Here is a 57,671-nt window from a genome sequence, read left to right as displayed (position 1 = left end):
AATAGCGAAAAACTTTTAATGATAGAGAGGATAGTTAAATATGGCAGTACAAACGGTTGATATTCTAGGTGTTCCTTTCTCTACAATGACAATGGATGAAACGGTCCAATATTTAAAGGAACAACTAGAATTGGAGCAAACTGATACTTTTCAGGTAGTAACAGCAAATCCTGAAATTGTTATGTGTGCAAAAAAGGATGAAGAGTTCCATAAAACATTACTAAATACCGATTTAATTACACCTGATGGTATTGGGGTTGTAAAAGCAAGTGGTATGCTTGGTACACCTGTAAAAGAACGTGTAGCAGGTTTTGACTTAATGTGTAATTTATTTGCGAAGTTATCAGAAGAGAATAAACCAGTATCTGTTTTCTTATTAGGTGCAAAACCACATGTTGTACAAGCCGCGGCTGATCATTTAACGAAGACATATTCAGCTGCATCTATCGTGGGGATACAAGATGGATATTTTAAACAAGAAGAAGAAGAGAATATTGTTTCACGTATTCAAGAGGCAAAACCAGATTTATTACTTGTTGCACTTGGCTTTCCAAGACAAGAAAACTTTATCCAAAACAATAAGCATCGTTTAGAAACGAAAATGGCTGTTGGAGTAGGCGGTAGTTTAGATGTGTGGGCTGGAGAGGTAAAGCGTGCGCCAAAATGGATACAAGCTATTCATTTAGAGTGGTTTTACAGATTATGTAGTAATCCAACACGCTGGCGTCGTCAGTTAGTATTAGCCGAGTTTTTAAAAGAAGTAATGCGTTCAAAAAAGTAGCGGAATATCGCTACTTTTTTTTATTTGTTTATTTTTGATAAAGTGAAACTTTAATCAGTGGGGGTTTTGCTCATCCCCCACTGATTATCAGCCCTCACCAATCGGGCATTTACGGGCAGCCCGACTCCCAACTAACTTCTTTGCTCCAGCTGGATTTTGAGGTGGGAGTTCTACTGCCCGCAAATAGCGGGATAAACATTTTACTTTTTGGGAGTGATGAAGGAGAATTTTTTATACGAAAGTATTTTACTTATGCAATACACACATGTAAAATGATGTGTAAAGACACCTGTGTAAGGAGGACTTCTTGTGAGCAAGGTAAAAGAAATTTCGAAGCGAAAGCTACTTGGTATAGCAGGGCTTGGCTGGCTATTTGACGCAATGGATGTTGGAATGCTTTCATTTGTAATAGTGGCGTTGCAAAAAGAGTGGGGATTAAGTACTCAAGAGATGGGTTGGATAGGTAGTATTAACTCAATTGGTATGGCTGTAGGGGCGCTCGTTTTTGGGATACTATCAGATAAAATAGGACGGAAATCGGTCTTTATTATTACATTATTACTATTTTCTATTGGTAGTGGCTTAACGGCTTTAACGACGACACTCGCGATGTTCCTCGTTTTACGCTTTTTAATTGGTATGGGGCTTGGCGGGGAACTTCCAGTTGCATCTACCCTTGTATCGGAGAGTGTTGAAGCACACGAACGTGGGAAAATAGTTGTACTATTAGAAAGCTTTTGGGCTGGTGGTTGGTTAATCGCAGCTCTTATCTCATATTTTGTTATTCCTAAATACGGTTGGGAAGTTGCTATGGTATTAAGTGCAGTTCCAGCGTTATATGCTTTATATTTAAGATGGAATTTACCCGATTCTCCGCGATTTGAAAAGGTTGCAAAAAGGCCATCTGTTATTGAAAATATAAAATCGGTTTGGTCTGGAGAGTATCGTAAAGCAACAATTATGTTATGGATTCTATGGTTTTGTGTTGTCTTTTCCTATTATGGAATGTTCCTTTGGTTACCTAGTGTAATGGTACTGAAAGGCTTTAGTTTAATAAAAAGTTTTCAGTACGTACTCATTATGACCTTAGCTCAACTTCCAGGATATTTCACAGCTGCATGGTTTATTGAACGTCTTGGTCGTAAATTTGTATTGGTTACGTATTTAATTGGTACAGCATGTAGTGCTTATGTGTTCGGAATTGCGGAGTCATTAACAGCATTAATAGTGGCAGGTATGTTACTATCCTTCTTTAATTTAGGTGCTTGGGGTGCATTATACGCTTATACACCGGAACAGTATCCAACAACTATTCGCGGTACAGGTGCAGGAATGGCAGCGGCATTTGGACGTATTGGTGGTATTCTTGGACCACTATTAGTAGGGTATTTAGTTGCTTCACAAGCTTCACTATCGCTAATATTTACGATTTTCTGTGGATCAATTTTAATTGGGGCACTTGCTGTAGTTATACTTGGTCAAGAAACGAAACAGAGGGAATTAGTATAAAGAGAAACTTTAATCAGTGGGTGTTTTGTCCATCAACCACTGATTATTAGCCCGCACCAATCGGGATCAAAGAAAAGGGGAATCAAAGTGGTTTCCTTTTTTCTGTTTTTTTAGATAAATAATGGTATAGTAAGAAAAAGGGATTGTTTCTTACTAAAGCGAATGTATACAACAAGACATATGGACAAAGGAATTAGGTGGCTAGATAAATGAAAATCTTACTTATCATGGAAGAAACAGAAGAGCGAAGAAAATTAGTTGAGAACTTTACTGAAAACATTCGAAATGTAGAATGTTTTGAAGCGGAAACTGGAACAGAATCTTTGCTAATAATGAAAAAACATACACCTGATTTTGTTTTTTTAAATTCGCAATTAATGGATGGTACTGGTTTTGAATATTCGAGTTTATTACGAGAAGTGCATTGTTATACGAAATTTATTTTTATTGGTGAGGATATAGAAGAGGCAATTACAGCTTTTCGTTTCCAAGCGTTTTATTATTTATTACGACCATTTCGTGAAGAAGATTTACAATTCATTTTATATAAAATGGGAAAAGAACAAGGTGAGAAAGCAAAGAGTCATTTGCGTAAACTGCCGATAGAAGGCCATGAGGGGATTAGATATATTTTCCCGGAGGATATTGTATATGTAAGTAAAAATAAGGAAAACAAAACCGTTTCAATTTATACAACGAATAATCAGTATATTTCAACATACACACTCCAGGAATTAGAAAATAAACTAAATGCATATGATTTTTTACGTGTACATAAAAGCTATTTAATTAATATGTCATATGTACAAGAACTTAAACCTTATTATAATGGCACGTATAATTTGCATTTAGACAGGTACGATGAGCAACCGATTCCAGTAAGCCGCAATTATGTAAAACGACTTCGAAATAAAATTGAACTGTGACAAGTAATGAGAGAATTTTAACATGATAATCTAAAAATCCTTCATGATAAGGAGGATTTAAGTAAAGTATTCAGAAAATTTAGTACAATCTCCACTAAGAAGTAGTAATGGGGGGATTGTATGTGAAAACATTGAAATCAATTTTGCTTTGGGGAGTTATTGCAGCGCTAGGAGCATCGGCTTTTGGTGTAATAGCGTTATCGCAAGGTGAGACAATTAATGCTGTATGGCTATTAGTTGCTGCTGTATCAGTGTATGCGATTGCTTATCGCTTTTATAGTAGATTTATAGCGAGGAAAGTTTTTGGCCTAGATAATAATAGACAAACACCTGCTCATACGTTAAATGATGGCAAGGATTATGTTCCGACAAATAAATGGGTTTTATTCGGACATCACTTTGCAGCGATTGCAGGGGCAGGTCCTTTAGTAGGACCGATTTTGGCGGCACAGATGGGGTATTTACCTGGGACAATTTGGATTATTGTTGGGGTAGTCATTGCTGGAGCTGTACAGGATTTTGTAATTTTATTTGCTTCAATGAGACGTAATGGTAAATCATTAGGAGAAATGATTAAAGATGAGATTGGTCCTGTTACAGGATTAATTGCAATGATTGGTATTTTAGGTATTATGATTATTTTATTAGCGGTATTAGCTTTAGTAGTTGTGAAGGCACTTGTTGGAAGCCCATGGGGAATGTTTACAATCGCAGCAACGATTCCAATTGCTATTTTAATGGGAGTTTACATGCGTTACATTAGGCCAGGGCGAGTAGGAGAAGGATCAGTAATCGGTATTGTTCTACTAGTCTTATCTCTTATTGGAGGACAATATGTGGCGGAAAATCCGACACTTGCAAGTATGTTTACTTTTAGTGGTGAGACAATTGCTATTATGCTTATCGTATATGGATTCATTGCATCAGCATTACCAGTTTGGATGCTTCTTGCGCCACGTGATTATTTAAGTACATTTTTAAAAATAGGGACGATACTTGGGTTAGCAATTGGTATTTTAATTGTAGCTCCAGATTTGCAGATGCCGGCAGTATCTCAATTTGTTGATGGAACAGGGCCTGTTTTCTCGGGGAATTTATTTCCGTTCTTATTTATTACAATAGCTTGTGGTGCTGTGTCGGGATTCCACGCTCTCGTTTCATCAGGCACGACGCCGAAAATGATTGAGCAAGAAGGCCACGCAAGGCCAATCGGTTATGGAGCGATGTTAATGGAGTCGTTTGTAGCGGCAATGGCTATGATTGCAGCTTGTGTATTAACACCGGGAACTTATTTTGCAATTAATAGCCCAGCAGCGCTAATTGGAACGGATGTATCACAAGCAGCTCAAGTTATTTCTTCATGGGGATTTGCTATTACACCGAATGAATTAAAAGAACTTGCTGTTAATGTCGGAGAACAGACCATTTTATCACGTACAGGTGGTGCACCAACATTGGCAATTGGTATGGCGTATATATTTTCGCAAGTAATAGGCGGAACGGCGATGATGGCATTTTGGTACCATTTTGCTATTCTTTTTGAAGCACTATTTATTTTAACAACGATTGATGCCGGAACACGCGTAGGGCGATTTATGATTCAAGACATTTTAGGTCATGTATATAAGCCGTTTGCGAAAACAGATTCAACATTAGCAAATGTGGTAGCTACAACACTATGCGTACTAGGGTGGGGGTACTTTTTATATCAAGGGGTGGTAGATCCTCTTGGTGGAATTAATACGCTATGGCCACTTTTCGGTATTGCAAATCAAATGTTAGCGGGGATTGCATTATTACTTGGAACGACAATCTTATTCAAAATGGGGAAAAAGGCATACGTATGGGTAACGCTTATTCCGACTGTAGGATTACTTATTGTAACGATGACAGCTGGTTATCAAAAGTTATTTCATGAAAATCCTAAAATAGGATTTCTATCACATGCGAAAGTATTTCAGGGAGCGTTAGATGATGGGAAGGTATTAGCTCCAGCTAAAAATGTTGCGCAAATGAAACAAATTATTTTTAATGACTATATTGATGCGGCACTTTGTGGAATTTTTATGATAGTTGTAATTGCTGTGTTAATTTCTGCACTTCGAATTTGGATTCAGGTATTAAGAAATAAGCCAATGCCGTTAAAAGAGGCACCATATATTCCAAGAGATGAAAGTGAGTCGAGGAACTATGCTTAAAAGTTTACGGAACGTATGGGGAAAGAGAAAGCAATTTATTAGTTTACTTGTCGGAGTTCCAAGTTATGAAACGTATGTAAATCACATGAAAGTACATCATCCAGAAGAGAAAATTCTATGTCAAAAGCAATTTTTTGCTGAGGCACAAGAAGCTAGATTTAATGCAAAAGGCGGAAAGATATCGCGATGTTGTTAATGGAGGGGACGAAATTTCGTCTCCTTTTTTAGTTTGCTTTTTGCTGTTCCACGTGGAACAATAAAACAAAAAAGTTTGGGAATTATAGGGATTTCGTAATACAATAACATATAGAAAGGGATAGATGGAAAAGAAAAAGTAGGGAGATTAGTTTATGTTCAGAGATCTATTTGTAAATATGACAATCATTCTTTCCTTTATCTTTGTGGGTGCTCAGTTTTTAAGAGATAAGCCATTAAAAGAAGGATTCTCTTTTTTGCAGAAATGTTTGGTCGGTATTTTAACTGGAATATTAAGTATATTATTGATGCATTTTGGTGTACATATTGAAGATATTATGTTGGACTTACGTTATTTAGCTGTTGTTTTGGCAATTATAATTGGTGGCCCAATAGCTAGTAGTATAACAGTTGTGATCATTTTAATAACGCGGGTATTTTTTACTGAGTATTCTTTAGCATCTGAATTGGCTTGCTATACTATCGTGGCAATAGGGATTGGTATTACCCCCATTTGGCGGATGAAGATTTCTATATTTACAAAATGGATATGGTTTAATGTGTACAGTTTGTCTATTTTAATACTACCACTTTATATTTTATTTAAGGATCTATATGTAGTGGCATTATATTTAATTTGTTGTATTGTAGCGGCATACATCACATTTGTAAGTACAAGTTACGTATTGCAATCGAATGAATTATTTCAAACGATGAGGCATTATGCAACGATAGATGCATTAACGAATCTAGGAAATGTAAGGCAGTTTGATTTAGAGATGAATCGCCATATTGGTAACGAGTATATGAAAAATGATTCACTTTGTTTATTACTTATCGATATTGATCACTTTAAGTATGTAAATGATACATACGGCCATCCTGCTGGGGATGAAGTATTAAAACAAGTAGGACGTATTTTGCTAAAGAATGCACCATTCCCAAATTTAGTCTTTCGAAAGGGTGGCGAAGAGTTTGCCCTGTTGTTACCAAAAAAGGGATTAGCATTTGGAATTCGTATAGGGGAACAAATTCGATTAGCTGTTGAAAAGCATTCATTCCAAATGAAAAATGGAAAGAAAATTAAAATCACAGTTTCTGTCGGGATTTCAGAGTATAAAAAATCACCTGATCAATTTATTCAATCAGCGGATGATGCGTTATATTATTCAAAAAGAAATGGTAGAAACAAAGTTAGTTCAGCATCATAGAAATTCGGGAAGTACTTTAAAACATTTCTGCAAAATAATTAAAACCCACAGAACAATAAATGTTCTGTGGGTTTTAATATATGTTCAAATTTATGAATAAAAAGCTTTATGTTAGACAAGTTCTTTCGGTGCAACGAATTTGCGGTATGCACCGTGATGTGTTGGTCCTACATATTCGTTAATCTTAAATGAATGACGAATTGCAGCTGTGATGAATTCTTTCGCAGTTTTTACTGCTTCTTTCACAGTTTTTCCTTTTGCAAGTTCTGCTGTAATTGCAGCAGAATATGTACAACCTGCACCGTGTGTATTTGTCGTATCAATCTTTTCTGATTCTAGAAGATCGAATGTTTCTCCGTCATATAATACATCAATAGCAGTTTCTGTTCCTAGTTTGCTACCACCTTTAATTAGTACGTATTTAGCACCTAAAACGTGGATTTTCTTTGCAGCTTCTTTCATGTCCTCAAGAGAATTAATTTTCACACCACTTAATTGGTATGCTTCAAATAAGTTTGGCGTTACAACTAATGCCTTTGGAACAAGAACGTCACGTAAGCAGTCATTTGTTTCAGGATGTAACGCTTCATCCGCTCCTTTACATACCATAACAGGATCAACTACTACATTTTCGAAATTGTGCTTTTCAATTGTTTCCGCAACCATTTCGATAATTTCTACTGATCCAAGCATACCCGTTTTTAAAGCATCTACGCCAACGCCTTCAATTGTTGTTTCTAATTGTGGTTTTAATGTAGAAGCTGCGATTGGGAATACGTTATGTGCCCAACCGTTATGTGGGTCCATTGTTACGATTGTCGTAAGTGATGTCATCCCATATACGCCAAGTTCTTGGAATGTTTTTAAATCTGCTTGTATACCAGCACCGCCACTTGTATCAGAACCAGCGATTGTAAGTGCTTTATTTAATGTCATTATGAAAGCCCCCTCAAGTGATATAATGAAAACTATGTTTTCACTATTATATCAATGTTACGAATAAGTACAAAGTGAAAAGTAGATGATTTATGTTAAGTACTATTTAAAATCTTGTATGTAGGAGACGAATTATGTTTCAAGAGAATCGTACAAATGAATTAGTTATATTGAAAGAGATTGCAGAAACGTTGAATACCTCAAATGATACATATCACGTACTTCAAGCTGTGTTAGAAAAACTATTGAATGTAACTGGTTTAACGACAGGATGGATTTTCCTTGCGGATGAAAATGGTAGATATACAAAATTAATTGATTACCAATTACCAGAGGGATTGAAATTCGAAAATAAACGACCAATGTGTGAAGGGAATTGCTGGTGCCTACACAGCTTTGTGGAAGGGAAATTAGAGCGAGCAGTTAATATTATTGAATGTAAGAGAATTAATAATGCAATTGAATACAACTGGGGAGATACAGAAGGGATTGTACATCATGCGACAGTACCGCTCAAAGCAGGTGGAGACGAATTTGGCGTATTAAATGTAGCTAGCCCAGGTAAAACACATTTTTCTGAAGAAGAATTAGTACTATTACAATCAGTTGCCTTTCAAATTGGAACGGCATTAAAGCGTACAAAACTGTATGAAAATGAAAAGAGAAGAGCTCATTATTATGTAAAGTTAGAACGCTTTATTCAAGCTTTAAGGACAATTCATAAATTTAATGCATTACCAGAAGAGATTGTAAAGCAAATAGGGAGTTTATTTCTATGGGAGCAAGTTGCATTCTTTATTAGAGAAGAAAATGAACTAGCTGTGAGAGCTTCTTATAAGAAGGGTGAACTACAAGATGATTTGAGGGCGGCAGCACAGGAAGCGTTGGAAAAAGAAGAGTCTGTCTTGTTGAAGCGTCAGGTTGGTAATATAGAGCATCCCAATAGGGCAGTTATCGCTATTCCGATACATATTCAAAATCATATATTTGGAGTATTAAGTGTAAGTTCTAATAATGGAGAATTTGATATAAATACGATAGATGTAGTACAAGCGTTAGCAAATCATATTTCGTTAATGATAGAGAACTTAAGATTAAATGAAAAACGTCGTGAACTTGTACGAATGGAAGAACGTAATCGTTTAGCTAGAGATTTACATGATTCTGTGTCACAAAAGTTGTTTTCATTAACCTTTATGACGAAAGGCGCTGAAGCTGTTTTAAAGGGTAAAAATGAAAAGGTAGACCAGTCTTTGCATGAGATGCGTGAATTAGCACAAGGCGCCTTGAAAGAAATGAGGACATTGATTTGGCAACTCCGTCCGGCTGGATTAGAGAAAGGGTTATTACCAGCTTTAAAGCAATATGGTGAAAGTTTAGGGTTGAAAATTCGGGAACAAGTTACAGGTGTGCGTGATTTGCCGCGCGTAGTAGAAGAAGCGCTATGGCGAATTGGACAAGAAGCTTTAAATAACGTAAGTAAGCATGCTGATGTAAGAGAAGCAACGATTTATTTCAAAGTGACAGAGAAGAATGTATCATTAGAAATAGTGGATCAAGGAAATGGGTTTGTAGAAAAGGATGTAAAAGAGAAGAAATCGCTCGGTATGACTACGATGCGCGAAAGAGTAGAGTTAGTTGGTGGAACGATTAAAATTGTAAGTAGTAAAAAACGAACGAGTGTAAAAGTAAATGTACCATTATGATGTGAAAATGAGGGAAGTTTGTGAAAATAAAAGTATTATTAGTTGATGATCATACAGTTGTGTTAAAAGGATTAGCATTTTTTCTAAGTACACAGGAAGACTTCGAATTAGTCGGGGAAGCAAACAATGGGAAAGAAGCGTTAGTAAAAGTAAGTGAAACGAGTCCAGATGTTGTATTAATGGATTTATATATGCCTGAGATGGATGGAATTGAGGCAACAGCTTGTATTAAAAAAGAATATCCAAACGTGAAAGTAATTGTATTAACTAGTTTTTCTGATCAAGCACATGTATTGCCAGCATTAAAAGCTGGGGCAAGTGGATATATTTTAAAGGATGTGGAACCAGATCAACTTGTTGAAGCGATTCGAAGCGCGTATAAAGGTAATATTCAATTACATCCAGATATAGCAAATGCTCTTCTTTCTCAAACTTTACCGGAGGAAGAAAAAGAAGAAGAACCTTCCGTTCAAGTGGATGTGTTAACAGCGAGAGAAAATGAAGTATTGCAGCTATTGGCGAAAGGGATGAGTAATAAAGAAATCGCTTCTGTTTTAGTTATTACAGAAAAAACGGTAAAAGCTCATATGAGTAGTATTTTGAGTAAGTTACATTTATCTGATCGCACACAAGCAGCATTATATGCAGTGAAAAATGGAATTGTATAAGACGAAAGTCGTAAGACCTAGTTCGCCTTTAGAAGGTGGACTTTTTTTATGGAAAAATACGTCTATGTGAGGACGAAATTGTCTTGATATAAAGATAAAATGTATTTGTAAGCAACAACAATTATAAGGGAGTACCCTTTTTCGTAAGTGATATATAACAACATAAGAGTGAGTAGTAGGAGGAAAAACAATGGCAACAGTTTTATTTGTAAAAGCAAACAACCGTCCGGCGGAACAAGCAGTTAGTGTGAAATTATACGAGGCATTTTTAGCAAACTATAAAGAAGCACATCCAAATGATACAGTAGTAGAACTTGATTTATATAAAGAAGAATTACCATATGTAGGCGTAGATATGATTAATGGTACATTCAAAGCAAGTAGAGGATTTGATTTAACAGAAGAAGAAGCAAAAGTGGTAGCAGTTGCTGATAAGTATTTAAATCAATTCTTAGAAGCTGATAAAGTAGTTTTCGGTTTCCCATTATGGAACTTAACGATTCCGGCCGTATTACACACGTATATTGATTATTTAAACCGTGCTGGTAAAACGTTTAAATATACACCAGAAGGTCCAGTTGGGCTTATTGGAGATAAGAAGATTGCTTTATTAAATGCACGCGGCGGCGTATATTCTGAAGGACCAGCAGCTGAAGTAGAAATGGCTGTTAAATATGTAGCAAGCATGATGGGCTTCTTCGGCGCAACAAATATGGAAACGGTAGTTATTGAAGGACATAACCAATTCCCAGATAAAGCAGAAGAAATCATTACAGCAGGTCTTGAAGAAGCGGCTAAAGTAGCAAGTAAATTTTAATTAAAAACATAATCGTCACTCGAAAAAAGTAGCATTAACATGTAAACGTTAATGCTGCTTTTTTTATATTTTAAGTTCGTCAGCCAGTTTCTCTAATTGAATTCGATTTTGTATGTAATAGGTTCTTCCTTCTTTTTTTAAGTAGTTTTGCTGGCAAAGCTGGTTTAATACATATAAAAGATGGCGGTAACTGACGTTCAAGTATTCTGAGGCCTCAGTATGTTTTTCCATATAGCAATTATTTTGTTCCGTTAATAGAATAAACGCAGCTAATCGATTTTCGAACGGATAACTATAGTTTTTGGCGTAATTTTCCGTTCGGGTAATTGTTTTTTCTCCAATAAATTTGCATAGTTTCTGTAGAAAGGTAGCATCTTGCAATAAAAGGTGCTGACAATCTTTAAGAGGAAGCGCTAAGCAAATACAATCTTCAATCACTTCAACTGCTTTTGTAACGGATTCTACGCCAATTAATCATAATTCCCCAATGAACGAAGGTGCTTGAATAAAATTAATTAATGAAACCTTCCCGTTTTTATGACTCATATATATTTTTGCTTTCCCGGAAATTAAGTAATAGAGATAAGAGAGGTCGATTCCCTCATTACATATCATCTCTTTCTTTTGAAAAGAATGCAGTTCTACATATGGTAAGACATTAAAGGAAAAAAGAGTATGAAATTGGTGAATTTGCATGTGTTGATAAATTTCTTTCTCATTTTTGCTGGTTTTCATATTTTCACCCCTGTTTGTAGTATGAGATATCTCCTATTATTTTTACAAGGAAGAATGATACGATTTATGTAAATTTGTTTTTGTAGAAAAGAGGGTGTGAGGGGTTTATGAAAAAATATAAAACATTGCTATTTGATGTGGATGATACGTTACTAGATTTTCAAAAGGCTGAGAAAATTGCTTTACGGATGCTTTTTGAAGAGAAGGAGCTTCTTTTAACTGATGAGATAGAGGATCGTTATAACAAAATAAATAAAAGTCTTTGGGGTTCTTTTGAAAAAGGTGAAATAACGCGAAATGAAGTTGTAAATACACGATTTTCCATTTTGTTTAAAGAGTACGGGGAAGAAGTAGATGGAATATTATTCGAAAATAATTATCGTAGCTACTTAGAAGAAGGAAACCAACTCATGCAGGGTGCGTTTGAATTTATAAATCAAATTCAAAGTAAGTATGATTTATATATAGTGACAAACGGTATTTTTAAGACGCAAGATAAACGTTTGCGTAATGCAGGATTACATGCATTGTTTAAAGATATTTTTGTTTCTGAAGATACGGGATTCCAAAAGCCGATGAAAGAGTATTTTGATTATGTTTTTGAACGTATTCCTAACTTCGCTTCTGAAGAAGGGCTCATTATTGGGGATTCGTTAAGCGCCGATATTAAAGGTGGATATGTAGCAGGAATTGATACTTGTTGGTTTAATCCAGAAAAGAAATCAAATGATAGCGAGATTGTGCCAACATATGAAGTGCATAAGTTTGAAGAATTATACGCACTATTAAAGCAGCATGTATAATACAAATAGGCAGTGGAACTTTTGTCCCCACTGCCTATTTGTATTAATTTTTAGTTTCGTTATGTTTAGGAAGCGGAAATGCATTACCAATTGCCGCCGCCCCGAGCATCGGTAATAATAAATTGAGCGGGAAAAACATGAGTAATAGTAATGTTATAGCTATTGGTTTTCTTAATGCATAGCTTGAAATAGCTGTCGTGACGATGGCTACAGAAGCTATTGGATCTATAGGGATAATAGAAGCTATAGCATATCCGATACTTGATCCAGCAAATATAATTGGGAAAATATGTCCGCCGCGCCAACCCGTATTTAAACAAACGGCAGTAATACATAATTTTAAAACCCCTGAAAGAAGTAGTACCCAGAAAGATAAATGGCTCCATTCAACGACTAAATCTTTTAATTGATGTTCCCCTGAAAATAACGTATACGGGAGAAAAGTTCCTGTAACTCCTAATAAAATACCGCCTATAATTCCAAGTGATACCTTGTATTCCCTGAAGGGGTGGATTAATTTCTCTAATGTGAATTCTAATTTGAAATAAAAGAAACCAACTATAGCACCAATGCTAGCAAGTGGTAGAAAGGCGATCCATTCATTAAGAGAAAGGGAACCTTCCCCGAAATCAACAATAAAGGATCCACGATTATCGAGTTTACTAAGCAATAAATAAACGGAAAAACCAGCAAAAGTGGTAGCTAAATATACAATTGCTTTTTTTCCTTTAGAAAATTCGTTAATTTGTTCACCCTCATTTTCATTCGGAGCTAAGAAACCGAATAATGGTGCATTAAAAATTACACTTAAAGTAGCACCAATTCCAACTTCTGTTAGTTCATTCATCCCTTTTAAAGCAAATTTAAAGCGATCTCCTACCCATGTACAAAGTCCACCGATAATTCCAACAAGTGCTGCTTCTGGGCCTAAACTAGCTCCAAATATTAAAACGATAATCGCAGTTAAAGTAGCTTTATGTACAAAACTGTATTCAATTCTACCTGTTTTTTTATATTCAGCCATCACTTCCGGCATAAGGCGTGGATATGTACCGAAGTATTTTTGTGTTAAACCAACGAGGATACCACCGATGATTGTTACACAAACGGTGTAATAAGGGGGAGAAGAGAAAATAGTAGGTAAGTATCCCCAAATAAAGTGAATTCCGATATTTATTGTAACTAAAAATAACCAGACTGTAGCTCCTACTATAGAGCCTAAAAGAATGCCATATAGGACGAGTATATAGTGCATGTCCTTTTTATTTGTCATGTTGTACCTCCGTTATGTAAGTTTTAATGTAGAAAGGATTGAATATGCTAGTGTGAAATGAATTGAATATATATAGTATCTTTTTGAGGGATTGGCTTATTCAATATATTGAGATCTCATGAAAATTTGAAACCAACGCGGTTAAACCACTTATTTAATTCTATATATTGATCGGAGTTTTTAAAAGGTCTTTTTCAAATAAATATGGAATATATTTCTTTTGTTGTTTATATTAAATTCCTTACATTTAATTTAGAACATTCAGAAAAACCATTTGACATCAGGAAATTATTGCTATAAAATCAACGGTAATTGCATAGTCTTATCAAGAAAAGGTGGAGGGACAGGCCCGATGAAACCTTGGCAACAGCCGAATAACGGAATTGTGCCAAATCCTGCAGGTAATAATCCTGAGAGATAAGAAAGAGCCTTTAGAGCGTGTTTTCAAACTGCTCCTTTCTTGTTTTCAGGAAAGGGGTAGTTTTTTATTTTGCATAAAGTGAAACTTTAATCAGTGGGGGTTTTGTCCCTCTCCCACTGATTATTAGCCTTCACCAATCGGGCAGTTATCTCCCGCATAACTTCCTCGCATTCGCTGAATTTTGAGGTGGGAGTCTTACTGCCCGCAAATAGGGGGATAAAAGAAAGGAGAATGAGAGATGGGAGAATCATGGGGGAAAGGAACGATTTGTGTGCAAGGTGGCTATACGCCAAAAAATGGTGAGCCGCGTGTTTTGCCACTTTATCAAAGTACAACGTATAAATACGATACGTCAGATGATTTAGCAGCACTATTTAATTTAGAGGCAGAAGGATATATATATACGCGTATTGGAAATCCTACTCTAGCTGCATTTGAGCAGAAGTTATCAGATTTAGAAGGCGGTGTAGGGGCTGTTGCAACAGCTTCTGGGCAGGCAGCTATTATGCTTGCGGTTTTAAATATTTGCAGTAGTGGAGACCATTTACTTTGTTCTTCAACTGTTTACGGAGGAACGTTTAATTTATTTGGAGTGAGTTTGCGTAAGCTTGGCATCGATGTTACGTTCTTTAATCCTAATTTAACGGCAGATGAAATTGCGGCACTTGCTAATGATAAGACAAAACTCGTTTATGCAGAATCGTTAGGAAATCCAGCAATGAACGTTTTGAATTTCAAAGAACTTTCAACGGCAGCAAAAGAATTAGAAGTACCTTTTATCGTTGATAATACATTAGCGACGCCTTATTTATGCCAGGCGTTTGAACATGGGGCAAATATCATTGTCCATTCTACAACGAAATATATTGATGGCCATGCAAGTTCTCTAGGCGGCATTGTAATAGATGGAGGGAACTTCGACTGGACAAATGGAAAATATCCTGAGCTTGTCGAATCTGATCCGAGTTATCACGGCGTAAGCTATGTTCAAAATTTTGGAGCAGCAGCGTATATTGTGAAAGCGCGTGTTCAATTATTAAGAGACTATGGAAACTGTATGAGCCCATTCAATGCATATATTAGCAACATTGGCCTGGAAACATTGCATTTACGAATGGAGCGTCATAGTGAAAATGCTCTCGAAGTTGCTAAGTGGCTTGCTAATCATGATCGTATTGAATGGGTGAATTATCCGGGGTTAGATAGTAATGAAAGTTACTCGTTAGCACAAAAATATTTGAAAAAAGGTGCTAGTGGAGTTTTAACTTTCGGTATTAAAGGCGGATTAGAAGCAGCAAAAGAATTTATCGCAAATGTAAAACTTGCAACTCTTGTAACGCATGTAGCTGATGCAAGAACTTGTGTAATACATCCTGCTAGTACGACGCACAGACAATTAAGCACAGAAAATCAGCGTTTAGCTGGCGTTACATCTGATTTAATCCGTTTATCGGTCGGTATAGAAGATGTTTCTGATATTATTGCAGATTTAGAAGCGGCGCTAGTCGGAGGCAAACAACATGCCGATCATAATTGATAAAGATTTACCAGCTCGCAAAGTATTGCAGAAGGAAAATATTTTTGTAATGACGAAGGAGCGAGCAGTAACACAAGATATACGTGCTTTGAAAATTGCTATATTAAATTTAATGCCTACAAAGCAAGAAACAGAGGCGCAATTACTTCGTTTAATTGGAAATACACCGTTGCAATTAGATGTTCATTTACTTCATATGGAATCGCATCTGTCTCGCAATGTAGCGCAGGACCATTTAACGAGCTTCTATAAAACATTTCGTGATATTGAGAATGAAAAATTTGATGGACTCATTATTACAGGAGCACCAGTTGAAACTCTTTCTTTTGAAGAGGTAGATTATTGGGAAGAGCTTGGACGTATTATGGAGTATTCAAAAACGAATGTAACATCGACGCTTCATATTTGCTGGGGGGCACAAGCAGGTTTGTATTATCACTATGGTGTGCCGAAGTATTCTCTTGCGGAAAAAATGTTTGGTGTATTTGAACATGAGGTTCGCGAGCAACATGTGAAATTGTTACAAGGGTTTGATGAAGTGTTTTTTGCTCCGCATTCTCGTCATACAGAAGTACGAGAGAGCGACATTGAAAAAGTGAAAGAATTAACGTTATTAGCCAATTCTGAAGAAGCGGGTGTTCATCTTGCTATTGGGCAAGAGGGAAGGCAAGTTTTCGCACTCGGACATAGTGAATATAGTTGTGATACGTTAAAGCAAGAATACGAGCGGGACTGCCAAAAAGGGTTAAATATTGATGTGCCAAAAAATTATTTTAAACATAATAATCCAGATGAGAAGCCACTTGTTAGGTGGAGGAGTCATGGGAACTTATTATTCTCTAATTGGCTGAATTATTATGTGTATCAAGAAACCCCTTATATATTGTAAATAAAGTGAAACTTTAATCAGTGGTTTTTTTTTCATCCCCCACTGATTATTAGCCTTCACCAATCGGGCTTTTACGGGCAGTTGATCTCCCATCTAACTTCCTCGCATTCGCCGAATTTCGAGGTGGGAGTCTTACTGCCCGTTAATGCGGGATAAAGATTGTGTAACACGTGGTAGCGTTTTCCTTGTAAAGATTAACCTTTATTTTTCCGAATGTTCTAAATTAATTGTTTTTCTGATTTTTCGTCTATATAATTCATCTAAACACAATTTTTGAGGGGTGGACAGTATTATGAAAGAAATTCAAGTGGGGTTATTAGGTCTTGGGACAGTTGGTAGTGGTGTAGTTCGTATTATTACAGATCATCAAGAACGACTTATACACCAAGTAGGTTGTCCAGTGAAAGTAACGAAAGTATTGGTGCAAAACATTGAGAAAGAGAGAGAGGTCGACGTGCCTTCTACTCTATTAACACAAAATGTGAATGAAATTTTAGATAATCCTAATATTGATGTTGTCATCGAAGTAATGGGCGGGATCGATGATGCAAAAGTATATATTTTGCAAGCTTTAAAAGGCGGAAAGCACGTTGTGACTGCAAATAAAGATTTAATGGCGTTACACGGAGCGGAACTCTTAGCGGTAGCAAAAGATAACAAGGCTGATTTATTTTACGAAGCAAGTGTAGCTGGAGGGATTCCAATTTTACGAAGCATCGTAGAAGGACTTTCTTCAGATCTTATTACGAAAGTAATGGGAATTGTAAATGGAACGACAAATTTTATTTTGACGAAAATGTCAGACGAAGGGAGAGCATATAACGACGTGTTAAAAGAAGCTCAGCAGCTTGGATTTGCAGAAGCAGATCCAACATCAGACGTAGAAGGTTTAGATGCAGCAAGAAAAATGACGATTTTGGCTACTCTCGGTTTCTCTACAAATGTAGAGCTTGGAGATGTGAAGGTAAAAGGAATTACTTCTATTACAGCAGAAGATATTGAATATAGTAAGAGCTTAGGCTATACAATTAAATTAATTGGTCTTGCAAAGCGAGATGGCGAGAAATTAGAGGTTACAGTTGAGCCGACTTTACTTCCAAATGCACACCCTCTTGCGGCAGTGCAAAATGAATATAATGCTGTCTATGTGTATGGTGAAGCGGTAGGAGAAACGATGTTTTATGGTCCGGGAGCAGGAAGCTTACCGACAGCGACAGCTGTTGTTTCTGACCTAGTTGCTGTAATGCAAAATATTAGGCTAGGTGTAAACGGAAATAGTGCGGTATCCCCGCAGTATAAAAAGGTACTAAAAGAGCCAGATGAAATTGTTGTGAAAAAGTTTTTAAGGCTTCATGTGAAAGACGAAATTGGTGTATTTGCAAAAATTACATCATTGTTCTCTGAGCGCGGTGTTAGTTTTGAAAAGATTATTCAAATGCCACTTGAAGAGAAAGGGAAAGCAGAAATCGTAATTGTGACGCATCGTGCTTCTCTTGCGGATTATGAGTACATTCTACATACATTGCAATCGTATGAAGAAATAGATTGTGTGAAAGCAAACTATCGAATTGAAGGAGATGCTAAGTAGTATCTCTTCTAATAAAACGAAAAACCCTATTAAGCGGCTTGCTTAATAGGTTTTTTTCTATTTAAAATTTGCGTACCAACTTGAATAAATGCTTGAATAATCCAACCTGTTGTAAAGGATAAGATAATTGTTCCAAAATAGATTGGTCCATCTAATAAGAAGCTTAATGTTAAAAATAAAAAAGCTAATGAAATTTCCGTTCTTCTAAATGTCCATTTCTTTTTTTCAGCAACAGTTAAAACGAAAGCCTCTTGAGGTGCCGCGCAAAGGTTTGTAGAGACGTAAAGACCGATCCCAGCTCCGACGAATAGATTTCCGCAAATAAGTGTTATATATTTTGGAAGAGAGCGGATAGCGTCCATAATAGTCGTAATAGAACCAACCCAATCAACAAAAAGAGAAATAAGAATCATTGTGACAATTGTGCCGATTGTAATTTGTTTTTTGTCCCAAAAGAGTACGATCAGGGTAAAAACAAAGTTAATCATGAAAATCCAAAAACCAATACTTATCCCAAAATTTTGATATAGTGCAATAAAGAAGGAATCATAAGGGCTAAGTCCAAAGGAAGTAATTGTCGTCATCATATTAATACCGATGGCGAGAATGAGTAGACCGCCAATAAAAAATATATATTCTAATTTGAATCGAAGCATAGTTGTATATCCTTTCAAAATGTATTTGCTAGGAAAGGATATATTGTGGAAAGCTTACCAGGTCAAGAGAGAATTTCTGCGAATAGGGGAGAATGAGATGACTAATATAAGAAAGATTGCTGAACTTGCTGGGGTATCTGTTTCAACTGTTTCACGTGTACTCAATAATCATCCGTACGTGAATGAACAGAAACGAAAAGAAATTTTGACGATTATAGAAGAATTAAATTATACGCAAAATGTGAATGCTATTCATTTAGTGAAAGGAAAAACGAATGTAATTGGCGTATTATTGCCGCACGTAAATGATCAATATTATAGTGCTATTATTGGGGGGATATCAAAGGAAACCGCAAAGAACAATTATAATATGATGCTTTGCCAGACAAATTATAGTGAAGAAAAAGAGCTTGAAATTTTACATATGTTAAAAATGAAAAAGCTTGATGGAGTAATTATATGTTCACGGACAAATAGTAAGGAAAAACTTGAAGAGTATACGAAGTTTGGTCCAATTGTGATGTGTGAGGAAGTGGATTCGAATTTCATTTCGAGTGTACATATTGATTACTACAAAGTATTTTTGCGCGGGATGAAAAGCTTAATAGATGCTGGTCATACACGTATCGGATATTGCATTGGAAGAAGTAACAGCATTAATAGTCAAAGAAGGAAACAAGCTTATGAGGATTCACTTCAACAGATTGCTGTAACACCGTTAGATGCCTGGAAGTTTAAAGGATGTTTTACGGTGGAAGATGGGCGCAATGTAGTCAGGGAATGGGCTCGTATGTCTGTAAAACCGACGGCGTTTCTTGTATCTTGCAATCATATTGCTGCAGGAATGGTAACGGAGGCGAAAAAACAAGGAATTCGTATCCCAGAGGATATTACGATTATCGGATGTGATGATCAAGAGGTGGCAGATATATTAGGTATTACGACGATTTCGCATTCTAGTAAAAATGTTGGTGTAAAGGCATTTGAATTATTATATGAAAAGATTAATGATGAGGAAATAGATGTGAAACATGTAGAGTTATTACCAAATTTGGTAGATAGGGAAACGACATAATAGAGAAGGTGCGAGAATCGCTTTTCGAAAATTCGTTTGGTATAATTATGGACAATCTATAGGAGCTAAAGGGGTTTTGATATGAGATCAAAATTAGTAAAAGTAATTCTACTCATTACAATTGCGTCTTTCTGTTTATTTGCATACGGTTTTGTTTCGGGTGTGAATGATGTATTAAATCCGAAAGCTTCAAAATTAATTACGAAGACTGACGTAGTGGCAAAAGAGAAAAAGAAAACGGGAACGTTACAAATAGTTAGTTTAGGTGATTCATTAACGCGCGGCGTTGGTGATAAAGAAGGAATTGGCTATATTGGACGAATGAAAGAGGATTTACAAAAAGATTATAAACAAAAAGTTGCACTAACCAATTTGGCAGTTAGTGGTGCGAAAATGCCCGATTTATTAAAACAAATTGAAAGCAGCGGAGCTCAATATTCAATTAAGCAAGCAGATGTAATTGTTTTAACAATTGGAGGAAATGATTTGTTCCCAGGATGGGAATCGCTCGGAAAGATAGATTTAGAGACATATCGTCCTGATACGGAAACGTTTCAAAATGAAGCAAAGAAAATTATAGAAGAAATTCGTAAATTAAATACAGATAGCCCTATTTTTTGGCTAGGTTTATACAATCCTTTTGAAGATGTAGAAGATTTAAAAGGGTCTTCAAACATTGTTGTAGACTGGAATGCATCTTTAGAGAAGTTAGCATTAAATAATAAAAGTGTATATATTACACCGACATTTGATTTATTCCAAAACCGCGGTAAAGATTTATTATACTCTGATCATTTTCATCCGAATGAAGTAGGCTACACATATATGGCAGAGCGATTAGTCCAAAACGTCGTAAGTAAACTAAAACTAGAACAAGGAGGGATAAAATGACGATGATACTTTCCGTACGAGACGTGAAGAAGGTAATTGGAAAGAAGACACTTGTAGAAGACATTTCATTTGATGTAAAACAAGGAGAAGTGTTTGGCTTTTTAGGGCCGAACGGAGCCGGGAAAACGACAACAATTCGAATGTTAGTCGGACTGATTAAAGCGACAGAAGGTACTATTTCTATTGGTGGTTATTCTATTAAGGAAAATTTCAGAGAAGCGATGCGTCAAATTGGAAGTATCGTTGAAAACCCAGAGCTTTATACATATTTAACGGGATGGGAAAACTTAAAGCAATTTGCGCGCATGCTTGGTGATATATCAGATGAACGTATTATTGAAATTGCAAAAATGGTTCATTTAGATGAGCGTATTCACGATAAGGTAAAAACATATTCCCTTGGTATGAAGCAGCGCCTCGGAATTGCACAGGCGCTTCTTGGAAACCCCAAATTGCTCATATTAGATGAACCGACGAATGGTTTAGATCCAGCTGGGATTAGGGAACTGCGAGAATTTATACATAAGCTTGTAAAAGAAGAAAATATGAGTGTATTTATTTCGAGTCACTTATTAAGCGAAGTACAAATGATATGCGACCGTGTTGCTATTATTCATAAAGGAAAAATGATAACAGTTGCACCTATTGAAGAGTTGATCAAAACAGCGAGTGATCGTGTAGAATGGGTCGTTACACCGATTTCCAAAGCGAAAGACATGTTAGACGCTGCTGAAGAGGTAGAGGAAGTTAGTATAGAAGATGAGCGTTTACTATGTCGTATGGATGTTGCGTCTATTAATGTTTGGAATAAGCACTTTGTAGAAAACGGGATAGATGTACATAGCGTCAAAGAGCTTGTATTTACGCTAGAAGATTTATTTATTGAACTTACAAGGGGTGAGCAACATGCGTGAATTTGCGAATCTAGTTTTAAATGAATCAGAAAAGATTTATCGTAAGAAACGGATTGTTGTTGTCATTCTTATTTTAGCAATCTTGATTCCGCTTTTTGTGTATGCTCAGTATCGCGAAATAGAAACGACGCAAAAAAGGCTCGGTACGACCGATTGGAAAGTATCATTACAGCAACAAATTGTTGATTCACAAAACCGTTTGAACAATTCTAGATTGCCAGAAGAATGGCGAGATTGGCTAAAAGTAAGGGTGGAACAGCAACAATATTATTTAGATCATAATATTAATCCGACTGCGCCAGGGGCACCAACATTTGTGAGGGCGTTTATTGAACAAGGAATAACGTTATTTATTCCATTGCTCGTTATGATTGTCGCCATTGATATCGTTTCAGGAGAACGAAGCGATGGTACGATGAAAATGCTTCTGACGAGGCCGATTCGGCGCTGGAAAATACTCCTTAGTAAATATGTGACGATGCTATTTTTCATTTCGCTCATATTGTTTCTTGTCGGTTTGTTTGCTTACGCATTATCAGGGCTTGTATTTGGATACTCTGGATGGAATTTACCTGTTTTAACTGGATTTGTTATTGATAAGGAAACATTGAATACGAACTTTGTACATCTTATTCCGCAGTGGCAATACATATTAATGGCGTACGGACTAGCTTGGTTTGTTGCCATTATGGTTGGAACTATATCATTTATGGTTTCCGTTTTAATTCGTAATACACCAGCTGGTATGGGCGTTATGTTAGCTGCGTTAATTGCAGGCGGCATTTTAAGTTCATTCGCAACGTCTTGGGAAGGTGCGAAATACATTTTTAGTGTCAACTTATCGCTAACGGATTATTTATCAGGAAAACTGCCTGCATTACAAGGATTATCAATGGGATTTTCTTTAATGAATTTAACGGTTTGGGCAGTAGTATCTCTTATCATTTCATTTGTAGTATTTACAAGGCAGGATATGGTGAATTAATTGGATAGGAAGTGAAGGCATGGAAAACATTTTGCAGAATGATTGGGAACCATTACTGGGACCAGAATTTGAGAAAGAATACTATCAAGCTTTAGCTAACTTTTTAAAAGAAGAGTATGAGGAGCATGTGATTTATCCAAAGAAAGAAGATATTTTTAACGCTCTTCAGTATACAAGTTATGAAAATACAAAGGTCGTTATTTTAGGGCAAGATCCGTATCATGGACCGAATCAAGCGCATGGTTTAAGTTTTTCGGTACAACCTGGTATTAAAACGCCGCCATCTTTGTTAAATATGTATAAAGAAATGCGAGATGAATACGGTTATGAAATTCCGAATAACGGTTATTTAGTAAAGTGGGCAGAGCAAGGAGTATTATTATTAAATACTGTATTAACAGTTCGTCAAGGTGAAGCAAATTCTCATAAAGGAAAAGGATGGGAGCATTTCACAGATCGCGCAATTGAGCTATTAAATGAACGTGAAAAGCCGGTTGTTTTCATATTGTGGGGACGTCACGCACAGGCGAAGAAAAAGTTAATTACGAATAAGAATCATCATATTATTGAATCCGTGCATCCAAGTCCATTATCAGCAAGACGTGGTTTCTTTGGCAGTAAACCGTATTCTAAAGTAAATACGATTTTAGATAATATGGGTGAAAGAGAAATTGATTGGGAAATTCCAAATATATAAACGCAAAAAAGGTAGCTAACAATTGTTAACTACCTTTTTACTATTACTGTTCATTTTTTAGTTTTGCATCTAGTACAAAAGTACCAAATGGGATAACTGATGCAGCAAGTGCGCCAAGTGCCCATAAAATTGATTTACGGTGTACGATTGTTACTTGAATTACCGCAAAGATGAATAGTATGAATAAAACGCCATGAGCCATGCCTGTAATTTTAACAGCTGTCGCAAACCCTGCGAAATATTTTAACGGCATTGCTACAAATAATAGTAATAGGAAAGAAATCCCCTCAACTAGTCCAATTGCTCTTAATCGTCCGATTGGTGTAGATAACATGAAATAGCCTCCTTTAACGTATGCTTGTATATAGTAAATTTGTATTCTTTTTCAAAATGAAATAGTCTATTTTGTTTCATTATATACAAAAAGAAACTTTACACTACGAGAATAGTGCAAAGTTCAAAATATAGTCACAAAAGCACGGTAATTTAAACAAAAACCTATTTGAAGTATTTGACTTCAAATAGGTTTTATGAATGAAAATATTAAACAAGCGCTTCGCTTTTTAGTACAAATTTCTCTACAACTTTAGCAACACCATCGTTCATATTTGTATCTGTTACATAGTTTGCAATTTCTTTAATATCATCTGGTGCATTGCCCATTGCAACGCCAAGACCAGCGAATTCAATCATAGCTTGGTCGTTATAGCTATCACCCATTGCGATTACTTCTTCGCGCTTAATACCAAGTGTTTGGATGAGTTGGTTTAGGCTCGTTCCTTTCGTAACACCATGCTCGGTAAATTCTAAGAAGAATGGTTTTGAACGCATAACGCTTAATTGACCTTCTAGTTGTTTTTGTAGTTTCTTTTCTACTTCAACAAGGCGTTCAGCTTCTTTATTCATTAATACTTTTACTACAGGCTCTTTAACAGCAGCTTTAAAATCATCTACTTTAATAATTGGCATACCAGTAATTTCGCCCTCAATTTCAGTATAAGGATTATTTTCTTCTGTTACGATATCATCGCCAATATAAGTATGAATCCATACATCTTCAGTTTTACTAATTTCAAATAGGTTGTGAACGATTTCAGGAGATAGCGTGCTACTGAAGATTTCTTCATTTGTTTTACAGTTAATAATTTTTGCACCGTTAAAAGATAGAATGAAGCTACCGTATTCTTCTAAACGAAGTTCTTTTGCAACATTGCGCATACCAAACGTTGGGCGCCCAGAAGCAAGTACAACTTTAACCCCTTGCTCTTGTGCTGTCATTAAAGCCTCTTTCGTACGAGGTGAAATTGTATGGTCATCGCGTAATAAAGTATCATCTAAATCTAAAACAATCATTTTATAAGTCATATAGAAAATTCCTTTCTTTGTTGAAATAGAAATAAATTTTTATGAAGATAGTGGGGAATATATAGTAAGACATCGAACCTCTTTACATGAAATTAGGAGAAGTTCTGCATTGTTAGTATAAATTATCATGAGCGTGTTGCCCATGATAATTTATCATTATCGTAACAACTCTAAAGGTAGAGTGCAATAATGGAAGTTTTCCAATTTACGATAGTTGTTTTTCGTGCGAACGAGAAAATAGTATTTCCAGCAAGATAGCCATTACAGATCCAAGAACGAGACCGTTACTTAAAAATGATGCTAAAAATGGTGGCAGCGTAGAAAACGCTCCTGCTGGAACGAACATAACGCCGATTCCTGTAAAGATTGAAAGACCTGCTACTTTAAATAATTGTTCTTTATTTTGTACAGTGTCATATTCGCGGAAAGCGAGACCAATCATGCTTGCAAATACAGGATAAATCGCAGCATACCCAACTGCAACGGGAATTGCTGCAAAGAATGAAGTAATCTTTGGGAATATACTAACAAGAATGATAAAGCTTGACCCTAACATAAATGGAAGGCGCTTATAAATGTTTGTTGTTGCGATAAATCCTGCCGATCCAGAAATGGCCACAGGACCAATGGCTGAAAATAGACCGCCTAGCAATTGATTTATTCCTGTTATAATGCCAGCTTGTTTGAAGCGATCTGGAGCGGCATCTTCTTCATACTTAGAAACAACCTTTTGTACAACGCGAATGCTTGCTAACATATTTGTTAGAAGTAATAGTGTGACGAAAACTACCGTAATTGCCATATTCCATTCAATGCGAGGCATTCCGAAAACAAATAGAGATGGAAGACGAATTATATCTGTCACAGGTGTTACTGGATTAGATAATCCGAAGCACGCGAATAATATCCAGCCGCAGACGATACTGAAAAGAACGGAATATTGTCCAATAATAGGTAGCTTCATAATGAAAAAAGATAGTAAAATAACAATGAGTGAAAGAATAAATACCTTTGGCTGTACTTCTGTATGTTGTCCATCAAGGCCAAACATGCCTTTTAAGAAGGAGCCACTAAGTTGTGCGACAAGAAGGAATAAATACGTTCCAATCACTGTAGGTGTAAAGTAGCGAACTAGTTTATCGATAAGTCCAAAAACACTAAGAATAATACAAATAATTCCGCTTAGTAGGAAAGCGTACTGAAGGACCTTAAGTGTTTCATTGCTTGATCCAAATAATACGACGCCTAAACTTGCATACAGGGAGAAAATTCCCCACCAAAGGCCTGCGGGACCTTCTTGAATAGGAAGTTTATGCCCAAATATAGCTTGCAGTAGGCCGGCAAAACCGAGAACAAATAATGTTCTTTGTACAAACGCGATAGCTTCAGCTCCGTCGAGGCCGTAACTAGTTGCGACACTAATTGGTACAATAAGACTTCCAGCTAAAATAAATAGTGCCCATTGTAAGGCAGAAAGAAATAGCTTCATTATATCAACCTCTTTCATAGATTCCGTTTCTAGTATATAGGTATTTCATTTCCTTTGGCAAAGATTGTAGATAGAGAAAAGAGTTGAAATATAATATGAATGCACGTAAGCAATTATGGATAGCAGTTATATGTATGACCTTTGTTGTAATTCTAGGAACGCTAGGATTTATGACAATTGAAGAGATTAGCTTGTTTCAAGCATTTTGGATGACGATGATTACTGTATTAACGGTTGGATATGGTGATGTAGTGCCTGTAACACAGGCAGGGAAATTTTTTGCGCTCCTTATTATACCTGTTGGCGTCGGTATCGTTACGTATGCAATGGGGGTAGTAGCAGCTATGATCATTGAGGGGAATTTATTTCATGCAGTGCGGAGGAAGAAGATGGATAAACAAATAGCACAGTTACAAAATCATATTATAGTATGCGGTTGCGGAAGAGTAGGGCTTCAAGTTGTACATGAATTACAGGAAAAGAAAATTCCATTTGTAGTTGTGGATAAAGATGAAAGTATATTCGAACAGGAAAAGCTTCTATATGTACATGGAGATGCAACTGAAGATCAAGTGTTACATAATGCCGGAATTTCGAAGGCAGCGGGTCTAGTGGCTATCGTAGCAAACGATGCTGAAAATGTATTTATTACATTAACGGCAAGAGGGCTTAATGAGGCAATTAAAATTGTAGCAAGAGCTGAAAAGCCAGAAACAGAAGAAAAATTACGGCGCGCTGGTGCAAATAAGGTTATTAATCCATCTAGTATGGCAGGAATTCATATCGCAAAAGGTATTGCGAATCCGTTAACAGTTCATTATATTGATACAGTATTGTATGGAATAGAGCAATCATTTGTAATCGAAGAAATTCAAGTTGGTAAAGATTCTATCTTAGCCAGTAAATCGTTACTAGAGAGTAATGTGAGAAATCAATTTGATGTAACGATTTTGGCGATTTTAAGAGATGGGGATATTATCCATAATCCAACGGGGCAGGAAAAACTGCAAGAACATGATATGATAATAGTATTTGGTTCAGTAGAGAAACTGGGGCAATTTGAGAAAGAACTACAAAGTAAGAGGTGACAAGGAATGCAAGTATCTAGCGATAAGGTTTTAAATAAAATGGCGAGTGAAATTGCAAAGGCAAAAAGTAGTGAAGGACAAAAATCAAAAGAGCATTTATTAGTTGTGCGTGCATTATGTGATTTATTATTAGATGAACAAGTTGAGCCTTCTACGTATAGAGAACCACAAGTTCAATCACAAATAATCGGATCTCAGCCCATAACAACAGCTCAACCGGTTATGCCAGTTTCTGGAGAACCTGTGTATATAAAAGAAGAAGGTGCAAATGGTAATTCTTTATTTGATTTTTAAGGATTAAATCGTTTGGATTATATGTGAAAATTGCTTATGATAAAAATAAAAAGGGGAATTAAGATGAAAATTTTCTTTTTACTAGGTTGTATTGCAGCAGGATTATCTGTTGCATTAGGGGCTTTTGGAGCACATGGTTTAGAAAATAAAATTTCTGCAAAAATGTTAGAAGTATGGAAGACGGGCGTTACATATCAAATGTTTCATGCAGGTGGCTTATTTGTAGTTGCTCTATTAATGGACAAAATACAATCATCACTTTTAAGCACTGCAGGTTGGCTTATGGTAGCTGGGATTATTATGTTCTCAGGTAGTCTTTATGCATTAAGTACGACAGGTATTAAATTCTTTGGCCCAATTACACCTCTTGGTGGTGTGGCGTTTATTGTGGCGTGGATTTTAGTCGGAACTGCAGTTGTAAAAGGGTTATAAAAAACAAAAGCTGGCATTTGCCAGCTTTTTTTTATGGTCTTGGAGCATAAGTTGCTTGTTGACTAGGTAAATACGTAATTTCTCCTGGGAATTCTACATAATCTAAGTAAATCATTAATAGTAAAAATCGTTTTCCAGATTTTGGTTCGCTAATAACGATATGATCACGGCCAGCTGCCTCGATAATCCCTGTATAAGATTGTGTACCGAGCGAACTACCACGTTCATAAGTCATTACAACTGTAGCTGGCTTACCCTTGTTTAAACGAAGGATATTTTCAATATAAGATTGCTCTAGTGGCAACATCCCTTGAGAAACTGCAAGTTGAGCTTGTGCGACTTGTTGTTGCATTGCTTGCTGTTGTTGTTGTTGCTGCTGTTGTTGTGGGGTCATTTGTTGCGGTTGTACGTAAGTTCCGGATGGTTGATAAAAACCTGTTCCATAATACGGGTTTTGTTGCTGTGCCATTCAAAAATCCCTCCTCATTTTCATTCCTTAATATACGCCTGGACAATCCTCACCAGATGGCTGGAAGAAGCAGTGCTTTTTAAAGCGACCAGAATTTTGTTGGTCATACCAAGTTGGTGGACAAGGGCCTTCAGGTCTAAAGAACCATAAGGAAAAGTTGGCGGGCCAAAAACGTTGTCCTTGAATGGTCCGTCTTGCTAATGCGATATCTTGCTCTCTCGCTCGCTGATAAAAATATCCTTTTTGAGTTGCCTCAAAACCACCAGGATTTTGATAAACCATTTGACGTAAATTACGTATTTTTTTAAAATCTAAACAATTTCCGCGGACACGATTTACCCCAACGTTTCCGACCATTAACATTCCTTGTTGCCCTTCTCCTTCGGCTTCAGCACGCATCAGTCTAGCTAATAACTTTACATCTTCTTCGTTATAAGCAATAACACCCATTATGTGTCACCTCTCTTTTTGGAATACCTTTTGGAAAGAGGTTTATGTCTAGATGAAGTGTGGAACAATTACTAGTTCATACGTATGAGAAAAAGGACTCGGATATGACAACCAAACGAAGTTTTACATTGAGAGAAGAAAATAAAAAAGCTAGCGTGGGCTAGCTTTTTATCATTAAAATATTTTGGACCATAAGTTTGAGAAGAAATCGCCAATTGAACGCATTGTTAATACGAACCAATTTGCTTTTTCTACTTCTTCAGTCGTTTTTGCAGTAACTTTTATACTTTTATTTCCGTCTAAGAAACCATATTTATCAGTTGATTCTAAGACGATTGAACCTACCTTTGTATCTTTCTTAATAGGAGCAACTAAATGCCCATCTTCAGCAAGTGATTTATCTGCTTCAGTAGAAATTTTGTAAGGTGAGTTGCTACCTTTTGCAGTAACTACTGTCACTTCTTTTTCTGGTGCAACTGTTACGTAGTCTTCTTTTCCTTTTACTACAGAAATTTTGTTATTTTTATCTACTTTTAATTTCTGTTTTTCGAAGTTATTAAATCCATATTCAATTAATGCGCGAGATTCTGTGAAACGTTCGTCCATTGATTTCGTTTTAATAATAACAGAAATAAGACGTAAGTCACCGCGTTTTGCTGTAATAGTGAATCCATAACCAGCGGTATCAGAACTTCCTGTTTTTAAACCATCTGCTCCTTCATAAGAGAAAGCGGCACCTGGTAACATCCAGTTCCAATTTTCCATACGAATTGGTTTTGGATGATTATCTGGGAAGTTTCTAAATCTTTGTTTTGTATCCTCTAGCATTTCTGGATACTTTGTAATAATTGTTTTTGAAAGAATACCCATATCGCGAGCTGACATGGAGTTTTCTCCATTCGGATCAGTTCCTTCAGGATGTTTTCCTTTTAAATCAGCGTTGTTTAACCCAGTAGCGTTTACAAATTTATATTTCTTTAACCCTAGTTTTTTTGCATGTTCATTTGCAAGATTTAAGAAGTTCTTTTCATTTCCTGCAAGTAATTCTGCTAAAGCAATACTAGATCCATTCGCAGAGGAGATAACGATAGAATGATATAATTCTCTTACAGTATATTGGCGTCCCTTTTCGAACGGTACGTTAGAGAATTCATTATTACGTGAAACTTCATAAGCGTAATCAGAAATGTTTACTTTCGTATCCCAAGTGATTTTTCCTTCTTTAATTGCTTCTAATACGGCATAAACAACGATTAATTTTGACATACTAGCGATAGCTAGTAATTCATCTGGATTTTGTTCATGCAGTATTTTTCCTGTATCTGCATCAAATAGAAGTGCAGCAGCTGCCTCTATATGTATTTTTTCTTCCGCATGGGATGTTGTTACTCCTAAGGAAGAAAATGACAATAGAAACGCTAGTAAAATAGACAAGATTTTCTTCATATACATTATCACCTTCGCATCGTTATTAGCATATAGCCCGTACCATTTTAGCATAAATTTGGATGTGAAAAGGTTACAATCTTACAAGAAATTTGAAAAGAATTTGTCGATTTTTGTTCAAATTTGCAGAGAAAAGAAGGTTTTTGCAGGTAAATGTAGAGGATAATAAAAAAAGGAACGAATTTCGTTCCTTTTTTTATTATATGCGTAAAAATGTTGTTACTTTTTCGCTTGATAAAATGTTTCCGACAAAGAATGTTCCAAATTCACCGTAGCGAGCACTTACTTCATCGAAGCGCATTTCATATATAAGTTTCTTAAATTGAAGGACATCGTCAGCAAATAATGTTACGCCCCACTCAAAATCGTCAAATCCAACTGATCCTGAAATAACTTGGCGCACTTTACCTGCGTATTGGCGACCGATTTTGCTATGACTGTACATAAGTTTCTTACGTTCATCCATAGGAAGCATATACCAGTTATCATTACCTTGGCGACGCTTATCCATTGGATAGAAGCAAATGTGATTTGCTTTCGGTAACTCAGGATATAAGCGAGCTAAGACTTGTGGGTTTTGGTATGGGTCTTCATCAGCTGGAAGATAGTTGCTTAGTTCAACAACAGATACGTAAGAATATGCAGGAACTAAATATTCAGCTAATGTTGTTTTATTTAATTCTGTTTCGATTTCATTTAACTCTTCCATTGTTGGACGTAAAATCATAAGCATAATATCTGCTTTTTGACCAACAACTGTATACATTGCATGACTGCCTTTTTTTGCAGTAGCTACTTCGTTCCATTTTTCAACGACATTTAAAAATTCAGACACTGCTTGTCCGCGTTCGTCACTAGATAATGTTTTCCATGCTGCCCAATCAATAGAACGTAAATCATGTAAACAATACCAGCCATCTAACGTTGTTGTTGCTTCACTCATTCTATTCACCTCAGTTAATGATATTTTACACGTTAACTATAGCATATATAGGATTAAAAACATCTACATAAAGTTTCGGTGCATAAAACTGTCACATTTATATTTACTGGAAAACGGGAGAAAATAAGGCTTAAGTAGGCTTTATTTTCCGGCTGAATTTTATGAAAATATAATCATTTTCATTTTATCTATTTTTTGGGAGCTATAAGTTTAAAATATAGCTGAAAAGAAGTATTCTTAAAGGTAGAGTTTTTAACATTTGTAGGAGGGTTTATTCGTGAGCAATTTATTTACAGCAGTAAAAGAAAAAGTTCAAGGAAAAGGCATTTCTATCGTACTTCCTGAAGGAACTGATGAAAGAATTTTAGGCGCTGCAGAGCGTTTAGCAAAAGAAGAGCTAGTAAAACCAATTTTAGTTGGTAATAAAGAAGAAATTAGCGCAAAAGCTGCTAGCATGAACTTAACATTAGCAGGCGTTGATATTTACGATCCAGCTACATACGAAGAGATGGATGCAATGGTAGCATCTTTCGTTGAACGCCGTAAAGGTAAAGCAACGGAAGAAGATGCTCGTAAAATTCTTAAAGACGAAAACTACTTCGGTACAATGCTTGTATACATGGGCAAAGCACAAGGTTTAGTAAGTGGTGCAGCTCACTCTACAGCTGATACAGTTCGTCCAGCACTTCAAATTATTAAAACAAAACCAGGCGTTACAAAAACTTCAGGCGTATTCATCATGGTACGTGAAGAAGAGAAGTATGTATTCGCGGATTGCGCAATTAACATTGCACCAAACAGCCAAGATTTAGCTGAAATTGGTATCGAAAGTGCGAAAACTGCTGAACTATTCGGTATTGACCCACGCGTTGCTATGTTAAGCTTCTCTACAAAAGGTTCTGCGAAATCTCCAGAAACAGAAAAAGTTGTAGAAGCAACTCGCATTGCAAAAGAAATGGCTCCTGAATTAACTTTAGATGGAGAATTCCAATTCGATGCTGCGTTCGTACCATCTGTAGCTGAGAAGAAAGCTCCAGGTTCTACAATTAAAGGTGATGCTAACGTATTCGTATTCCCAAGCTTAGAAGCTGGTAATATCGGCTACAAAATCGCTCAACGCTTAGGTAACTTCGAAGCAGTAGGACCAATCTTACAAGGTTTAAATATGCCTGTAAACGACCTATCTCGTGGATGTAACGAAGAAGAAGTGTACAAGTTAGCTTTAATTACAGCAGCTCAAGCACTTTAATTCTATAACGAATTGATATGAAAAAAGACCACCCTATTTCTTCTGAAATGAGGGTGGTCTTTTTGATTTCTATTTTTCTAAACCAAGTGCTTTATTATTACGATCAATAATACGTTGTAAATTCATCTCGTATAAAGGAACTTCATCTACTGTTAGCTGAGATGGTGTTAACTTTGGAGCGAATTGTTGCAACGTTTTTAAAAGGCGCATCATTAAATCTTGCACTGTAATTGTTTCGCCAAGTAATTCAGATAGTGAAGCCATCGTACTCGGCACAATTTCAGGGTACGTAAATCGTGTTTCTTCGCCTTGAATTGCTACGTTGTAAAAATCACGAACGAGTGCGGCACGCTCAGATCCGCTTCCTGTCGCACATAAGTAAATTTGTACAGCAACTCCTCCGCGAATACGACGCTGAGAAATACCAGCAAATTTTTGATCGCGAATGCTCAAATCATAGCTACCAGGACAATAAGAACCAACAATTTCTTTTGCCTCGATAGTAACATCGTAATCTTTTAACATTTCCTTAATTAAATGCCACATCGTATCGTATCCAAGATCGATGTCGATACCTTTTTCTGTTTCTTGGAATAAAAGTGATATGTTTAAAACACCTTCATCAAGTACGACAGCAAGTCCACCGGAATTACGAACGATAACATTGAAGTCGTTTTCTTTTAAAAAGGAAATACCTTCTTCTAAATGTGGTAGGCGCGAATCTTGAATGCCAAGAACAATTGTATTGTGATGAACCCAAGAGCGCATTGTTGCAGCGGATAGACCATTTCCAATACTTGTGCATAACGTGTCATCCATTGCAAATGACTGAAGTGCATGGAATGTTGGTCCTAAACTAGACTGATCCGCAATACGCCACTCTGGCTGAGATAAAATCGAACGGGAATTGCTCATATAACTAACCCCTTATTTATAAAATGACAACCTCTATTATAGCAAAAAATGAAGAAAAGGGTTTTCTCGGATATAAAGTGAAACTTTAATCAGTGGGGGTTTTGTTCATCCCCCACTGATTATTAGCCTTCACCAATCGGGCGTTTACGGGCAGCCCGACTCCCACCTAACTTCTTTGCTCCAGCTGAATTTTGAGGTGGGAGTTTTACTGCCCGCAAATAGCGGGATAAAGGGGAATTTTGAAGTGAAAGAATAAAAAGGATGCATTGCATGCATCCTTTTTATTCTGCAATTTTTTCTAAGTTACCATTTCGATCCATTCTGAAAGATGTTTGTGGGCGTTCCTCATCATCCATTACTGCTAATTTACGAGCGCGGTTCATAATATTCATAAGTGTTTCGTAATCCTCTTGTACAGTATGAGATTGTTGTTCTAATTTTTCTAGTTTATTTTCTAGTTCTTCACTTCGCAGTATTTGCGCTTTAATTTCTTGTTTCAATCTCGTATTCTCGTTTTCAAGAGCTGTTACTTTTATATTTGAAGATCCAACTGTTTGTAGAAAGTAAATAACATCTTGCATTGTTATTGAGTTTTTTGAAGCAGGAACAGTCGGCTCTTGATATGGAATAGCTTCTGTATATTGAACAGCTGTTTCATACGGTACGTGTTCTTCATAATCAGTTATCGCCCCTGAAGCTGGTGGTGTATAAAGTAAACGTTTTTTTGCCTGTTCACCGCCCGCAGCACGCATTTTATCTTTACGGTGTTTTTTTGCTAGTTGAAGAGCTTGTTCATAGCTATAGCGAACAACAGCATTCCAGCGGAAACCACAAGCAGCAGATGTGCGATTTAACTGATCTCCTACTTCTTCAAAAGCATTTAATTGAGTACTTCCTTCTCGAACATGGCGAAGCACTGTTTCAGCAAGTAATAAATCGTCCTCGTCTGTCCAAGCATCTTGTCTTACTTTCATAGATTCAACTCCCTTTCTTTTTATGAACTTCCTATTTTTATAATGGGCAAAAAAATGAGCTTTTATACAAAGCTTTTAAAAATATGGTAGATTTCAATGAAGAGAAGAAATGTGGCTATGAATGATGAAAGCTTTTGAAGGAGAAAATATAAAAAATAGGTAGCCTTATATAGGAATAGAGCTACGCCCGGAGACTTGCAACAAGCTTCAAAGAGCGGTAAAATACCATTTAGTGTTTATTTTTAAATGTACTTGTGAAAAGTTTAAAATAGAGGAAGTGTTATATATAATGGGAAACGAATTTCGTGTGTGCGATGATTGTCAGGCGACGAACGTTAAAACGCTGATTCCGAAGTTAAAAAAAGTAGATTCATGTGCAACGATTGAAGTTGGATGTCAGTCTTACTGCGGTCCTGGTCGTAAAAAATCATTCGCATTTGTAAATAATCGTCCAGTTGCAGCTCCAACAGAAGATGAATTAATTACAAAAATTGAAGTAAAGTTAAATAAGTAAGAAAAAGAAGAGTGAACAGATTACTCTTCTTTTTTTATGCCCATGAGATAGTGCTTTGTATGAGTTCGTATTTCAAAATAATGGTTGACAGCCTTTTGGGGCGCTAGGTAGAATAGAAAGTATGATTCTGATAATCATTATCATAAAAAGGTCAATTCACCTAATTTTTTTATTACTATTTGAGAATAAATTTCATTTTATTAAATATATGTTGTTGGTTAGGATGGTTGAGGGATGGAAGCGAGCGCAAGGAGTATAGAGCAGCAAGATGTGAATGTTAAAGAGATTAAGAGCAGACCACTCGTTGCTTCTATTATTTTAATAGCGGGCACAATTTTGTTAGCTTTAAGCATGGCAGTTTCTATTTCGTTTGGTGCAGCAGATATTAGTTTAAAGACCGTTTGGCAAGCTGTATTTCAGTTTGATGGGTCTATAACGCATCATAACGTAATTAAAGAACTTCGCATGCCTAGAGCAATAGGGGGCGTAGTTGCAGGTGCCTTTTTAGCGGTATCAGGAGCAATTATGCAAGGTATGACACGAAATCCACTTGCATCCCCATCGTTAATGGGGATTACAGATGGTGCTGTATTCGGGATTGCAATTATGTATGCATTCTTCCCTAATTCACCTTATTTAATGTTTGTTATCGCATCTTTTATTGGAGCTGCGTTTGGAGCGAGCATTGTATACGGTATTGGGTCTTCTTCACCAGGTGGGTTAACGCCTGTGAAATTAGCTTTAGCTGGTGCGGCAATTAGTGCTTTATTAGGGGCAATTTCATCTGGAATTGCATTGTATTTCAACCTTGCCCAAGAGGTAAGTATGTGGAATGCAGGCGGTGTTGCCGGAGTGAAATGGCAAAGTATTAATATGTTAGTACCGATTGGTCTTGTTTGTCTCGTTATAGCAATTATGATGTCGAGATATATTACAATTTTAAGCTTTGGTGAAGAAATTGCGATTGGACTTGGTCAAAATACGACATTAATTAAATTTATCGGAACAGTACTTGTTCTTGTATTAACAGGTTCTGCGGTTTCTATGGCAGGATCAGTTGGATTTGTTGGACTTGTAATTCCGCATATGACTCGTTTCCTTGTAGGCTCAGACTATAGATGGGTTATTCCATGTTCTGCAGTCTTAGGTGGATTGTTAATTGAATGTGCAGATATGTTATCTCGCGTTATTAATCCACCATTTGAAACGCCAATTGGAGCAATTACAGCGCTAATTGGAGTTCCATTCTTCCTCTACTTAGCACGTAATGAAGGGAGAGGAAAAATGTGAGGACGAGCGTCTTAACAAAAAAGAACGTTTCTATTTTAACGATTTTAGTAGGATTAATTGTTGCTGTATTTTTAGTAAGCTTAAATACAGGAACATTTAAAATACCTCCAATAGATGTATTAAAGTCATTGGTTGGATTAGGTGCAGAAGATCAATCTGTTATTTTATTTGAATTTCGTATGCCACGTATGGTTATTGCTATATTAGTTGGTTCTGCATTAGCTATGTCAGGTGCAATTTTGCAAGGGTTATCACGAAACCCACTTGCTGATCCAGGTATTATAGGTATTAACGCGGGAGCGGGATTAACAGTTGTTGTATTCGTTTACTTTTTCTTTGGAAAAGTTGGAACTGGTACATTTTTATCTGTATTTATCCTGCCATTCTTCGCGCTAGTTGGTGCGATATTAGCAGCGGTTATTATTTATTTACTAGCATGGAAAGACGGCGTTTCATCCACTCGATTAATTCTTGTTGGTATCGCTGTTGCAGCCGGATTTGGTGCTGTTAGTTTAATTTTTTCTATGAAGATGACATCTAACGACTTCCGTTTTGCAACGATTTGGTTGGCAGGAAGTTTATGGGGAACAGATTGGAAGTTCGTACTAAGTGTACTCCCATGGATGGTTATTTTCTTACCACTTGCCATTAGTAAAGCGCACATATTAAATGTAATGAATTTAGGCGACTCTACAGCAGTTGGCCTTGGTGTAAACGTAGAAAAGGAAAGACGTAAATTATTATTTATTGCAGTTTGTTTAGCTGGTGCATCTGTTGCCGTTGCGGGCGGCATTGGTTTTATCGGTTTAATGGCTCCGCATTTAGCGAGAAGCCTCGTTGGTGGAAAGCATCAAATTATGTTACCAACGGCTGCATTAATAGGAACGTTCTTGCTTTTATTTGCAGATGTAATTTCAAGAAGTGTGTTACCAACTTCAGAAATACCGGTCGGTCTTGTTATTTCTGTAATTGGCGCACCATATTTCATATATTTACTTATGAGGACAAAATAAAGGGAGGCTTTTTGTATGGCAACTTTAGCAGTTGATGCGGTATCTGTTGGTTATAATGAAGGGTTAATTATAGATGGATTAACAGTTGAAATTCCGGAAGGGCAAATTACAACGATTATTGGACCAAATGGTTGTGGGAAATCCACATTATTAAAAACGGCTTCTCGTATTTTGAAAGCAAAACGAGGTACTGTTTATCTTGATGGAAAAGCAATTGAGAAACAGCCAACGAAAGAAATCGCAAAGAAAATGGCGATTTTACCACAAACTGCAGAAGTGCCAACAGGCCTTACTGTGTTTGAACTTGTTTCATATGGACGTTTTCCTCATCAAAAAGGATTTGGAACATTGAAAGAAGAGGATTATCGCTACATTCATTGGGCACTTGAAGTGACGGGGATGACAGAATTCGCAAATCGTCCAGCAGAAGCTTTATCAGGTGGTCAGCGTCAACGTGTATGGATTGCGATGGCTCTTGCACAAGGAACAGACTTACTCGTGTTAGATGAACCAACAACATACTTAGATATGGCTCATCAACTTGAAGTATTAAACTTACTGAAGAAGTTAAACAAAGAAGAAGGCAGAACGATTGTTATGGTTATTCACGACTTAAATCATGCTTCTCGTTTCTCAGATCATATGATTGCATTAAAAGCTGGGAAGTTAATGAAACAAGGAACGCCAGATGAAGTTATGACAAGTGAAACGCTTCGAAATGTATTTGAGATCGAAGCTCAAATCGTTCCATGTCCAGTAAACTGTAAACCAATTTGTTTAACATACGATTTAGCGATGATTAATAATCAATTGCGTAAAAAAGCATAATTAATAGAATTTCCCCCTCTTAAAGAGGTAAGAGGGGGAGTTCTAATGGACGTTGAGCTTCTTACCTATGGATGGGAAGTTGAACGCCCGTTAGAACGGGCTATAAACAACAATTAATAAAAATATATTAATTAAATGTTGTTTTCGTTTCTTATAGTTAAATGCAAATTATAAGAGAAATACAGCTAGAAGGAGTGGGGATATGAAGAATTTTAAAATGGCACTGTTAGCAATGGTACTAGTTGTTACTTCTGTACTATTTGCAGCTTGTTCTAACAAAGAAGAAGAAAAGAAAGCAGATGCGAAGGTTGAAGAGCGCACTGTACAACATGCAAAAGGGGAAATTAAAATTCCTGCAAATCCAAAGAAAATTGCTGACCTTAGTGGTTCAACAGAAGAATTATTAATTTTCGGTATGAAACCGATTATTACTGCAAATACAACACAAGAAAAAATTGATGGATATATTGCAAAGAAATTAGAAGGTGTGAAACCAGTAGGTTCTGCTTGGGGCGATAAAATTAACATCGAAGCAGTAGCTGCTGCAAAACCAGACTTAATTCTTGTAAACAATCGTCAAGAAAAGATTTATGATCAATTATCTAAAATTGCACCAACAGTTATGTTAAAAACTCCATTAGACCAATGGCGTCCAAAATTCGAAGAAGTAGGTCAAATCTTCGGTAAAGAGAAAGAAACAAAAGAATGGTTCAAGCAGTATGATGAAAAAGCAAGCAAATTACATGACAAAATCATCGCTAAAACTGGCGATGCAACATTCATGAAAATGGCTGCATATCCAAATGCTTTCCGCGTATACGGTGACTACGGTTACGGTAGCGTAATCTTTAATGACTTAAAGTTACCAGCAGTTAAAGGTACACCAACTGATAAACCGCTAGTACAAGTACAAAAAGAAGCTTTAATCGATTACAACCCAGATTACTTATTCGTATTTACAACTGGTGACGGTTCTCAGCGTCTAAAAGAATTCCAAGAAGAATCAATTTGGAAAAACATGAACGCTGTTAAAAATAATCACGTATTCACAATTAGCAATGAAGATCTAAACAAAGGATACTTCCCACTAGGTAAAGAAATGATCTTAGACGAAGTTGCTGAATTTGTTTTAGGAAAATAATATATAAAGAAAAATCACTTTTACGTCGGTAAAAGTGATTTTTCTTTATATAACAGGAATTAATATAGTCTTTCATTTCTTTCTGTTTCCTATATCGTTTATAATATATAGTAAGAATGCAGTAAAGAAAGGGGGATGTCGGAAAGTGGTATATTTAAACGACAAACTCAGCGAAACAAAAGTGTTTAAAGACCCAGTACATAAATACGTACACGTGCGTGATCGCGTTATTTGGGATTTAATCGGAACGAAAGAATTTCAACGCTTGCGCCGTATTAAGCAGCTTGGAACGACATTTTTTACATTTCACGGTGCAGAGCATAGTCGCTTTACTCATTCGTTAGGTGTGTATGAAATTATTCGTCGTATGATTGATGATGTGTTTGATGGCAGACCAAATTGGAATGCTGAAGATAGATTATTGTGTTTATGTGCGGCATTGCTTCATGATGTCGGTCACGGCCCGTTTTCTCACTCGTTTGAAAAAGTATTTTCGTTAGATCATGAGAAGTTTACACAAAAGATTATCGTTGGTAATACGGAAATTAATGATGTGTTAAGCCGTGTTGATAAGGATTTCCCGCAAAAGGTAGCAGATGTCATTGCGAAAACATCTACTAATAAACTAGCGATTAGTATGATTTCAAGTCAAATTGATGCTGATCGTATGGATTATTTATTAAGGGATGCTTATTTCACAGGTGTAAAGTATGGCAACTTTGATATGGAACGTATACTGCGCGTAATGCGTCCATATGGGAATCAAGTCGTCATTAAGAATAGTGGTATGCATGCTGTAGAGCATTATATTATGAGCCGTTATCAAATGTATTGGCAAGTATATTTCCATCCGGTAACGCGTAGTGCAGAAGTTATTTTAACGAAGATTTTGCACCGAGCTAAATCATTGCATGAGAAGTATTATGCGTTTAAAAATCATCCTGTTCATTTCTATTCTTTATTTGAAGAAGAGGTAACAGTAGAGGATTATTTAAAGTTAGACGAGAACGTAATGTATTATTACTTCCAAGTATGGCAAGACGAAGAAGATCCAATTTTAAGTGACTTATGCCGCCGTTTTATGAATCGAAATCTATTTAAATATGTAGAGTTTACTGATAAGCACGGTTTAGATAATTGGATGGAGCTAAGTAGCTTATTTAAAAAGATTGGACTCGATCCAGAGTATTATTTAGTTGTTGATTCAACATCAGACTTACCGTACGATTTTTACCGCGCAGGAGAAGAAGAAGAGCGTCTGCCAATCTTACTTCTTATGCCGAACGGAGAACTTAGAGAGCTTTCACGTGAATCGGATATTGTTGAGGCGATTACGGGTAAGAAGAGAACGGATCAAAAGTTATTCTATCCGCATGATTTAATCTATGAAGATGGAAGAAAAGGAAAATATAAAGAGAGAATTATCGAGTTGTTAGAAGGAAAGAAATAAGAAGCAGCTAAGAGCTGCTTCTTATGAAAAAACTTGAAATTATTTGTCGCTTAAGCGTTTTCCGCCAACTGCATAATGGTTTTTAGACATTTCTTCGATGAAAACAACGATGTTTTCTTCAGGAGCACCAGTTGTTTCGCTTACTGCTGCTGTTACTTTCTCAGCAAGAGCTTTCTTTTGTTCCTCTGTGCGTCCTTCTAGCATTTTCACTGTTACGTATGGCATGTACAATCGCTCCTTTTATGTAAGTTACACTCTTATTATAGCGGATTATGAGGAAGAACAATCGGAAAAACAAATAATTTCTTTTTTTGACATATGGAAGAGGAGATGAGTTATGGATCAGTTATTTAGATACCCGTTGCACCAAATTCCATTGGTAGCAATGGCGATTATTATTGCGCTATCTGTGCATGAATTTGCACATGCGTATGTTGCATATAAATTTGGAGACGATACAGCGAAAAAACAAGGACGGTTAACGTTATCACCGATGGCTCATTTAGATCCTATCGGGATGATTGCTGTATTAATTCTTGGATTCGGTTGGGCAAGACCGGTGCCTGTTAATCCGTATAACTTTAAAAGACCGCGTCTTGCGGGAATATTAGTTTCTATCGCGGGACCGATAAGTAATCTTATCTTAAGCGCAATTGGTTTAATTATTTGGTATAGCTTAATAACATTTGGTGTGTTAGATACGATTCCACCTGCAGTAGCAGATACGCTGGGTCAATTCTTCCAAATTTTTATTATGCTTAATATTGTTTTACTTGTATTTAACTTATTACCAATTCCGCCACTTGATGGATATCGCGTTGTGGAAGATTTAGCACCAGCAAATATTCGTGCGAAAATGACACAGTATGAAAAGTATGGATCAATTGCGTTATTAATTCTTGTTATTACACCGCTTAGCAATTACACAATTCAGCCTATTTTCAATGTTGTTATTCCATATGTATTAGTATTTTTACAAAGTATCATTGCGCCTATTTTCGGGCTTTTATAATCATTAAGCGAGGAGGAATTTACATATGACAGAGAAAAAGAAAAAAATCGGTTTTAATATTGTAAAGAACGACTCAACAGATGGACATGGTGGGTTTGGTGTTGGGGCATTAAGCCTAGAAAATATTTCTCCTGTATTTGTTGATGTATTAGAGAAAACTGCGTTCGTTGATATCGGTGCGATGCATGCGCGTAGTACAGTAGAAAAAGGAATTAAGTTTTTAACAAATAAAGATGAAGTTCCAAACGGGAAACCGTTTTGGCTCGTTTGGGTAACAATTGAAAGAACACCAAACGGTGCTTATTACGCAGGTGCAACAGCCTGTGAAATGACAGTTGACCGTGAAATTCGCCGCGGATATAAATCACTTCCAGAGCATGTAAACAAAATGGATAAATCACTAAAGCGTCACATCATGATTGATCATATGGATGAATCATCTAAAAAAGTACTTGGTACATTCTTAAAAGAGCATAACGAAGCAATTTGGAACGAATCTAGTGAAGAATTGCGCCACGCATTATTAGGTGAATAAAAGAAAAGGATGTCTCATTAGTCGATTTTTGACTAGTGAGGCATCCTTTTTATTTTGTGAATAGGACCATGGAATATGAAAGTATATCAATGATTTTTAGAATATATCTAACGTAACTTGAAATATATCAACGATGTTTAAAATATATCTAACATAACTCAAAATATATCAATGATTCGACAAGGAATATCGATTTACCGACAAAGAATGACAATAGCCTTCTTTCTTACCACGGGAGATATTTCTTCCACCAACCCGTCTTTTTCTTCTCTTCACTAACCTTTTCAAACTCTTCTTTATCATCAACGTGATCCATACAATATTCAGTTGGCTCTGTGCCCTTTGCGAAATACATTTTCACAGAAATGGGACAATTTTTTGTAGCAATCTTACCGTTTTCAGGATTAACATCGACTGCAACAACATCTGTTGGTTGTTTGAATTCTTTTTTAGGCTGTCCATCTAATCCTTTTTCCATCGTATCGGTCCATATTTTTTTCGCGTATCCTTGTTCTGCTACGTTTGAAATGGACTTAGGTTGATCGTACCCAACCCAAACCCCTGTTACAAGTTGCGGGGTAAAGCCAATCATCCAACTATCAGTTTCTGTAGAACCAGACTTTCCAGCATATGTTCTTGATAGTTTTGATAACATTGATTGACCGGTCACAGCGGCATAACTGCTTAGTTTTTTATTAAACATACCTGCCATCATTTCTTCCATCACAAAAGCTTTGCTTTTATCGAGAACTTGTTTACTTTCTAGATGAGCGTCGTATAGCATATTTCCTTCATGATCAACGATGCGCCGTATAAAGATTGGTTTTACTTCTTTCCCGCCGTTTGCAAACATGCTATAAGCATTGACCATTTCAATTGGTTTTACAGGAGATGTGCCGAGAGCAAGAGACGGAACATCTTTTAAGGCGCTAGTAATACCGAATTGCTTCGCTGTTTTTGTAAGAATGTCTTCGCCTAAAAATAAATTCGTCTTCACAGCATATACGTTATCAGAAACGGCGAGTGCTTGTGCCATTGTCACAAAATCGTCTGCATAATAGTTTTTATAATTTTTCGGTTTATATTTGGAAACACCATCACCTAAAGTGAATACAGTGTATTCGCTTTTTAAGCGCGTAGCAGGGGTAAATCCTCGTTCTAAGGCTGCATAATATAGGAACGGCTTAAATGTAGAGCCGGGCTGACGAGCAGCTTGTGTAGCTCTGTTAAATTGACTCGTATTATAATCAGTTCCACCAACAAGGGCAGCCACTTCACCCGTTTTTGGATTCATAGAGACGAGGGCAGTTTGGATGTTTGTTGTTTCAGGTATATGATTTTTTACAGCTTGCTCTGCTACAGATTGTAATTTAGGGTCTAGCGTTGTATAAATACGTAAGCCACCTCGTTGTAAGGCTTGCTCATCTAATCCGATGTCACGAAGAAGAGAAGCTTGTACAGCATCTTGGAAATAAGGTGCAATTTCTGCAACTTTTTTCGTATCCAATGAGGCAAAAGTAAGTGTTTCCTTTTTTGCCGAGGTAGCTTGCTGTTTTGTAATATAACCTTGTTCTACCATCTCATTTAGTATGAGAGATTGACGGCCTTTAGCACGCTCTTCTTTTAAAAAGGGAGAGTAGAAGCTAGGTCCTTTCGGAATACCTGCGAGCATACTAGCTTCTGCTAATGTTAATTCTTTTGCAGTTTTATCGAAATACAGGCGAGAAGCAGCTTCGATTCCGTAAGCACCATGCCCGTAATAAATTGTATTTAAATATCCTTCTAAAATATGATTTTTATTATAATTCACTTCAAGACGAACGGTATACATTGCTTCTAATAGTTTACGCTTCCACGTTTTATCATGATCTAAGTATAGGTTACGAGCATACTGTTGTGTAATAGTACTAGCACCTTGTACTTTTGCCATTGCTTTTAAATCGGCAACAATGGCACCAGCAATGCGCTTCATATCAAAGCCGTGATGTTTGTAGAATCGTTGATCTTCAATAGATAGTGTCGCTTCTTTTACATAGGGAGAAATTTCATCGAGAGATACATTATAGCGTTTTTGCATTTCATTACTTTGTCCTATAACAGTGTCATCATTAGCGTAAAAGACACTCGTTTGCGGAACCGCAACAGGGGGAGGTCCCATAATTTTTGCAGCTATAATGATAATAAAAAAGGAAAAAACGAAAAAAAGAACACAAGAAAACATTACGGTGAAGAAAAGACGTTTATATTTTTTAAGTTTTGGATTCATAGTTTGATCCATCTTTTTCAGCCCCTCATTAATACAAGCATTATTGTATTAGTATTGAGGGTTTTCGTTTATTTTAAACAATGAAATTTCTAAAATAAAAAGAGCCCCTTCATTTAAGAAAGAAGCTCAAAAGCACGCGCTGGCCAATCGGTAATAATAACATCTACGCCATAATCAATCATAGTTTGTAAATCTTTATATTCATTAATGGTGTAAGGGCGAAAAACGTATCCTTGCCCTTGTGCTAATTGGATAAACTCTTTCGTTAATAATTGAAAGTTTGGATGTAATCCCGTTGCCCCACGTTTGTTTGCTTCAGCAATAGGATCTGCAAGTGGTGTATCGTACAAAATCGCTCTTGGAATTTCTGGAGCAATTTCTGCTAATAATGAAACGGAATCGTGGTTAAATGATGAAAATGCAATTTGATTGGATAGATGATATTCACGAACAAGAGCAACGACCTTTTCTTCAATATTTGGATAGTGAATAACATCTGTTTTTAACTCAATGTTAAGTTGTAAATTTGTTGTAGAGAGCCAAATAAATACTTCTCGTAACGTTGGGATTTTCGCCTCATGGAAAGAAGGGTCTTTATGGCTACCAGCATCTAGAGTTTGTAATTCCTCTACAGTTTTTTCAGAAACAAGTCCTATGCCATTTGTTGTACGATCGACGGTTTCGTCGTGAATTACGACAAGTTCACCATCTTTTGATAAATGGACATCAAGTTCAATTCCATGAGCACCAATGCGTTCGGCTTCTTGAAAGGCAATCATCGTATTCTCTGGATGTGTCCCTTTTACCCCGCGGTGAGCGAAAATAAGTGGTTTATTCATGTGAAAATCTCCTTATCATCCCTTTTTCTTCATTATGAAACTGCCTTGGAAAAAATACAATTGAATAGGACAAACATTTACAAAAGTCTAACAGTTGCATAAAAGTTAACGTTAACGTAAAATGTAATAATCAAGTGAAGGGAGGAATAAACATGTATAAAATCGATGAAGTAACAAAGCAAGTTGGTTTAACAAAGCGTACACTTCGTTATTATGAGGAAATTGGTTTAATTCATCCCCCAGAACGAAGTGAGGGAAACATTCGCCTGTATACAGATGAGGACATTGCAAGAATTAAAAAGATTGTGGAAGCGAAAGAAGTGCTAGGAATTACGCTTCAAGAAATGCAAAATTTCTTATCGTTAAAAGAAAGAATGGAACAAAGAAGAAATAGTGAAAATCCTCGTGACCGTGAAGTTATTCATGAGATTAAAGAGATGCTCGAAAAACAAATGCAAACGTTAGACGAGAAAATGGAGCAAATGCAGCGCGTGAAGGCGGAGCTAGAGGATAGTTTAAGCCGGGCAGTTACATTTTTAGAGAATACAAAAGGAGAGTAATCAAAATGGAGAGCAAACAAAAATTAGGGAGATTGATTACAGTGGTGGCTACCTTCCTTGCCTTTTCGGGTATAGGGGTAGTCGATCCGATTTTACCAAGTATTGCTGAACAAATTGGTGCATCGCATTGGCAAGTCGAGATGTTATTTACAGCATATATTTTAACGATGGCAATTATGATGTTACCAGCTGGAATATTTGCATCAAGATTTGGTGATAAACGAATGATGACGATTGGTCTTGCGATTGTGACTGTATTTGCATTTATATGTGGTATATCGCAAACGATTGCTCAATTATCTCTTTTCCGCGCTGGGTGGGGATTAGGAAATGCGATGTTCTTCGCGACGGCGATGACATTATTAATTGCATTAAGTAAAGAAGTTCATGAAGCAGTAGGATTATATGAAGCAGCTATTGGTTTAGGGATGGCAGGTGGACCATTATTAGGCGGTATATTAGGTGGGCAATCTTGGCGTTACCCATTTTTTGCGACGAGTATTTTAATTTCCTTAGCATTTATTTTAGTTTTCTTTTTTGTAAAAGAACCGGAGCGAAAAGTGAAGCGTAAAGCAGCAGGCATGGGAGAATTACTTAACTTGGTGAAGTATAAACCGTTTATGCAAGGTGCCATTTCAGGGATGTTATACTACTACGGATTTTTTGTCGTTTTAGCATATTCACCACTTATTATGCACTTATCTGCTATTCAATTAGGTTTTGTATTTTGTGGATGGGGATTAGCGCTAGCTTACGGATCAGCAATTTTAGCACATAAGCTAGAAGGTAAATATGAACCGAAAACAGTGTTAAAGGGTAGCTTACTCGTATTTGCGATGTTATTAATTGCACTATTCTTGGTGAAAATTATGTGGTTACAAATCGTGTTAATTGTTCTATCTGGGTTAGCATCAGGATTAAATAATGCGTTATTTACAAGTTATGTAATGGATATTTCACCTTATGAAAGATCTGTTACATCAGGTGTTTATAACTTCGTTCGTTGGTTAGGAGGCGCGATTGCTCCAATTTTATCAGGAGTTATCGGTCATACAGTTTCGCCGCAAAGCCCGTTTTTAGTCGGTGGAATTGTTGTGTTAGTTGGTTGCGTTATGATCTTAATTCCGATTCGTAAACCGGTAGAAATAGAGACAAAAGCCCTTTCTTAAGAAAGGGTTTTCTTTCCTATTACAGAGCAAACCCTTTTTACATATATGTTAGAACCCTCTGACTAAAATATATTTTCGGTATTTTTGTACTTTTAACTATACTTTTTGGATGTTTTGTTTTATTTTTGTTAGGGGACATTAATGATGTCCCTATTATAAATTTGCATTGAAAGGCGTGATTGTACGATGGAACTATGGTTCACTGAAAAACAAACAAAACATTTTGGGATTACGGCGCGTATTAACCGCACATTACATACGGAGCAAACAGAATTCCAAAAACTTGATATGGTTGAAACGGAAGAGTTCGGAAACATGCTTATTTTAGACGGCATGGTTATGACAACAGAAAAGGACGAGTTCGTTTATCATGAAATGGTAGCGCACGTACCTTTATTTACACATCCAAACCCTGAAAACGTATTAGTTGTAGGTGGCGGCGATGGTGGTGTTATTCGTGAAGTGTTAAAACACCCAAGCGTGAAGAAAGCAACTCTTGTTGAAATCGATGGAAAAGTAATTGAGTACTCTAAGCAGTACTTACCATCAATTGCAGGTGCATTAGATAATGAGCGTGTAGAAGTAAAAGTAGGAGACGGTTTCCTACACATCGCAGAAAGTGAAAACGAATATGACGTAATTATGGTAGATTCTACTGAGCCAGTAGGCCCAGCAGTAAACTTATTTACAAAAGGCTTCTACGCTGGAATTTCAAAAGCGCTAAAAGAAGATGGTATTTTTGTTGCCCAAACGGACAACCCTTGGTTTACGCCAGAACTAATTACAACTGTATTTAAAGACGTAAAAGAGATCTTCCCAATTACTCGTCTATACACAGCAAACATTCCGACGTATCCAAGTGGACTTTGGACGTTCACAATCGGATCTAAAAAACATGATCCATTAGAAGTAAGTGAAGAACGTTTCCATGAAATCGAAACGAAATATTACACAAAAGAATTGCACAATGCAGCATTCGCACTACCGAAATTTGTTGGCGATTTAATTAAGTAAGAAAATCGAGGTTGAACAAATAAGGTGTAAGTAGTTCATTTAAGGTGTTTGTCCAGAAGGCTTGAACATGCTAGCTACTTACACTTCTGTAAAGAAAATCGTCTTCTTATCGTTAAAAAAGAAGACCCCGGTAAATCGAGAAAGAGGAGCTGTATGCTCCAAATTTGAGAAATAGTGAAAGGTTGGGATACCTTAAGTTCCACATAAGGAGGAAAAGAGTATGCGTTTTGATGAAGCTTATTCAGGTAAAGTATTTATTAAAAGTCATCCAAGTTTTGAAGAGTCAGAGGCAGTTATTTACGGGATGCCAATGGATTGGACAGTAAGTTACCGTCCAGGTTCTCGCTTCGGCCCTGCACGTATTCGTGAAGTATCGATTGGACTAGAGGAATACAGTCCATATTTAGATCGTGAACTAGAAGAAGTAAAGTATTTTGATGCGGGTGATATTCCATTACCATTTGGGAACCCACAGCGCAGCATAGACATGATTGAAGAATATGTAGCAAAACTATTAGATGCTGGTAAGTTTCCACTAGGTCTCGGCGGAGAGCACTTAGTGTCTTGGCCAATTTTTAAGGCAATGGCAAAAAAATATCCGGATTTAGCAATCATCCATATGGATGCTCATACTGATTTACGTGAGTCGTATGAGGGAGAGCCTTTATCGCACTCTACACCAATTCGTAAAGTGTGCGATTTAATTGGTCCGGAAAACGTATATTCTTTCGGTATTCGTTCTGGAATGAAGGAAGAATTCGAATGGGCAAAAGAAGTAGGCATGAACTTATATAAATTTGACGTATTAGAACCGTTAAAAGAAGTATTACCGAAACTTGCAGGACGCCCAGTCTATGTCACAATTGACATTGACGTATTAGACCCAGCTCACGCTCCTGGAACAGGAACATTAGAAGCTGGAGGTATCACATCTAAAGAACTATTAGAGTCCATCGTAGCAATTGCAAATTCAAATATAAAAGTAGTCGGAGCAGACTTAGTAGAAGTAGCTCCAGTCTACGATCATAGTGATCAAACACCAATCGCAGCAAGCAAATTCGTGCGGGAAATGCTGCTCGGTTGGGTAAAGTAAAAGTGAAGCCACCGATCATTCTAGCCGTTAGCTAGATAAAGTAAAAGCCCCTAGACGCGAACTAGGAGGTTTTTACTTTTGTCGTTATGTTTCGGTAAGTCGATATTTTTTGCCGAATCGCCGATATAATTCAAGTTGCGGTCGATATAATGAAAGTTATGTTCGATATATTTTAATTTGCGTCGACATATGCGGAGTTGTGTTCTATAAAATTTCACTTACCGCCACGCGACATAAAAAAGAGCTATTCTCAAACGATGAGAACAGCTCTTTTTCTTATGCAACGTTCTCTTCCGAAGTAATTCCGCGAATTTCATCAGCAGAACGGATTGGATATTTGCGGAACACAATGGAACCAACGTATCCAACAATAGTGGTAACGATTCCGCATAATACGGCAGCAATCGTTACTTTTATTACATCATTAAATCCGAACAATACGAGAAGTCCTGGAATTGGTGATGCTGTCCCTGGTGCATTATTAACGAGCTGGAATAGCGACGTAATAATACCGGCAAGCGCACCGCCAACAAAGTTTGTCATATAGATAGGAATTGGATTAGCTGAGACAACATCGGCTTGTGTTAACGGCTCGATTGCCACAGCGATTGTATCTTTCTTTGAACAGATTTTTAGTCGTTTAAAGAAAATGAAGTTCATTGGGGCAGAAGCTGCTACGGCAAGACTACCAATTGCCATTGGTAAACCAGTTAATCCAAGCATTGCAGTTAGTGCCATAGAACTTAGTGGAGATGTAGAAATAACTGTGATTAATCCACCAAGCATAATCCCCATAATGATAGGACTTTCTGTAGTTGCAACTGAAATCATAGAACCGATTTTACCGAGTGTTGCGTTAACGAGTGGATCCATAAGCATGGCCATTCCACGTGAAATTGGTGCGGCAATAAATAGAATTGCTAAAAATTCTACACCAGCTGGTAATTTCTTTTCAAGAAATTTCACGACGAAAGCACAAACGTATCCAGCGAAAAATCCTGGTAAAATACCGAACCCACTAGTAGCTATACCGATTAAAACAGCGTATACGGGCGAAACACCGATTGCTAATGCTACTAAAATCGCCGCTGCGACACCGCTCATACTACCAGAAGCTTCTCCTACTGATTGTAAAAAGTCATTATGAAACATTTCTCCACCGATATAACGGTGAAATGCTTCAATAAGAAAACTCGCGATTGCTGCATTAGCTAAAGCACCCATTGCTTTCATTCCGTAAGGAGCACGGTAACTAAAAAGTGTAAATAGACAGAGTACAACAAGTAATAGTGCTAAACCTTGCAAGATAGCCATTTGAAAACTGTCTCCTTTGATTTTTGTAATAAAAATTCGTATCATTCAATAATAATATAAAAGTTTGTTAAACGGAAAAACTTTTTGTCCGGAAATTGCTGTAAGGTGAAAAAGTCTTACAATAATGTAAGGGAAGTGTAAGACATTTCGATAGAGTATAGTATGCTTTTTTTCGTATAATACAGGTATAGACATACGGTTAGTGAGAAAGAAGTGCAAACAGGAGGCGCATGTATGAAATTGGTAATGAAAGTTTTAGCTGTCTTCGCCATTATTTTAGGTGGTACAGCATATTATTTACAATCAAAAACAGAAGGTGTTGATGCCTTTGTAGACAACTTCTTTTCGAATAAAGAAATACAAGACTATTATGCAGTTATAGATAAAGGCGAGAAAAAAGATGATGAATATTTATATACATTTAAAGGTTATACAGAAGATGGGAAACAGCAAGTTATTAAAAAGATGGTAAACCGCGAATTACACGCAGGTGCATTTATAAAGATTTATGCAAAAGGTATGCAAGGAAAGGGCTGGGCTGAAGTTCCGAAAGAATCCATCCCGCAGAAAGCATTGCAAAAAATAGAAAAAGTATAAAAGGAGCGAATCATTCGCTCCTTTTTAGTGCGTTAAAATTGTAACAGATGTGTTTTCTTTACTAGAAATAATTTGTGCACGTCCACCAATTGGAAAAGTAAAAATAGGAGTTGTATGACCGAAACTTGCATTTGCAATGATAGGGATATGTGTAAGTTCAGGCTTTGAAGCAATCATGTCTAGAATGTCTTCTATCGTACATTCTGCTCCTTTTTGCATTCTTCCTATAACGATGCCTTTTACATGTTCAAAGTCAGGTTGCTGCATAAGAGAATGTAAATATCGATCAAAAGTTTTAAGGGTAGCTTTTCCTGTTAAACTATCCTCTTCAAGAAATAAAATTTTGTCCTGTAAGTTAGGCATATATGGCGTGCCTTGCAGTAAATTAAATGTGCTCATATTACCACCAATAATATCTCCTGTAGCTTCTCCTTCTTGAATTGAAACATATCCTTTATTTTTAATAAATTCTCGATTTTCCTGATCAACATACCAAGAATCATCACTCCACGTTTCAGCCGGCAATATTTCAATAGGCTCATTAGCAGTTAAGCATTTTAAAAAGTAATCGGTCGTATAATCGAGGCCTTTCTCCATTCCAAATGAAGAGAAGTGGGGTCCTGAATATGTAACGATGCCTGTTTTTGTGTAAATGGCATTATTTAAAGCGGTAATATCAGAATAGCCACAGAAAAACTTCGGATTTTCTCGAATTAAATCATAATCGAGATGTTTCAATAAACCATTAGAATTGTACCCGCCAAGTGTCGTCAAAATTGCTTTTACATTAGGGTCTCTAAATGCTTCATGAAGATCTTGAACTCGTGAAGAAATAGAGGATGAAGAAAAGCGATCTATTTCTTCAGCATTTTTTGAGAATGTAACGTGAAAGCCCATATCGGTTAATCTTTTTGTAGCAAGCTCTCGGTTCGTATTTGAGACAATACTTAAACTACAAGATGGTGAAATAACTCTTATTTCATCACCTTTTTTTAATTTTGTTGGTAGCACCAAATTCACCCCTTGAAATGAAAGAATATTTAGATTTAAAAAACATTTTAACATATGAAATAAAGTGAAGGTGAATTATTTTTTGAAAAGGAGTTTTCCTGATTTTTCAGCAGACAGACAGAGTCTTTTTTTGATATGATAGGAAAAGTGATTTATTATAAGTAGTATTTAATATCTATAACATTTGAGAGGTGTGCAAGACGTGAAGAAACAACTTGCAGGCTTGCCGGTACACGTTCATTTCGTAACAGAAATCCGTGAAGGGGCGAGGAAGGAAACCGTTGCTTTTGAAGCAAATGGTCAATACTATGTAAAAGGTCAAGGTACATATATAACATTCCAAGAGCCGAACGAACAAGGCGAAGTGAAAACAATTATTAAAATTCAAGATGAACAAGTTCTCATTATGCGTTCAGGTGCTATTTCTATGCGTCAGACGCATGTGAAAGGTGAATGGACAACTGGTACGTATACGAGTGAACTTGGTACGTTTGCATTGCAAACGAAAACTGATAACGTTCTTTTTAAATGGTCGGATGAAAAGAAAAAAGGACAACTCTTCTTAACGTACGCATTGCTTCTAAGTGATCAAGAAGCTGGCAGATATACAATTACAATTAATTTGAAGGAGGCAAAATAATGAATTCTTTAGAACAAGTAAAAGGATTGATTAAAGAAGAAATTCAAGCTGCTGTATTAAAGGCAGAATTAGCGACAGAAGAACAAATTCCAAACGTTGTATTAGAATCTCCAAAAGATAAAACAAATGGTGACTTCTCTACAAATATGGCAATGCAACTTGCACGCGTTGCGAAAAAAGCACCTCGTATGATTGCAGAAGAATTAGTTGCAAACTTCGATAAAGCAAAAGCTTCTATTGAAAAAATTGAAATCGCTGGTCCTGGTTTCATTAACTTCTACATGGATAATAGCTACTTAACAGACTTAATCCCAACAATCGTCAACGCTGGTGAAGCATACGGTGAAACGAATACTGGTAAAGGTGAAAAAGTACAAATTGAGTTCGTATCTGCGAATCCAACAGGCGATCTTCACTTAGGACATGCACGTGGTGCGGCAGTAGGTGACACTTTATGTAACGTATTAGCAAAAGCAGGATACGATGTATCTCGTGAGTACTACATTAATGATGCTGGTAACCAAATTCATAACTTAGCTCTTTCTGTTGAAGCTCGTTACATGCAAGCTTTAGGTTTAGAAAAAGAAATGCCAGAAGACGGTTACCATGGTGCGGACATCATTGGAATCGGTAAACGTTTAGCAGAAGAGTTTGGCGATCGTTATGCAAAAGCTGATGCAGAAGAAAGCTATGACTTCTATCGTTCATACGGTTTGAAATATGAGTTAGCAAAACTTCAAAAAGACTTAGAAAGCTTCCGTGTTAACTTCGATGTGTGGTTCTCAGAAACATCATTATACAAAAACGGAAAAGTTGATCAGGCTCTTGCTGTATTAAAAGAACGTGAGGAAATCTTTGAAGAAGGCGGAGCAACTTGGTTCCGTTCAATGACTTACGGTGACGATAAAAACCGTGTATTAATTAAAAATGACGGTTCTTACACATACTTAACGCCAGATATCGCTTATCATCGTGATAAATTAGAGCGTGGTTTCGATAAGCTAATCAACATTTGGGGTGCTGACCACCACGGTTACATTCCTCGTATGAAAGCTGCTATTCAAGCGCTAGGTTACGATAAAGAAACACTTGAAGTAGAAATCATCCAAATGGTACAACTGTACCAAAATGGTGAAAAAATGAAAATGAGTAAGCGTACAGGTAAAGCAGTTACACTTCGTGAGCTTATGGAAGAAGTAGGCGTGGACGCAATGCGATACTTCTTCGCAATGCGTAGCGGTGATTCTCATTTAGACTTCGATATGGACTTAGCTGTATCAAAATCTAATGAAAACCCAGTATACTATGCACAATATGCACATGCTCGTGTATGTAGTATCCTTCGTCAAGGTGAAGAGTTAGGATTAGCTACAGGCGGAGACGTGAATTACAAACTTGTTACTTCAGAGAAAGAAGTAGAGTTACTGAAAAAACTTGGTGAATTCCCAGCTGTAGTTGCAGATGCAGCGCAAAAACGTCTACCACACCGCATTACAAGCTATGCATTTGAATTAGCAGCAGCATTACACAGCTTCTACAACGCAGAAAAAGTATTAAACCAAGATAACTTAGAATTAAGTAAAGCTCGTTACGAATTAATGAAAGCAGTACGCAATACACTTCAAAATGCATTAGCAATCGTAGGAGTATCTGCACCAGAAAAAATGTAATAAAGAAAAGATGTCTATTTTTGTTTAGAATTGATATACAAGTTGATATATAAACTTCTGATCAGTCTATAGACTGATCAGAAGTCAAAGAAAGAAGAGCACCGAAAAGTCGTGTGGCTTGATAAGGGGAAGTTGAAACAGAAAAAGAGATGGCAAAGCTATCTCTTTTTCTGTGCCAATTTTCTAATCTAAATACATGTGACAAATATATGTTATGGTGATGGAGTGAAAATAGTAAAATACCAATTAACTATTGATTTTTAGGAACGATTCTAGAATAATAGACTGTTGGGGGTAAGATTATCAAAAATCCATATATGTATTATTAGTTGGTGGAATGTTACTAGAAAATGGTGTGATTGTTGTAAAAAACATTGTTACAGCTATGCCAAATACTAAAAGAACAATTCATCTAACCAAGTATTTAAACAATTAGTAATTAATCTTGAAAACTTCCAACTTAGTCAAGAAACTAGGGGTGGTATGTTTATAATAGTACATATAGTACAATTAAAGGTTTCATGATTTGATAAAAAATAATGAAAGGATATAAATTTCTCGGTTTTGATATTATCATCATATATAAGCTCATTTTAATTCTTCGACATAGCCATGGAACCCATTAGGAAAAGGGTTTTTTCTCGACACTCATTTATATACTCCAAAAATGAAAAGGCTGAATTTCGTATTTCTATACGATTTACATGAAATCAGTTGACAATCATACTCTTTTTTAGTTACCCCCAAATTCGGTCCACTGTATTCAAATTTGGAGAATATGACTTTCATCTTGCATAGGCAAACAATACTTCATCCAGAGCGTTTTTAATTATATAATGCTGGCGGTGGAACGCTTCTTGTTCTACTTGTTTCGGTGTGTAGGTCGGCTGTGTAACTAAACACAAAAGGTTTTAACATATGGCCAATTTCACCTCAACTCATAATGGCAGAAAACGCATCTTCAATAACATCTTTTAGAATACGAGTATCCAAGTATGTTTCACAGTTCGAACTTTCCTCGGCTGATATGCTAAATTCGATTATAGATTGTACTTCTTGTTATTCTTTAGGAGGATACGTAAGGAAGTTGACCCAATGCATATTTACTGTGGAGTAGCTTGGCCATACTTGCCGGCAATGACATTTTTTACATTTTATAGAGCAAACGTTTGCATTTGGTATGAAGAAATTTCGGAAACTCTACGGCATAATAAGACAAATGACTGTCATGAGTTTTATCGTGAGTGCTTTTCGAATTATCTTCTTCTGACGTAAAGTTGTTCTAGGGTCTGTTCATGTGTATTTGTAATTTGAATTTCTTTATCAACATTTGTCCTGTATCTGTTTTTGTTAAACAGTATAGACCAGAAATACCATACTTTAGACATGTCGGAGAAATTAGATGAGTCTATATAAAAGTCAAACTTCAAGTTTCTAAGCAATAGAAGGGTTGAAAAAAGAGAAAAAGATGATAATAGCTATCAAAAATATTTAAGTAAAATAGCTTAATGACATTGAATAATAGAATCTTTGTCATAGTATGTTTGTACCAGGAGCTATCTGTTTTTAATTTTATAGGAGGATAACATAAAATATGTATTTAAAAAGAGTTACTTCAATTTTTTCGATTATAATGATTTTCATGTTTACTATAGGTCAGAGTCTTTTACCTATAGTAGCAAATGCACAAGAGTTAAACACAGCAGGACTTGTAGATAGTTTTCAGATTGGTAAAGCAAATCTAAGTACCACAGAACGGACTAAAGTAACTGTAAACTTCAGTGAAAAAGATGGACTTAGGCTGAAACCTGGAGACACACTAACATTAACACTGCCTCCAGAATTAAAAGGATTAGATAAAGAGTTTCCATTAGATGACTATGGTACTTGTAAAGTCACTGCAGGTACTGTGGTATGTACATTTAATGATAAACTGAGTACACATCAAAATATTAAGGGGTATTTAAACTTTTTTGTGGAAGCTGCTAATGTAGGAACGGATGAAAAGAAAGAGATTGAAACCAATTTCGGTACAAATGTAGATAAGCAATCTGTAACAATTACCGGCCCAAGCAGTGGTGGTGGTACAGAGCCTGGAAAGCCACCGTTTTTTTATAAAACTGGTGATATGAACTCAGGCAAGGACAATGAAGTACGTTGGTTCTTGAATATAAACTTAAATAAAGAAGAGTTAAGTCGCGATATTGTTGTGACTGATAATTTACAGGAAGGTCAAACACTTAATAAGGATAGTTTCTATATAATTGTAGATGATTATATAGGTCGTCGATCTTTAACGCTACAAGAGTTTGAAAAGAAAGGTTACGGAACGATTACCTTTACTGGTGACAGATCATTTAAAGTTGTGCTTAATAAGGATAAAGCACGTCTTGCTGCCTTTACGATTGGTTATACATCTACTATAACGGAAGCTGGGAAGAAGCAAGAGTTTTTTAAGAATGATTATACGATTGATTACCAAGTTCTAAACAAAGAACCAGTTACTGAATCGGGTACTCATCCAGTCGAAAATATGACAGCTGGCGGTGGTGCCGAAGGTAACGAGGTTCCAAAAGGAACGCTAAGAATTGTTAAGCATATTGAAGGGAATAAAGAAAAATTAATCCCAAATGTTTCGTTTAAATTGTATAAAGAGTCGGATGAACAAGTTGGAGATGTATATAAAACAGATGAAAAAGGGATAATTGAAATCCCTAATTTACAACCAGGTAAATATTATGTGCAAGAAGTTTCAGCTCCAGACTATGTTGATTTCGATCCTCAAGTAAAAGTAAGTTTCGAAGTTAAATCAGGATCTGTAAATGGAATTGAGTTACCAATTTCGAATAAGATGAAAACTACATCTGTTTCAGGAACGAAGACGTGGAAAGGCGATAATGCGAAAGATCGTCCGACGATGATTAAGGTAGACTTACTACAAAATGGTAAAGTGATTGCAACGCAAGAAGTAACAGAAGCAACAGGTTGGAAATATGAATTCAAAGATTTAGCGGCATATGATGCCGAAGGTAAGGCATACAAGTATGAAGTGAAAGAACAAGCAGTAGACGGATATCAAACAGAAGTAAAAGGTTATGACATTACGAATACAAAGGTTGGTCAAACAAAAGTAGAAGGAACGAAAACGTGGAAGGATGATAATGCGAAAGATCGTCCGAATATGATTAAA

The 57,671-nt window shown here is 36.5% G+C and carries 56 protein-coding genes, 1 pseudogene and 1 riboswitch (1 of these 58 running past the window's edge); of the genes and pseudogenes, 39 read left to right on the top strand and 18 right to left on the bottom strand.

The genetic code is table 11. From position 1 onward, the window contains the following. From MR071_RS09110 to MR071_RS09080, 7 genes are all read left to right on the top strand, one after another. Positions 1-19, top strand: partial view of a glycosyltransferase family 4 protein gene (locus MR071_RS09110; RefSeq protein WP_105586750.1) — the end only. 1,091 nt of this gene lie to the left of the window's left edge; the window shows 19 of its 1,110 coding nt (coding positions 1,092-1,110); the start codon falls outside the window, past its left edge; the stop codon is at positions 17-19. A gap of 21 nt (positions 20-40) precedes the next feature. Next, a complete protein-coding gene (locus MR071_RS09105) occupies positions 41-781 on the top strand; it encodes a WecB/TagA/CpsF family glycosyltransferase (RefSeq protein WP_105586751.1) in 741 nt (246 codons plus the stop codon). A gap of 309 nt (positions 782-1,090) precedes the next feature. Then, entirely contained in the window at positions 1,091-2,290 is a 1,200-nt protein-coding gene (locus MR071_RS09100; RefSeq protein ID WP_242235770.1) for an MFS transporter, read from the top strand. Positions 2,291-2,499: 209 nt separating this feature from the next. Next, positions 2,500-3,216, top strand: a complete 717-nt coding sequence (locus MR071_RS09095; protein WP_242235768.1) for a LytR/AlgR family response regulator transcription factor — start codon at positions 2,500-2,502, stop codon at positions 3,214-3,216. A 122-nt stretch (positions 3,217-3,338) separates the two neighbouring features. Continuing rightward, positions 3,339-5,414, top strand: a complete 2,076-nt coding sequence (gene cstA / locus MR071_RS09090) for a carbon starvation protein CstA (protein WP_105586755.1) — start codon at positions 3,339-3,341, stop codon at positions 5,412-5,414. Next, positions 5,407-5,610, top strand: a complete 204-nt coding sequence (locus MR071_RS09085; protein ID WP_002113158.1) for a YbdD/YjiX family protein — start codon at positions 5,407-5,409, stop codon at positions 5,608-5,610. Before cstA ends, MR071_RS09085 begins: the two co-directional genes overlap by 8 nt. Positions 5,611-5,764: 154 nt before the next feature. Next, positions 5,765-6,820, top strand: coding sequence for a diguanylate cyclase (locus tag MR071_RS09080; protein WP_242235766.1), 1,056 nt, complete (start codon positions 5,765-5,767; stop codon positions 6,818-6,820). Between the two features lie 111 nt (positions 6,821-6,931). On the opposite strand, the gene pdxK is transcribed toward MR071_RS09080, so the two are convergent. Beyond that, positions 6,932-7,756: a pyridoxine/pyridoxal/pyridoxamine kinase gene (pdxK, locus tag MR071_RS09075; protein WP_242235764.1), complete on the bottom strand. Its 825-nt coding sequence runs from the start codon at positions 7,754-7,756 to the stop codon at positions 6,932-6,934. Positions 7,757-7,890: 134 nt separating this feature from the next. Here pdxK and MR071_RS09070 point away from each other — a divergent pair, with 134 nt between their 5' ends. The 3 genes from MR071_RS09070 to MR071_RS09060 all read left to right on the top strand — a co-directional run bounded on the left by MR071_RS09070 (position 7,891) and on the right by MR071_RS09060 (position 10,947). After that, positions 7,891-9,462: a GAF domain-containing sensor histidine kinase gene (locus MR071_RS09070; protein WP_105586758.1), complete on the top strand. Its 1,572-nt coding sequence runs from the start codon at positions 7,891-7,893 to the stop codon at positions 9,460-9,462. A gap of 20 nt (positions 9,463-9,482) precedes the next feature. Beyond that, positions 9,483-10,130 carry a response regulator gene (locus tag MR071_RS09065; RefSeq protein ID WP_105586759.1) on the top strand — a complete coding sequence of 216 codons (648 nt, stop codon included), beginning with the start codon at positions 9,483-9,485 and terminating at the stop codon, positions 10,128-10,130. Positions 10,131-10,320: 190 nt separating this feature from the next. Further along, on the top strand, positions 10,321-10,947 hold the full coding sequence (locus tag MR071_RS09060) for an FMN-dependent NADH-azoreductase (RefSeq protein WP_000246731.1): 627 nt from the start codon (positions 10,321-10,323) through the stop codon (positions 10,945-10,947). A gap of 63 nt (positions 10,948-11,010) precedes the next feature. Here MR071_RS09060 and MR071_RS09055 read toward each other — a convergent pair. Then, a pseudogene (locus MR071_RS09055) lies at positions 11,011-11,682 on the bottom strand (transcriptional regulator YeiL). A 107-nt stretch (positions 11,683-11,789) separates the two neighbouring features. Between MR071_RS09055 and MR071_RS09050 the strand changes: the two are divergent. Next, on the top strand, positions 11,790-12,485 hold the full coding sequence (locus tag MR071_RS09050) for a YjjG family noncanonical pyrimidine nucleotidase (protein ID WP_242235762.1): 696 nt from the start codon (positions 11,790-11,792) through the stop codon (positions 12,483-12,485). Positions 12,486-12,528: 43 nt separating this feature from the next. Here MR071_RS09050 and MR071_RS09045 read toward each other — a convergent pair whose 3' ends face one another. Beyond that, positions 12,529-13,758, bottom strand: a complete 1,230-nt coding sequence (locus tag MR071_RS09045; RefSeq protein WP_105586761.1) for a chloride channel protein — start codon at positions 13,756-13,758, stop codon at positions 12,529-12,531. Between the two features lie 319 nt (positions 13,759-14,077). Continuing rightward, positions 14,078-14,182, top strand: a riboswitch (SAM riboswitch). A gap of 235 nt (positions 14,183-14,417) precedes the next feature. On the opposite strand from MR071_RS09045, the gene MR071_RS09040 reads away from it, so the two are divergent. The 3 genes from MR071_RS09040 to MR071_RS09030 all read left to right on the top strand — a co-directional run bounded on the left by MR071_RS09040 (position 14,418) and on the right by MR071_RS09030 (position 18,193). Further along, positions 14,418-15,716, top strand: a complete 1,299-nt coding sequence (locus MR071_RS09040) for a bifunctional O-acetylhomoserine aminocarboxypropyltransferase/cysteine synthase (RefSeq protein WP_242235760.1) — start codon at positions 14,418-14,420, stop codon at positions 15,714-15,716. Then, entirely contained in the window at positions 15,700-16,605 is a 906-nt protein-coding gene (gene metA / locus MR071_RS09035) for a homoserine O-acetyltransferase MetA (protein ID WP_242235758.1), read from the top strand. Before MR071_RS09040 ends, metA begins: the two co-directional genes overlap by 17 nt. 292 nt (positions 16,606-16,897) lie before the next feature. Next, entirely contained in the window at positions 16,898-18,193 is a 1,296-nt protein-coding gene (locus MR071_RS09030) for a homoserine dehydrogenase (protein WP_242235755.1), read from the top strand. A 29-nt stretch (positions 18,194-18,222) separates the two neighbouring features. Here the strand turns inward: MR071_RS09030 and MR071_RS09025 are convergent, their stop codons facing one another. Then, complete coding sequence (locus MR071_RS09025; RefSeq protein ID WP_071744015.1) at positions 18,223-18,849, bottom strand: YczE/YyaS/YitT family protein; 627 nt, start codon at positions 18,847-18,849, stop codon at positions 18,223-18,225. 97 nt (positions 18,850-18,946) lie between these two features. Here MR071_RS09025 and MR071_RS09020 point away from each other — a divergent pair, with 97 nt between their 5' ends. The 5 genes from MR071_RS09020 (at position 18,947) to MR071_RS09000 (ending at position 23,411) form a co-directional block, all read left to right on the top strand. Beyond that, positions 18,947-19,924, top strand: coding sequence for a LacI family DNA-binding transcriptional regulator (locus tag MR071_RS09020; protein WP_242235754.1), 978 nt, complete (start codon positions 18,947-18,949; stop codon positions 19,922-19,924). Positions 19,925-20,005: 81 nt separating this feature from the next. Next, positions 20,006-20,815 carry an SGNH/GDSL hydrolase family protein gene (locus MR071_RS09015; RefSeq protein ID WP_105586766.1) on the top strand — a complete coding sequence of 270 codons (810 nt, stop codon included), beginning with the start codon at positions 20,006-20,008 and terminating at the stop codon, positions 20,813-20,815. Further along, positions 20,812-21,729, top strand: coding sequence for an ABC transporter ATP-binding protein (locus MR071_RS09010; protein ID WP_105586767.1), 918 nt, complete (start codon positions 20,812-20,814; stop codon positions 21,727-21,729). The genes MR071_RS09015 and MR071_RS09010 overlap by 4 nt, the downstream gene beginning before the upstream one ends. Then, complete coding sequence (locus MR071_RS09005; RefSeq protein WP_242235752.1) at positions 21,722-22,714, top strand: ABC transporter permease; 993 nt, start codon at positions 21,722-21,724, stop codon at positions 22,712-22,714. Before MR071_RS09010 ends, MR071_RS09005 begins: the two co-directional genes overlap by 8 nt. Positions 22,715-22,733: 19 nt before the next feature. Further along, a complete protein-coding gene (locus tag MR071_RS09000) occupies positions 22,734-23,411 on the top strand; it encodes a uracil-DNA glycosylase (RefSeq protein WP_105586769.1) in 678 nt (225 codons plus the stop codon). A gap of 43 nt (positions 23,412-23,454) precedes the next feature. Here the strand turns inward: MR071_RS09000 and MR071_RS08995 are convergent, their stop codons facing one another. The 3 genes from MR071_RS08995 to MR071_RS08985 all read right to left on the bottom strand — a co-directional run bounded on the left by MR071_RS08995 (position 23,455) and on the right by MR071_RS08985 (position 26,265). After that, entirely contained in the window at positions 23,455-23,745 is a 291-nt protein-coding gene (locus MR071_RS08995; RefSeq protein ID WP_071770537.1) for a DUF3817 domain-containing protein, read from the bottom strand. 209 nt (positions 23,746-23,954) lie between these two features. After that, the gene (locus MR071_RS08990) at positions 23,955-24,776 is read right to left on the bottom strand and encodes a Cof-type HAD-IIB family hydrolase (protein WP_242235750.1); all 822 of its coding nucleotides are present in this window, start codon (positions 24,774-24,776) and stop codon (positions 23,955-23,957) included. Positions 24,777-24,981: 205 nt separating this feature from the next. Next, the gene (locus MR071_RS08985; RefSeq protein WP_242235748.1) at positions 24,982-26,265 is read right to left on the bottom strand and encodes a purine/pyrimidine permease; all 1,284 of its coding nucleotides are present in this window, start codon (positions 26,263-26,265) and stop codon (positions 24,982-24,984) included. A 95-nt stretch (positions 26,266-26,360) separates the two neighbouring features. On the opposite strand from MR071_RS08985, the gene MR071_RS08980 reads away from it, so the two are divergent. The 3 genes from MR071_RS08980 (at position 26,361) to MR071_RS08970 (ending at position 28,079) form a co-directional block, all read left to right on the top strand. Then, positions 26,361-27,353, top strand: coding sequence for a potassium channel family protein (locus tag MR071_RS08980; protein ID WP_242235746.1), 993 nt, complete (start codon positions 26,361-26,363; stop codon positions 27,351-27,353). A gap of 6 nt (positions 27,354-27,359) precedes the next feature. Then, complete coding sequence (locus MR071_RS08975) at positions 27,360-27,647, top strand: YwdI family protein (RefSeq protein WP_105586773.1); 288 nt, start codon at positions 27,360-27,362, stop codon at positions 27,645-27,647. Between the two features lie 63 nt (positions 27,648-27,710). Then, positions 27,711-28,079, top strand: a complete 369-nt coding sequence (locus tag MR071_RS08970) for a DUF423 domain-containing protein (protein ID WP_048374933.1) — start codon at positions 27,711-27,713, stop codon at positions 28,077-28,079. 31 nt (positions 28,080-28,110) lie between these two features. Here the strand turns inward: MR071_RS08970 and gerQ are convergent, their stop codons facing one another. The 4 genes from gerQ to hemQ all read right to left on the bottom strand — a co-directional run bounded on the left by gerQ (position 28,111) and on the right by hemQ (position 31,387). Further along, positions 28,111-28,548 (bottom strand): spore coat protein GerQ, encoded by a 438-nt coding sequence (gene gerQ / locus MR071_RS08965; protein ID WP_105586774.1) that lies wholly within the window; start codon positions 28,546-28,548, stop codon positions 28,111-28,113. Between the two features lie 27 nt (positions 28,549-28,575). Next, positions 28,576-28,998, bottom strand: coding sequence for a cell wall hydrolase CwlJ (gene cwlJ, locus MR071_RS08960; protein ID WP_000538162.1), 423 nt, complete (start codon positions 28,996-28,998; stop codon positions 28,576-28,578). A gap of 174 nt (positions 28,999-29,172) precedes the next feature. After that, on the bottom strand, positions 29,173-30,450 hold the full coding sequence (locus MR071_RS08955; RefSeq protein ID WP_242235744.1) for a serine hydrolase: 1,278 nt from the start codon (positions 30,448-30,450) through the stop codon (positions 29,173-29,175). A 193-nt stretch (positions 30,451-30,643) separates the two neighbouring features. Beyond that, a complete protein-coding gene (gene hemQ, locus MR071_RS08950) occupies positions 30,644-31,387 on the bottom strand; it encodes a hydrogen peroxide-dependent heme synthase (protein ID WP_105586776.1) in 744 nt (247 codons plus the stop codon). Between the two features lie 277 nt (positions 31,388-31,664). On the opposite strand from hemQ, the gene pta reads away from it, so the two are divergent. Next, the gene (gene pta, locus MR071_RS08945) at positions 31,665-32,636 is read left to right on the top strand and encodes a phosphate acetyltransferase (protein WP_002016367.1); all 972 of its coding nucleotides are present in this window, start codon (positions 31,665-31,667) and stop codon (positions 32,634-32,636) included. A gap of 69 nt (positions 32,637-32,705) precedes the next feature. Here the strand turns inward: pta and lipL are convergent, their stop codons facing one another. Continuing rightward, positions 32,706-33,551 carry an octanoyl-[GcvH]:protein N-octanoyltransferase gene (lipL, locus tag MR071_RS08940; RefSeq protein WP_105586777.1) on the bottom strand — a complete coding sequence of 282 codons (846 nt, stop codon included), beginning with the start codon at positions 33,549-33,551 and terminating at the stop codon, positions 32,706-32,708. Positions 33,552-33,832: 281 nt separating this feature from the next. Next, complete coding sequence (locus MR071_RS08935) at positions 33,833-34,525, bottom strand: RsfA family transcriptional regulator (protein WP_105586778.1); 693 nt, start codon at positions 34,523-34,525, stop codon at positions 33,833-33,835. A 289-nt stretch (positions 34,526-34,814) separates the two neighbouring features. Here MR071_RS08935 and MR071_RS08930 point away from each other — a divergent pair, with 289 nt between their 5' ends. The 6 genes from MR071_RS08930 (at position 34,815) to MR071_RS08905 (ending at position 40,761) form a co-directional block, all read left to right on the top strand. Continuing rightward, positions 34,815-35,039 (top strand): YuzB family protein, encoded by a 225-nt coding sequence (locus tag MR071_RS08930; protein WP_000526076.1) that lies wholly within the window; start codon positions 34,815-34,817, stop codon positions 35,037-35,039. 234 nt (positions 35,040-35,273) lie between these two features. Continuing rightward, positions 35,274-36,329, top strand: a complete 1,056-nt coding sequence (locus MR071_RS08925) for a FecCD family ABC transporter permease (RefSeq protein ID WP_002123699.1) — start codon at positions 35,274-35,276, stop codon at positions 36,327-36,329. Next, on the top strand, positions 36,326-37,342 hold the full coding sequence (locus tag MR071_RS08920) for a FecCD family ABC transporter permease (protein WP_105586779.1): 1,017 nt from the start codon (positions 36,326-36,328) through the stop codon (positions 37,340-37,342). The genes MR071_RS08925 and MR071_RS08920 overlap by 4 nt, the downstream gene beginning before the upstream one ends. Positions 37,343-37,357: 15 nt before the next feature. Next, positions 37,358-38,170 (top strand): ABC transporter ATP-binding protein, encoded by an 813-nt coding sequence (locus tag MR071_RS08915; RefSeq protein WP_000212073.1) that lies wholly within the window; start codon positions 37,358-37,360, stop codon positions 38,168-38,170. Positions 38,171-38,372: 202 nt separating this feature from the next. After that, positions 38,373-39,311, top strand: coding sequence for an ABC transporter substrate-binding protein (locus tag MR071_RS08910; RefSeq protein ID WP_242235742.1), 939 nt, complete (start codon positions 38,373-38,375; stop codon positions 39,309-39,311). 145 nt (positions 39,312-39,456) lie between these two features. After that, on the top strand, positions 39,457-40,761 hold the full coding sequence (locus tag MR071_RS08905; protein ID WP_105586780.1) for an HD domain-containing protein: 1,305 nt from the start codon (positions 39,457-39,459) through the stop codon (positions 40,759-40,761). Positions 40,762-40,800: 39 nt separating this feature from the next. Here the strand turns inward: MR071_RS08905 and MR071_RS08900 are convergent, their stop codons facing one another. Further along, on the bottom strand, positions 40,801-40,986 hold the full coding sequence (locus MR071_RS08900; RefSeq protein ID WP_001147171.1) for a 2-hydroxymuconate tautomerase: 186 nt from the start codon (positions 40,984-40,986) through the stop codon (positions 40,801-40,803). A gap of 112 nt (positions 40,987-41,098) precedes the next feature. Here MR071_RS08900 and MR071_RS08895 point away from each other — a divergent pair, with 112 nt between their 5' ends. Together MR071_RS08895 and MR071_RS08890 are read left to right on the top strand one after the other, a co-directional pair. Further along, positions 41,099-41,773: a site-2 protease family protein gene (locus tag MR071_RS08895; protein ID WP_242235739.1), complete on the top strand. Its 675-nt coding sequence runs from the start codon at positions 41,099-41,101 to the stop codon at positions 41,771-41,773. Between the two features lie 25 nt (positions 41,774-41,798). Next, positions 41,799-42,308, top strand: a complete 510-nt coding sequence (locus tag MR071_RS08890) for a YwhD family protein (RefSeq protein WP_002016357.1) — start codon at positions 41,799-41,801, stop codon at positions 42,306-42,308. A 226-nt stretch (positions 42,309-42,534) separates the two neighbouring features. On the opposite strand, the gene MR071_RS08885 is transcribed toward MR071_RS08890, so the two are convergent. Next, positions 42,535-44,586, bottom strand: a complete 2,052-nt coding sequence (locus MR071_RS08885; protein WP_242235737.1) for a transglycosylase domain-containing protein — start codon at positions 44,584-44,586, stop codon at positions 42,535-42,537. 101 nt (positions 44,587-44,687) lie between these two features. Then, positions 44,688-45,413, bottom strand: a complete 726-nt coding sequence (locus tag MR071_RS08880) for a glycerophosphodiester phosphodiesterase (protein WP_105586783.1) — start codon at positions 45,411-45,413, stop codon at positions 44,688-44,690. 152 nt (positions 45,414-45,565) lie between these two features. Between MR071_RS08880 and MR071_RS08875 the strand changes: the two genes are divergently transcribed. The 4 genes from MR071_RS08875 to speB all read left to right on the top strand — a co-directional run bounded on the left by MR071_RS08875 (position 45,566) and on the right by speB (position 49,249). Then, positions 45,566-45,973, top strand: coding sequence for a MerR family transcriptional regulator (locus MR071_RS08875; RefSeq protein WP_242235735.1), 408 nt, complete (start codon positions 45,566-45,568; stop codon positions 45,971-45,973). 5 nt (positions 45,974-45,978) lie between these two features. Continuing rightward, positions 45,979-47,142 carry an MFS transporter gene (locus MR071_RS08870; protein WP_242235734.1) on the top strand — a complete coding sequence of 388 codons (1,164 nt, stop codon included), beginning with the start codon at positions 45,979-45,981 and terminating at the stop codon, positions 47,140-47,142. 186 nt (positions 47,143-47,328) lie between these two features. Beyond that, entirely contained in the window at positions 47,329-48,156 is an 828-nt protein-coding gene (gene speE, locus MR071_RS08865) for a polyamine aminopropyltransferase (RefSeq protein ID WP_000424696.1), read from the top strand. 220 nt (positions 48,157-48,376) lie between these two features. Next, entirely contained in the window at positions 48,377-49,249 is an 873-nt protein-coding gene (gene speB / locus MR071_RS08860; protein WP_025147017.1) for an agmatinase, read from the top strand. Positions 49,250-49,525: 276 nt separating this feature from the next. Here speB and MR071_RS08855 read toward each other — a convergent pair whose 3' ends face one another. Further along, the gene (locus tag MR071_RS08855; protein ID WP_002159743.1) at positions 49,526-50,563 is read right to left on the bottom strand and encodes a PTS sugar transporter subunit IIC; all 1,038 of its coding nucleotides are present in this window, start codon (positions 50,561-50,563) and stop codon (positions 49,526-49,528) included. A gap of 234 nt (positions 50,564-50,797) precedes the next feature. Between MR071_RS08855 and MR071_RS08850 the strand changes: the two genes are divergently transcribed. Further along, the gene (locus MR071_RS08850) at positions 50,798-51,160 is read left to right on the top strand and encodes a YxeA family protein (protein WP_105586787.1); all 363 of its coding nucleotides are present in this window, start codon (positions 50,798-50,800) and stop codon (positions 51,158-51,160) included. A gap of 24 nt (positions 51,161-51,184) precedes the next feature. Here MR071_RS08850 and MR071_RS08845 read toward each other — a convergent pair whose 3' ends face one another. After that, the gene (locus MR071_RS08845; protein WP_242235732.1) at positions 51,185-52,225 is read right to left on the bottom strand and encodes a S66 family peptidase; all 1,041 of its coding nucleotides are present in this window, start codon (positions 52,223-52,225) and stop codon (positions 51,185-51,187) included. 148 nt (positions 52,226-52,373) lie between these two features. On the opposite strand from MR071_RS08845, the gene MR071_RS08840 reads away from it, so the two are divergent. The 3 genes from MR071_RS08840 to MR071_RS08830 all read left to right on the top strand — a co-directional run. Further along, positions 52,374-52,811, top strand: a complete 438-nt coding sequence (locus MR071_RS08840; RefSeq protein ID WP_105586789.1) for a YwiB family protein — start codon at positions 52,374-52,376, stop codon at positions 52,809-52,811. After that, positions 52,811-54,481, top strand: a complete 1,671-nt coding sequence (argS, locus tag MR071_RS08835; RefSeq protein ID WP_105586790.1) for an arginine--tRNA ligase — start codon at positions 52,811-52,813, stop codon at positions 54,479-54,481. The genes MR071_RS08840 and argS overlap by 1 nt, the downstream gene beginning before the upstream one ends. Positions 54,482-56,075: 1,594 nt before the next feature. Further along, positions 56,076-57,671, top strand: a 1,596-nt coding sequence (locus MR071_RS08830) for a Cna B-type domain-containing protein (protein ID WP_242235730.1), incomplete at its 3' end; no start/stop codon positions are given.

This window comes from Bacillus cereus group sp. BfR-BA-01316 (genome assembly GCF_022664195.1).
Classification (GTDB): domain Bacteria; phylum Bacillota; class Bacilli; order Bacillales; family Bacillaceae_G; genus Bacillus_A.
The sequence above is the reverse complement of the archived record's forward strand: the minus strand, read 5'-3'. Positions and strand labels throughout refer to the sequence as shown.

Excerpts from the sequence above, each read along its gene's own strand:
- MR071_RS08925 (WP_002123699.1), top strand. The coding sequence starts at position 35,274 with ATGGAAGCGAGCGCAAGGAGTATAGAGCAGCAAGATGTGAATGTTAAA.
- MR071_RS08870 (WP_242235734.1), top strand. The coding sequence starts at position 45,979 with ATGGAGAGCAAACAAAAATTAGGGAGATTGATTACAGTGGTGGCTACC.
- argS (WP_105586790.1), top strand. The coding sequence starts at position 52,811 with ATGAATTCTTTAGAACAAGTAAAAGGATTGATTAAAGAAGAAATTCAA.
- gerQ (WP_105586774.1), bottom strand. The coding sequence starts at position 28,548 with ATGGCACAGCAACAAAACCCGTATTATGGAACAGGTTTTTATCAACCA.
- MR071_RS09025 (WP_071744015.1), bottom strand. The coding sequence starts at position 18,849 with ATGCTTCGATTCAAATTAGAATATATATTTTTTATTGGCGGTCTACTC.
- MR071_RS08895 (WP_242235739.1), top strand. The coding sequence starts at position 41,099 with ATGGATCAGTTATTTAGATACCCGTTGCACCAAATTCCATTGGTAGCA.
- MR071_RS09085 (WP_002113158.1), top strand. The coding sequence starts at position 5,407 with ATGCTTAAAAGTTTACGGAACGTATGGGGAAAGAGAAAGCAATTTATT.
- MR071_RS09040 (WP_242235760.1), top strand. The coding sequence starts at position 14,418 with ATGGGAGAATCATGGGGGAAAGGAACGATTTGTGTGCAAGGTGGCTAT.
- MR071_RS08955 (WP_242235744.1), bottom strand. The coding sequence starts at position 30,450 with ATGTATATGAAGAAAATCTTGTCTATTTTACTAGCGTTTCTATTGTCA.
- MR071_RS08995 (WP_071770537.1), bottom strand. The coding sequence starts at position 23,745 with ATGTTATCTACACCAATCGGACGATTAAGAGCAATTGGACTAGTTGAG.
- speE (WP_000424696.1), top strand. The coding sequence starts at position 47,329 with ATGGAACTATGGTTCACTGAAAAACAAACAAAACATTTTGGGATTACG.
- MR071_RS08985 (WP_242235748.1), bottom strand. The coding sequence starts at position 26,265 with ATGAAGCTATTTCTTTCTGCCTTACAATGGGCACTATTTATTTTAGCT.
- pdxK (WP_242235764.1), bottom strand. The coding sequence starts at position 7,756 with ATGACATTAAATAAAGCACTTACAATCGCTGGTTCTGATACAAGTGGC.
- MR071_RS08885 (WP_242235737.1), bottom strand. The coding sequence starts at position 44,586 with ATGGATCAAACTATGAATCCAAAACTTAAAAAATATAAACGTCTTTTC.
- MR071_RS08890 (WP_002016357.1), top strand. The coding sequence starts at position 41,799 with ATGACAGAGAAAAAGAAAAAAATCGGTTTTAATATTGTAAAGAACGAC.
- MR071_RS09060 (WP_000246731.1), top strand. The coding sequence starts at position 10,321 with ATGGCAACAGTTTTATTTGTAAAAGCAAACAACCGTCCGGCGGAACAA.
- MR071_RS09080 (WP_242235766.1), top strand. The coding sequence starts at position 5,765 with ATGTTCAGAGATCTATTTGTAAATATGACAATCATTCTTTCCTTTATC.
- MR071_RS08855 (WP_002159743.1), bottom strand. The coding sequence starts at position 50,563 with ATGGCTATCTTGCAAGGTTTAGCACTATTACTTGTTGTACTCTGTCTA.
- MR071_RS09070 (WP_105586758.1), top strand. The coding sequence starts at position 7,891 with ATGTTTCAAGAGAATCGTACAAATGAATTAGTTATATTGAAAGAGATT.
- MR071_RS09050 (WP_242235762.1), top strand. The coding sequence starts at position 11,790 with ATGAAAAAATATAAAACATTGCTATTTGATGTGGATGATACGTTACTA.
- MR071_RS08875 (WP_242235735.1), top strand. The coding sequence starts at position 45,566 with ATGTATAAAATCGATGAAGTAACAAAGCAAGTTGGTTTAACAAAGCGT.
- MR071_RS08900 (WP_001147171.1), bottom strand. The coding sequence starts at position 40,986 with ATGCCATACGTAACAGTGAAAATGCTAGAAGGACGCACAGAGGAACAA.
- MR071_RS09105 (WP_105586751.1), top strand. The coding sequence starts at position 41 with ATGGCAGTACAAACGGTTGATATTCTAGGTGTTCCTTTCTCTACAATG.
- MR071_RS08990 (WP_242235750.1), bottom strand. The coding sequence starts at position 24,776 with ATGACTTATAAAATGATTGTTTTAGATTTAGATGATACTTTATTACGC.
- hemQ (WP_105586776.1), bottom strand. The coding sequence starts at position 31,387 with ATGAGTGAAGCAACAACAACGTTAGATGGCTGGTATTGTTTACATGAT.
- metA (WP_242235758.1), top strand. The coding sequence starts at position 15,700 with ATGCCGATCATAATTGATAAAGATTTACCAGCTCGCAAAGTATTGCAG.
- MR071_RS08980 (WP_242235746.1), top strand. The coding sequence starts at position 26,361 with ATGAATGCACGTAAGCAATTATGGATAGCAGTTATATGTATGACCTTT.
- speB (WP_025147017.1), top strand. The coding sequence starts at position 48,377 with ATGCGTTTTGATGAAGCTTATTCAGGTAAAGTATTTATTAAAAGTCAT.
- MR071_RS09015 (WP_105586766.1), top strand. The coding sequence starts at position 20,006 with ATGAGATCAAAATTAGTAAAAGTAATTCTACTCATTACAATTGCGTCT.
- MR071_RS08970 (WP_048374933.1), top strand. The coding sequence starts at position 27,711 with ATGAAAATTTTCTTTTTACTAGGTTGTATTGCAGCAGGATTATCTGTT.
- MR071_RS09010 (WP_105586767.1), top strand. The coding sequence starts at position 20,812 with ATGACGATGATACTTTCCGTACGAGACGTGAAGAAGGTAATTGGAAAG.
- MR071_RS08915 (WP_000212073.1), top strand. The coding sequence starts at position 37,358 with ATGGCAACTTTAGCAGTTGATGCGGTATCTGTTGGTTATAATGAAGGG.
- MR071_RS09095 (WP_242235768.1), top strand. The coding sequence starts at position 2,500 with ATGAAAATCTTACTTATCATGGAAGAAACAGAAGAGCGAAGAAAATTA.
- MR071_RS08910 (WP_242235742.1), top strand. The coding sequence starts at position 38,373 with ATGAAGAATTTTAAAATGGCACTGTTAGCAATGGTACTAGTTGTTACT.
- MR071_RS09045 (WP_105586761.1), bottom strand. The coding sequence starts at position 13,758 with ATGACAAATAAAAAGGACATGCACTATATACTCGTCCTATATGGCATT.
- MR071_RS08845 (WP_242235732.1), bottom strand. The coding sequence starts at position 52,225 with ATGTTAAAATGTTTTTTAAATCTAAATATTCTTTCATTTCAAGGGGTG.
- MR071_RS09000 (WP_105586769.1), top strand. The coding sequence starts at position 22,734 with ATGGAAAACATTTTGCAGAATGATTGGGAACCATTACTGGGACCAGAA.
- lipL (WP_105586777.1), bottom strand. The coding sequence starts at position 33,551 with ATGAGCAATTCCCGTTCGATTTTATCTCAGCCAGAGTGGCGTATTGCG.
- MR071_RS09005 (WP_242235752.1), top strand. The coding sequence starts at position 21,722 with ATGCGTGAATTTGCGAATCTAGTTTTAAATGAATCAGAAAAGATTTAT.
- MR071_RS09020 (WP_242235754.1), top strand. The coding sequence starts at position 18,947 with ATGACTAATATAAGAAAGATTGCTGAACTTGCTGGGGTATCTGTTTCA.
- cwlJ (WP_000538162.1), bottom strand. The coding sequence starts at position 28,998 with ATGGGTGTTATTGCTTATAACGAAGAAGATGTAAAGTTATTAGCTAGA.
- MR071_RS08975 (WP_105586773.1), top strand. The coding sequence starts at position 27,360 with ATGCAAGTATCTAGCGATAAGGTTTTAAATAAAATGGCGAGTGAAATT.
- MR071_RS08850 (WP_105586787.1), top strand. The coding sequence starts at position 50,798 with ATGAAATTGGTAATGAAAGTTTTAGCTGTCTTCGCCATTATTTTAGGT.
- MR071_RS08930 (WP_000526076.1), top strand. The coding sequence starts at position 34,815 with ATGGGAAACGAATTTCGTGTGTGCGATGATTGTCAGGCGACGAACGTT.
- MR071_RS08880 (WP_105586783.1), bottom strand. The coding sequence starts at position 45,413 with ATGAATAAACCACTTATTTTCGCTCACCGCGGGGTAAAAGGGACACAT.
- MR071_RS09030 (WP_242235755.1), top strand. The coding sequence starts at position 16,898 with ATGAAAGAAATTCAAGTGGGGTTATTAGGTCTTGGGACAGTTGGTAGT.
- MR071_RS08935 (WP_105586778.1), bottom strand. The coding sequence starts at position 34,525 with ATGAAAGTAAGACAAGATGCTTGGACAGACGAGGACGATTTATTACTT.